The sequence below is a fragment of the Microbacterium sp. NPDC059771 genome (assembly GCF_042732495.1).
Classification (GTDB): domain Bacteria; phylum Actinomycetota; class Actinomycetes; order Actinomycetales; family Microbacteriaceae; genus Microbacterium; species Microbacterium sufflavum.
In genome coordinates, this window is record NZ_JBHWHK010000001.1 from 731242 (window position 1) to 787099 (window position 55858).

The window sequence follows — 55858 nt, forward strand, 5'->3', positions numbered from 1 at the left end:
AGGGTCCCGGTCGTGGCGGGGATGCGCTCCTGCGCCGCGAACGACCCGGCGAGCGCGAGCACCAGCACGATCGGCAGGAAGCGGCCGAGCAGCATCGCCACGCCCAGGGCCGTGTTGAACCACGGGGTGTTCGCGGTGAGCCCGGCGAAGGCGGAGCCGTTGTTGTTCGCGGCCGAGGTGAAGGCGTACAGCACCTCGCTCATGCCGTGCACGCCCGGGTTGAGGATGCTCGTGGACTCCACGTCGTCCCGGATGCCGGGGATCGCGAAGCTCAGGGCCGTGCCGCCGAGGACGAGCGCCGGGACCACGAGGATGTACAGGCTCGCGAGCGTCATCTCCCGCGGGCCGATGCGCTTGCCGAGCCACTCCGGCGTGCGGCCGACCAGCAGCCCGCCCACGAAGACCGCGACGATCGCGAGCACCAGCATGCCGTACAGCCCCGAGCCCACCCCGCCGGGGGCGACCTCGCCGAGCATCATGTTCAGCATCGGCATCATGCCCCCGAGCGCCGTGTACGAGTCGTGCATCGAGTTGACGGCGCCCGTCGAGGTGAGCGTGCTGGCACTGCCGAACAGCGTCGAACCGAGGATCCCGAAGCGCAGCTCCTTGCCCTCCGTCGCGGCTCCCGCGAGCTCGGGTGCGGCGCCCCGGCCGGCGAGCTCCAGTGCCGAGAGGGCGACCGTCGAGGCGAGGAAGATCGTGCCCATCACGGCGACGATCGCGTAGCCCTGGCGGTGGTCGCCCACCAGGCGGCCGTAGGTGCGCGGCAGCGCGAACGGGATCACCAGGATCAGCAGCACCTCGATCAGGTTCGTCCACCCGGTGGGGTTCTCGAACGGGTGGGCGGAGTTCGCGTTGAAGAAGCCGCCGCCGTTCGTGCCGAGCAGCTTGATGGCCTCCTGCGACGCGACGGGTCCGCCGGGGATCGTCTGCGCGCCCCCGGACACCGTGGTCACGTCGGTGAAGCCCGCGAAGTTCTGGATCACGCCGCCGACCAGCAGGGCGACCGCGCCGATCAGCGCGAGCGGCAGCAGCAGCCGCCCGAGCCCGCGGGTCAGGTCGACCCAGAAGTTGCCGATCGTCGCGGAGCCGCGGCGGGACAGACCCCGCACCAGCGCGAGCGCGACCGTGAGGCCGACCGCCGCCGACACGAAGTTCTGTACCGTGAGGCCGGCCAGCTGCACGGTGTAGCCCATGGTCTGCTCGGGCGAGTACGACTGCCAGTTCGTGTTCGCGACGAACGACGCGGCCGTGTTGAACGCGAGGCCCTCGGGCACGGCGGGGAGCCCGAGCGACTCCGGCAGGAACGCCTGCAGCCGCTGCAGCGCGTAGACGAGCACGAGGCCCACGAGCGAGAACAGCAGCACGCTCCGGGCGTACGCGCGCCAGGTCTGCTCCGAGCGCGGGTCGACCCCGATCACGCGGTACAGCCCGCGCTCCACCCGCAGGTCCTTCGCGGAGGTGTAGACGTGGGCGATGTAGTCGCCGAGGGGGCGGTAGAGCAGCACGAGCACGACCACGACGGCCGCGACCTGGAGCACCCCGAACAGGATCGTCGCGTCCATCAGAACCGCTCCGGGGCGACCAGGGCGACGACGAGGTACACGATCGCGGCGACGGCCAGCACCGCGGCGATGATCTCGAACACGATCATGCGCGGTCCACCGCCTTCGCGACGAGGGACACGAGGGCGAACAGCGCGAGGGTCAGCGCGAGGTAGATGATGTCGAGCACGACCCCGATCCAACTCCCGGGCGTCGCCGCCTCCGTCGATCCTCACGGTTCCCCTACGCCACGTCCGCCGATGCATGCGGCTTTCTCACGGTGGGCCCTATGCTCGCGAGGTGGGGACGCGCGGACACCGGATCAGGCCAGGGGCCGTGCTGGTGCTCGCCCTCGTCGCGGTCGCGGCGGTCTGCGTCGTCACCGGGTTCCTGCCGAGCGACGACGCCGAGGCGCTCGGGCTGCGGACCGCTCCGGTGCTGGGCTTCGTCGTCGCGATCACGATCGTCGCGGAGCTCGCGCGGGACGCGGCGGTGTTCGACGTGGTCTCGCAGCGGCTCGCCCGGTGGGGTCGGGGCAGGGTGGCGCTGCTGTGGCTGCTCGTGATCGCGCTCGCGGTGGTGAGCACGGTCTTCCTGTCGCTCGACACGACGGCGGTGATCGTCACGCCCGTGGTGGTGGTGCTCGCGCAGAGCATCGGTGTCCCGCCGATCCCGTTCGCGCTGGCGACCGTCTGGCTCGCGAACACGGCCTCGCTGGCCCTCCCGGTGTCGAACCTCACGAACCTGCTCGCGGCGCGTCAGATCGGCGACGGGCCCGCCGCGTTCGTCGCGCTGAGCTGGGCGCCGACCCTCGTCGGCATCCTCGTCCCCGTGCTGCTGCTCACCCTCGTGCACCGGCGCACCGTGTTCTCGCGCTACCGCACGCCCCCGCCCCGGCGCCCCGCCGATCCGGTGCTGTTCTGGACCGCGACGGGCGTGCTCGTGGTGCTCATGCCCGCGCTCGCCCTGAGCCACGACGTGTGGATCCCGGCGACGGTCGCGGCGGTCGCGCTCGTGGCGGTGTTCGCGGTGCGGCGGCGCAGGGCGCTGCGGTGGGGACTGGTGCCCTGGCAGGCGGTCGCGCTGGCCGCCGCGCTGTTCGTGCTGGTGGAGACGCTGCACGCGCGGGGAGCGCTCGACGTGCTCACCGCGCCGATCGCGGGCGACGGGTTCGGTGACCTCCTGCGGCTCGCGGCGCTCGGTGCCGTGAGCGCCAACGCCATCAACAACCTCCCCGCCTACCTCGTGCTCGAGCCCGCGGCGGGCGACCCCGTCGCGCTCATGGCGCTGCTGATCGGCGTGAACCTCGGCCCGCTGATCACGCCGTGGGCCTCGCTCGCGACGCTGCTGTGGCACCACCGCATCACCGCGCTCGGCGTGGAGATCCGCTGGAGCCGCTTCATGGCGTGGGGGACGGTGGCGGCGGTGCCCACGGTGATCGCCGCGGTCGCCGTGCTGGCCCTCGTCGCCGGCTAGTGCCGGGGGTCAGCTCCCTACCGGCCACTCCTCGGCGAGCAGACCGTAGTTCATGCCGTCGAGCCACTCGCCCGAGCGGTGCAGGGCGGTCTTGCGGCTGTGCTCCTCGCGGCGCATGCCGAGCCGCTCCATGAGCCGCCAGGAGGGCTCGTTGTCGGCGAAGCAGCCGGCGTGCACGCGGCGCAGGCCGAGCGGGCCGAAGCACACCTCGATCGCCGCCCGCACCGCCTCGGTCGCATAGCCGCGGCCCGTGGAGGCGGGGTCGAGCACCCAGCCGAGCTCGGCCTCCACGCCCTTCGCGCGCTCGGCGACCTCAAGCTGCGCCCAGGCGTCCTCGATGCGGATCATGAGGTCGCCGATGGGGGTGGGGGCGTCACCCTCGTGCTCGGGCAGGCGCTCGATCAGGTACAGCGACGCCAGTCGGGCGGGCTCGAGGTGGCGCTCGCGGAACGCCTCGATCGTGTCGGGCGCGAGGCCCAACCAGCGGTTCACCTCGGGCAGGCGTCGCCACCCCCACATCGCGTCGAGATCGTCGGGGGTGCACGGACGCAGCTGCAGCCGGGGGGTGCGGACGGGCCAGGGAACGCCTTCGGTCATGCCCTCAGCCTAGGGCGGGCTCCGCGCCGCGCGGCCCCGGACTGCCGGGTGCGTACGGCGAGGGCCGCGCAGGCGATCACGGCGAGTCCTCCCGCGACCGTGGGCCAGCCGATCTGCTCGTGCAGCAGCAACCCCGCCCACGCGATACCCATCACCGGCTGCACGAGCTGGATCTGGCTCACCTGCGCCATCGGCCCGATCGCGAGTCCGCGGTACCAGGCGAAGAAGCCGAGGAACATGCTGACCGCGGCGAGGTACGCGAACGCGAGCCACTGCACGGGCGTCGCGGCGGGTGGCTGCGCGACCGCGGCGACGACAGCGAGCGCGGCCATCAGGGGAGCGGCGAGCACGAGCGCCCAGGAGATCGTCTGCCACGACCCGAGCTCGCGCGCGAGCAGGCCGCCCTCCGCGTAGCCGACGGCCGCGGCGAGCACGGCCCCGAAGAGCAGCAGGTCGGCGACGTGGAGGGTGCCGAGTCCCCCGCCCTGTGCCACGGCGAACACGACGGCACACGCGGCGCCGGCGGCCGCGAAGACCCAGAACGACCGCGCCGGCCTCTCTCCCGTGCGCACCACGACGGCGACGGCGGTGGCGGCGGGGAGCAGGCCGATCACGACCGCGGCGTGACTTCCGGGCGTCGTGGTGAGGGCGAAGGAGGTGAGGATCGGGAAGCCGACGACCACGCCGCCCGCGACGACCGCGAGGCGTGCCCACTGTCGGGCCGTGGGTGTGCGGGACCGCGCGAGAGTGAGCACGCCCGCGGCGAGGACGGCCGCGACCACGGCGCGCGCCGACCCGATGAACAGGGGCGACAACCCGCCGATCGCGACGCGGGTGAGGGGCAGCGTGAACGAGAAGGCGATGACCCCGAGAAGCCCCCAGCCGGGGCCGGCGTATCCGGATAGCACTGTCGGACGAAGGGCAGTAGCGCTACTCTGTTCTGTCATGGGTCAGGATAGCACCGAGCGCATCGTCCGCGGACTGCGAGCCTGGGTGGCGTCGGCCGCCCCCGGTGCCCGGCTCCCGTCCAGTCGTGCGCTCGTCGCCGAGTACGGGGCGAGCCCGGTCACGGTGCAGCGCGCCGTGCAGCAGCTCGCGCGCAGCGGTCTGATCGACACGCGGCCGGGGGTCGGCACGTTCGTCCGGGCCGCGCGGGCCCCCAGAGCGCTGGACCACAGCTGGCAGACCGCCGCGCTCGGCCCCGCCCCCATGCGCTCCTCTGGCCTCTCCGCGACGCAGCGCACCGCCGCCCCGGACGTCATCGGCCTGCACTCGGGCTATCCCTCGCCCGAGCTGCTGCCGGAGCGCCTGGTTCGGCAAGCGCTCGTCCGGGCGTCGCGCACCCCCGCCGCGGTGACGCGCTCCCCGGCCGCCGGTCTCCCCGAGCTCCAGGCATGGTTCGCCGCGGAGCTGGCGGCGACCGTCCCCTCCGGCATCGCGGCACCCTCACCCAGGGACGCGCTGGTCGTGGCCGGCAGCCAGAGCGGTCTCAGCTCGATCTTCCGGGCCGTCGTGGGCACCGGGCGGCCGCTGCTGATCGAGTCGCCCACGTATTGGGGTGCGCTGCTCGCGGCGGAGCAGGCGGGGGTCGCACTGGTGCCGATCTCTTCCGGACCCGCCGGCCCCGATCCGGACGAGGTGGAGCGGGCGTTCGCGCGGACGGGAGCGCGGGCGTTCTACGCCCAGCCGACGTTCGCGAATCCGAGCGGCGCACGCTGGTCCGTGGCGACGGGGGAGGCGGTGCTCGAGATCGTGCGGCGGCACGGGGCGTTCCTCATCGAGGACGACTGGGCGCACGACCTCGGCATCGACGCCGACGCGCATCCCCTCGCCGCGGCCGACGACGACGGACACGTGGTGTACGTGCGCTCGCTCACCAAGAGCGTCTCGCCCGCGCTGCGCGTGGCGGCGGTGATCGCCCGAGGCCCGGCGCGCGAGCGGATCCTCGTGGACCGGGCTGCCGAGGGCATGTACGTGAGCGGGCTGCTGCAGGCCGCGGCGCTCGACGTGGTGACGCAGCCGGCCTGGCGCACGCACCTGCGCGGATTCCGCGAACAGCTGCGCACGCGCCGTGACCTGCTGGTGTCGAGCCTCGCAGCGCACGCGCCCGCGGTGACGGTGGAGAACGTGCCGGCGGGCGGCCTGAACCTGTGGGCGCGGCTGCCGGAGGGGACGGACGTCGGCCGGGTCGTGCGGGAGTGCGAGCTCCGCGGCCTGCTCATCGCCCCGGGCGGAGAGTGGTTCCCGGCGGAGCCCGCTGGCGCGTACGTGCGACTCACCTACGCGAACGCCGATCCCTCCCGGTACGCCGAGGCCGCGGGCATCCTCGGCGCCGTCGTCGACGGGTCCTGACTCCTCACTTCCGCGGCCAGAGCTTCCGGCGCAGCGCGGGGAACAGCAGGGCGACCGCGACGAGCAGGGAGATCGCGACGTTGAGCAGGAAGATCGGATTCTCCCCGGAGAGGAACTCGTAGACCACCGCGTTCCCGGCGGCGCTGATCACGGCGAGAGCCAGCACGAGATACATCGTTCTTCTCCCGTGGGCAGTGCGCGCGCTCATTTCACCCCTCCAGACTACCTCATATGACGACAGTGTGATCCGAAATGACTGCCATGGAGCATGGTAGGTGCGGCCTCGACCCGGCGCTCTCGGTTGAGCCGGCGCGCGCGGAACCCGCCGGACTCAGTCCGTCGAGGGGGGACCGGCGGGGCGGTGGGCGCGGCGGCCCGACACCACGACCGGGCGGCCGGCGCGCTCCTGGCCGGGAAGCGGGCGGGAGCGGCGACCGTAGATGAGCTCGGACGAGTCGAGCAGCCACGGCACCAGGGTGATCGAGACGCCGTGCACCAGCATGAGCTGGTTGGCCAGGCGTCGGGCCCGCCGATTGTGCAGGAACGACTCCCACCAGTGGCCCACGATGTACTGCGGAAGATAGACGGTCACGACCGAAGAGCCGTGCTTCTCGCGGTACTGGCGGATGAACTGCGTCACCGGCTGCGCGAACGAACGGTACGGCGACTCGACGATCACGAGGGGCACCGGCACGAGGTGCTCCGCCCACTCGCGCTGCAGCGCCGCCGCGTCGTCGGCCGACACCGCCACGTGCACCGCGAGGGTCTTGTCGTGCTTCGCGGCGATCGCGTAGTCGATGGCCTTCATGACAGGCTTCTGCAGGTGGTTCACGAGCACGATCGCGACGTCGCCCGACGCCCCGAAGCGGGTGGTGTCGTCGATCGCGATCTCGTGCTCCACGTCGCGGTAGTACCGCTTCACGCCGATCATGAGGAACGCGAGCACCGGGATCGCGAAGAACACCAGGTAGGCGCCGTGCGTGAACTTGGTGATGGTCACGATGACCAGCACCAGCACCGTGAGGGTCGCCCCGGCCGAGTTGATCAGCAGGCCCACCTTCGCCGAGCGGCGGTCGGTCGCCGCTGCGCCGTCTCGCGGTCCCGCGGCCGGTTCTCGCAGCACGCGTCGCCAGTGGCGCACCATGCCGATCTGCCCGAGCGAGAACGACACGAACACGCCGATGATGTACAGCTGGATCAGTGTCGTCAGCCGGGCCTGGAACACCACCAGCACCGCGATCGCCGCGATGCCGAGCAGGATCATGCCGTTCGAGAACACCAGGCGGTCGCCGCGGGTGTTGAGCGACTTGGGGGCGTAGCCGTCGCGCGCGAGCACCGCGCCCAGCAGCGGGAAGCCGTTGAAGGCCGTGTTCGCCGCGAGCAGCAGCACGCACGCGGTCGCCGCCTGCACGATGAAGAAGGGGATGCTGCCGCCGCCGAACGTCGCGGCCGCGATCTGCGCCATCAGGCTCGGCTGCGGCGTGGTGCAGTCGAAGCCGATCAGGTCGCACGGGTTCTCGGCGTAGTGCACGCCCGTGATGAGCGCGAGGGCGGTGAGGCCGGAGAACAGGCAGATCGCGATGGTGCCCATGAGCACGAGCGTGGACTGGGCGTTGCGCACCTTGGGCGCCCGGAACGCGGGCACGCCGTTCGACACGGCCTCGACGCCGGTGAGCGCGGAGCATCCGCTCGAGAACGCGCGCAGGATGAGGAGGATGACGGCCGCCTGGCTCAGGCTCTCCGCCTGCACGCTGAAGTCCGCGCTGGACGCGACGGGGGCGTCGCCGAAGACCGTGCGGATCAGGCCCGTGACGATCATGATGCCGACCGAGCCGATGAACACGTACGTCGGGATCGCGAACACCAGCGACGCCTCGCGCACGCCGCGCAGGTTCACGATGATGATGAGGATCACGAAGCCCACCGCGAGCTCGACGCGGAAGGGGTCGAGCCCCGGCACGGCCGAGATGATGTTGTCCACGCCCGAGGCGACCGACACCGCGACGGTCAGCACGTAGTCGACCAGGAGTGCCGCCGCGACGATCACGCCGGGGATCTCGCCGAGGTTCTTCGACGCGACCTCGTAGTCGCCGCCGCCCGAGGGGTAGGCCTTGATGAGCTGACGGTAGCTGAGCACCACCACGAGCAGCAGCACCACGACGGCGATCGCGACGAGCGGCGTGAACGACAGGAACGTGAGCCCGCCGATCAGCAGGATCATCACGAGCTCCTGCGGCGCGTAGGCCACCGAGCTCAGTGCGTCGGAGGCGAAGATCGGCAGCGCCATGCGCTTGGGGAGCAGCTGCTCGTCGACCTGCTCGCTCGTCAGCGGGTCGCCGATGAGGATGCGCTTCGCTCGCGGCGGCGCGTCCGCGCCGAGTCGGGTTTCTTCTGACACGTCCGGCGACACTACGCCCGCGCGCGGCGCCCTCACAAGATCCTTACGGAATCCCTACGGTCGCATTCCGCACCCTGACGGAATCCTTACGGGCACCGCGTAGCCTTGTTCTCCATGGGGGAGCAGGTCGTTCTGGGTGTCTTCGCGATCGCGATCGGAATGGCCGTCGGCATCGTGCTGTTCGTGCCGTTCGTCGCGATCAGCTACCGCCGCCGCGGGAGGCTCAGCTTCGGACGGACGATGCTGTGGCTCGCCGCCCTGATCTACTTCTGGGCGATCTGGACGTACACGCTGCTGCCTCTGCCCGACCCCGACGCGATCCGCTGCGTCGGCGCGATCATCGACCCGATGTCGGTCGTGCACGATCTGCAGCGCGCGTTCGCGTCTCCCCAGCCGTTGCGTCACCCGGCGTTCCTGCAGCTCGCCTTCAACGTGCTGCTGTTCCTCCCGCTCGGGACGTTCGTGCGGGTGCTGGCCGGCCGCGGGGTCGTGGTCGCCCTGCTCGCCGGTCTCGGGCTCTCGCTGCTGGTCGAGACCACGCAGCTGACCGGCGTGTGGGGACTGTACCCGTGCGCGTACCGGTTCTTCGACGTCGGCGACCTGATGACCAACACGATCGGCGCGGTCGTGGGCTGCACGCTCGCACTCGTCGTGCCGCGCGCCCTGCGCGGCTCGCGCGCCGCCGCGGATGCGGATCAGCCGCGCGCGGTCACGCGCGGACGCCGGGCCCTGGCGATGCTGTGCGACGGTCTGGCGTACTTCTTCGTGAGCGCTGTCGTCGCCGTGACCGTGCAGCTCTGGCTCGCGTACGTCGTGGACGACCGGGCGGCGGTGCTCGACGGCGCTGCGTCGGAGCTGGTGAGCACGGTGGCCGCCTCGGGCCTGTGGCTCGTTCTGATCCTCGTCACCGGTCGCTCGGTCGGCGATGTCGCGGTGCAGCTGCGCTACACCGGCTCGCGCCTGCCGATGATGCTCGCGCGCCTGCTGCGGTGGGCGGGCGGCATCGGCGGCATCGGCGCGCTCGCCCTGCTCGGCTTCCCGTTCGACCTGATCTCTTCGGTGCTCTACCCGGTCGCGGTCGTGCTGCTGTTCACCACGCGTCGCGGCCGCGGGCTCCCCGGGCTCCTCTCCGGGCAGGACGTGGAGGACGCGCGGGAGCGGCAGGCGTCGGCGCCCGCCGCGTCGGCCTGACCGGTCGCCCTCCCCGCCGCCCGGTCGATCGCCCGCGGATCCGTGATCGACGACCCTCGTTCCCGGGACGCGGGACGGCGCAGAGTGACGGTGCGTCCGTCCGGGCGCCTTGAGCGAACAGGAGCCACCCATGACCGACACCGCCACCCGCCCCCGCGGACACCGACCACCCACCCGCCGCGGCGGCCGACTGTGGCTGCTCTGGGGTGTGGCCGCCGGCCTGCTCGGGGTCACCGCCACCGTGGTGTTCGACGTGCGACCGTGGTCGGAGGCCGACTACGCCCGCGGCGGCATCCTCTCCGCGGCGGCCGAAGACATGCCGGCGCTCGACCCCGTGGGCAACAAGATCGGCTTTCTGCTCGGCTTCGCAGCCGTGGCGTGCCTCCTGGTGCTGCACGGAGCCTGGCGCGTGCGAGTGGAACGGGGATCCACCTCGGTCGCGGCGCGCGTGTTCTCCGCGGGACTCGTGACCTCGGCCGCCGGGCTCACGTTCGGCTACGCGTGGAAGGGGACGCTCGGGCTGTATGGCCACGGCGGCCCGGAGTTCGGCAGCTTCGGCGACGAGGGTCTGCTGGTGTTCTACGCGCTCACCGACTTCGGCGCGTTCATCCCGTGGTTCGGTGTGCTCGTGTCACTGGCCGCGCTCGCCGCCATGGCCTGGTTCGAGCGATCGGCCTCGCGGGTCCTCGGGACGCTGTTGGGTGCCCTGGTGCTGCTGATCGCGGCGGGGTACATCCTCACCGGCGTCCCGGGGCTCGCCGGGCCGGTCGGTGGCCTCGGGCTCGCGTTCGCCTCGCTGTGGATGCTGCTGGGGCGCCGCGGGGTCTCGTCCGGGGACACCGCGACGGACCGGGCGGCTGCCACCGGCACCCCGCTGCCCGGCAGGTCGTGACGGCGGGCCTCAGCCGGGGCTGACCGCGGCGGCGTGCACGCTCACCCGGGTGCCGCCGCCCGGCGGTCGGTCCCAGCCCACGCGGAACCCCGCCTCGTCCGCCCACTCCCGCATCGACGCGAGCCCCACGCCGGCCCCTCGACGATCGGGGAGCCCGCGGCCGTCGTCCTGCACGCACAGCAGCCGCTCGCCGGGGCCGCCGAGCGTGACCACCACCTCGCGCGCGCCGGCGTGCCGCACGGCGTTGAGCAGTGCCTCCGCGGCGATGCGCAGCAGGATGCCCGCACGGGCGGGGTCGAGATCGGGGTCGGCACCCGGAACGAGACGCACGGCCGCCCCCGCCGCGCCCAGTGCGGACACCAGGCGCCGCAGCTCGCCGTCGAGGTCGTGCACCGGGGTCGTGCCGCCGCGGGCGAGCCGGGCGAGGGTCGCCGTCTGCGCCTCCAGCAGCTCGGCGACGCGGGCGGCCGTCTCCTCCGCCGCCGCCCGGTCACCCCGTGCGAGCAGGTTGGTGGCCGCGGCGAGCGAGAACCCCGCTCCGGACAGCGCGGGCCCGAGCCCGTCGTGCAGCTCCCGGCGCAGCGCCCGTCGTTCCGCGTGCTGCGCCTCCGCCGCCGTCCGCCGTGCCTCGGCGAGGGCGGTCGATGCCTCCGCGAGCCGCACGACCACGCCGATCACCGGGCCCAGATCCGCGATCGCCTCGGTGGTCCTGCGCCCGACGGGCACCCCGTCGACCTCCCCGGTCACCTCCAGCACGACACCGGGGTCGCCGTCCACCGCGAAGGCCGTGGTCGTGCCGCGGGGATCCCCCACCACGACGTCCGTGGTGCCGAGGTGCTCGCCGTCACCGCCCGCGTCGTCCGCCGCGACCCGGAGGCGCACCGAACCGAGGCGCAGCGTGGCCCGCAGCGCCGTCGCCAGGGCGCGCAGGCCGTCCGCGCCGGTGGCGATCTCGCCCACCTCCGCCCCCAGCGTGTCCACGAGCCGCTCGGGCGCCCCGGCGTCGCCGTACACGAGGCGGTCGACCCGCCGGCGGATGAGGCGCCGCATCGGCAGCAGCCCGATCGCGACCAGCGCCGCGGTGGCGAACACGGCCAGTGGCGTCGGAGGGCCGACCGTCTCCATCGCTGTCACGATCAGCAGGTAGCCCGTCGCGGCGAGCACCGCCAGGATGCTGGTCGTGAGCACCGTGCTCACTGTCACGTCGACGCCGCGCAGCCGATGCTGCAGACCCATCACGAGCACCGCCGATGGATAGAAGATCTGCCCGACGATGGGCGCGATGGTGCCGAACACCCACAGCGGGGCTGCGAGCTGGAGCGAGGCGGGCAGCACCGTGACCACGTAGGAGGCAGTCAGGAACACATGCCCGACCAGCAGCCAGATCAGGGCGTACCGCTGCGACCGCGGTGACCGGAGTGCCCGCTTCAGCACGATCACGGCGACCGCGGTCGAGGCGCACAGCGTCACGGCGGCCGCGGCCCCGTAGGCGCCGGGCAGCATCGCCTGGTACCACGGCCAGTCCGGGGCGAGCGGGTTGTCGAGCGGTCCGGCGCCCTGCTGGGTGAGGGACGCGACGGTGGCCACGCCGGCCGCCGTCACCACGAGACACAGCAGCCCACGGTCGAGGGCGGCGCGCCGGCCGGGGAGCAGCAGCAGCGGCACGACCGCGGTCAGGAAGGTGCCGGGGACGAACGCCCAGCCGCCCGCGTAGGCGAGCAGTGCGCCCCCGGGCAGCCCGCCGCTCTCCACCGCCAAGAGGCCGTACTGCACGCCGAACGCGGCGAGCCCCGAGCCCACGGCGTGCACCGCGAGCAGCACGGCGACCGGCTGCGGACGACGCACCAGGAGCACCGCGGCCAGGGGCGCGTACACCGCCGCGACCGTGAGGCCGATGTCGTCGAACCGGGCCTGCGCGGCCGGCGGGGCCGGAGAGAGGAAGGTGCCGGCGACGGGGGCCGCCGGGAGCTCGAACCGCCACGCCAGCAGGATCGACGCGGCCGCCAGACCCCAGGCGCTCGCGAGCACCGCGACCCCCGCGAGGCGCCGAGCACCGCCGCCTGTCATGCGGGCACCGCCGTCACCGTGACCGCGCGGCGCCCGGTCGGCTCCTCCCCGGGCACGCGCTCGGCGACCCTGGCGTGCAGCGCCCGCACGATCGGGTCGACCCGCACCGCGGCCCCTACCACCCGCAGCACCGCGCGGTCGGCGGGGCCCACCGTGACCTCGATCCGCTCGACCCCGCCCTCCCGGCGGGCACGCAGCATCGCCTCAGCGACCAGGTGGTACAGGTGCTCGGGGTGTTCGGGCGCCCGCCGCACCTCGGCGTGCAGCGCCGGCTCCGGAAAGCGCGCGGCGAGTTCGCTCAGCGCGCCGGTCAGGTCGCCGGCGTCGAGCGCCCCGGGCAGCAGGGTGCGGGCGAGGTCGCGCACCTCGGTGGTCGCCGCCTGCAGTGCGGCCGAGGCATCACGCAGCACGAGGTCGGGTCGCGGAGAGTCCGGGAGCGCGCGCAGGGCCCGGCGCACCCGGGCGAGCACGGGCTCGAGTCCTGCCTCGATCTCGGCCCGCGCGAACCGCCGCTCGCTGGCCGCGATCCGCCGCGCGCCGTCTCTGGCCACGCGCAGACCCTCGTCGGCGTCGGCCAGCAGCACCGCCACGCTCAGCACCCCGCCGATGCGGCGCAGCGCGGCGAGGCTGCGCGGCTCCACGCGCCGACCGGAGGTGCCGCTCACCTCCACCGTCCCGCACGCGCCGCCGGCCGCGAGCAGGGCGACCACCTCCCGCGTTGCGGGATCGAGCGTGCCGGCCTGTCCGTGGGAGTGCTCGGGGCCGGAGGAGGCGATCGCGACCCCGCCGAGGCGGAGCGACCGGCGCAGCGCTTCGGCCAGCACCTCCAGCGACGCGCGGCCGCTGCCGCCGCCCGCCTCCGTGCTCACGGTGCGCAGCAGTGCACGCGGCTCGGCGGAGCGGCCGTACAGCAGCTGGTCAACGGCGCGCTGCACGCCGCGGCGCACGGGCTCCGCGCCGACCGCGATCAGCACGACGGCGACCATGCCCGCGCTCGTGGGCGGCAGTGGCGCGAGCTGCGCGATCGTCGCGGCGACCGCACCGTAGGCGGCCAGCAGGGCGGACACCAGGAGCACTCCGACCGCGAACCGGGCCCGCGCCGGCTCCACGGCGTCGGGGGCGCGGGCGATCGCGGTGAGCACGAACGAGGCCGCAGCGAACAGCACGCACGCGGGCAGCACGGCCGCGGCGAACGCGGTGCCGAGCAGGGAGCCGCCGCCGTCCGTCGCGACCGTGAAGCCGCCCACGCCGCACAGCAGCAGGGCGAAGTGGGCGATCGCGAGCCATACGGCCGCCTCCCGGTCGGGGGAGGAGCGTCGCCGGGCGACCCACAGGATCGTCGCACCCGACCACAGCGCCAGCGCCAGCCAGACGATCCACAGGGCGGCCGTGAACGGAAGCGGCGTCCCGCGGTCCAGCTCCACGGCGCTCGACACCGCGAGGGCCGTGGACAGTGCGGCGCCCGCCGCGAGCAGCGTACGGGCGTGGAGCAGCACCGCCGCCCCCAGCGCCCCGGCGACCGTGAGACCACCGGGCATCCACGCCACGCCCAGCAGGTCGAGCCACAGCCCGCCGTCGACCCCGGCCGCGCGCAGTCCCGCCGCAAGCGTGGCCGCCCCACCGCCCACCCCCGTCGTGGCGAGGGTGAGCGGGAGCAGGGGGCCGCCGCGACCGCCGTGACCGCCGCGGACGGGCAGGAGTGCGGCCGCACCGCCGAACGCCAGGGCGGCGCTGAGCGTGCCGACGGCCTCGATGCCGCCGGACGAGTGCAGGCACAGCAGCGCACCGATCAGCGCGGGACCCCACGACGCCAGCAGGAGCGCAGCCGTCGTCGCCACTCCGAGCACGCGCGAGGGTCCGTGCGCTCGCGCCGTGGGGGCGGCGGCTCCGCTCATCGGCGCTCCTCTCCGAGCCTCAGTGTGCCGGAGGGGGCGCGGCCTGACCAGGGTCGCGGGGCGTCCCGGGGCGGATCTCCCGGGCGGTCGGGACACGGTGCCCTCGGAGCCGGGACGCAGGGACCCCTAGCGTCGGTGGCGGTGGAGGACACCGTGCCGACGCGGGTCGGCAGGAGGAGGGGACCATGCGCGGTCGATCGGGTCGACGAGCGCACGAGGGGACCGGGTCGCGGTCGCCGCAGCGGGATCATGGGGACCGGTGCGGGCGAGGCGACCGCCGGCGGGCTGCGGGCTCGCACGGCGGACTCGGCGGGAGCGGGGGCTGCTCCCGCCGGGTGTCCCTCCCCGCACGTCGCCCCCCGGAGCAGCGTGGGCCCGCGGTGGTGCGCCGCGGGGCGGGAGCGCTAGCGTGAGCGGCATGCCAGAGGAGTCCAGCGCGGTGGACGCGGCGGACAGTGCCGTGCGCATCTTCGTGGTGGACGACCACCCGGTCTTCGCCTTCGGCATGTCGAGCTTCCTGGAGTCGATCGAGGGGTTCCGGGTCGTGGGCAGGGCCGGCACCGAGGACGAGGCGGTCGACGGTGTGCTGGCCGCGCAGCCCGACGTGGTGCTCATGGACGTGGATCTCGGGGCGGGATCCGGCATCGAGGCGACGCGGCGCATCGTGCGGGTGGCCCCGGGCATCGGCGTGCTCATCGTGACGATGCTCGGCGATGACGACTCGGTGTTCGCCGCCCTCCGCGCCGGAGCCAGGGGCTACCTGCTCAAGAGCGCGCTGCCGGACGAGATCGAGCGGGGGCTGCGCGCCGTGGCGTCGGGTGACGTGCTGCTCACGGCCGAGGTGGGGCGCCGCGCGATCGACCTGCTGTCGGGCGCGCGCACGACCGGGCCCGTGGTGTTCCCCGAGCTGACGCACCGCGAGCGCGAGGTGCTCGACCTCATCGCCCGCGGCCTCGACAACCAGGCGGTGGCCCGGCGGCTCGTGCTGTCGTCGAAGACCGTGCGCAACTACCTGTCCGGCATCCTCGCGAAGCTCGCGGTGCCCGATCGCAGCGCGCTGATCGTGCGTGCGAGGGAGGCCGGGCTCGGTCGGGACGCGCCGGACGCTCCCGCGTGACCGTGATAATCCACAGCGCTTTCCGATCACGGATCGATAACGTCGATCCCATGAGCGTGATCCCGGTCGACGAAGCCATGATCAGCGAGGCCAAGGAGCTGCGCGATCAGCTGCAGCGCTTCCTGCGCGAGTACGAGTTCGGCATGCGGGAGGTGGAGACGAAGATCTCGATCCTGCGCGACGAGTTCACGCACGACCACGCCTACAACCCGATCGAGCACGTGAAGAGCCGCCTGAAGTCGCCGGACAGCATCGTGGAGAAGCTCGCGCGCAAGGGGATCGACGAGCCCGACTTCGAGCGCATCCGCGCCGAGATCACCGACATCGCCGGGGTGCGGGTCACGTGCAGTTTCGTCGCCGACGTGTACCGGCTGTTCGACCTGCTCACCGCGCAGGACGACGTGACCGTGCGCACCGTGAAGGACTACATCGCGCAGCCGAAGGCGAACGGCTACAAGAGCCTGCACGCGATCATCGAGGTGCCCGTGTTCCTGTCGACCGGCGCGCTCTCGGTGCCGGTGGAGGTGCAGTTCCGCACGATCGCGATGGACTTCTGGGCGAGCCTGGAGCACAAGATCTACTACAAGTTCTCCAACCAGGTGCCCTCGCACCTCGTGCAGAGCCTGACCGATGCGGCGGATGCGGCCGCCGAGCTCGACAGCCGCATGGAGCGCCTGCACCGCGAGGCGCACGGCGTCCCGCGCCGGCAGCTCGCCCCGCCGCCCCCGCCGGCTCCGCGCATCGTGGGCGTGTGACCCGGGCACCCGTCGCGCCGTGCCGCGGATCGTGGGAGCATGACGGCGATGACCTCCGCCGCCTCGCCCGCCCGCACGTCGCCCGCGACGGACGACCGTCCGCACACCGACCCGGCGCTCCTGCCCGACCTCGACGAGGGTCCGCGCTGCGAGTGTCCGCACACCGGGTCCGACACCCCTCACACCGCCGTCGACACCGGTCGCGACGCCCCGGTGCCGTGCGGCAGGGCGGCCGCGTGGCGGGTGACGACCGAGTGCGTCTGCGGTGGCGGCCACCCGCGCCGCGTGGAGCTGCTGTGCACGCGGTGCCTCAACAACCGCAGCAGCCAGCTCGGCCGCGAGCGCGTCACGGTGCGCGGGATCTGATCCGCGGCCACTGATCCGCGTCGCCGTGCGTCGCAGCCCCCGCGCGTCGGTGAACGAGCTGCCCCGCTCCGGAGCCACCCAGCTCGGGTGTCGCCCCGCTACGCGCCCAGGAACTCGCGCGCGGCGGCCGACATGGCCGTGACGCCGACCTCGATCGTGGGGTGGATCTCGGGGGCGAAGAACGGCGAGTGGTTGGTGGGGATGTCCTGCTCCAGGCGGCCGGCGGCGAGGGCCTCGGCGAACCGTGCGGGATCCACGCCACCCCAGAACCAGAACACGAGCGGCACGCCCGCGTCCCGCGCGAACCAGGAGACGTCCTCGCTGCCGGTGAACATGCCGGGGTCGATCACGGCGGTCTCGCCGAGCGCACGCTGGAGTGCCGTCGTGACGCGCTCGGTCGCCTCCTCGTCGTTGATCGTGGCGGGCAGGGTGTGGTCGGTGCGGATCTCGGGCTCCCGCTCGGCGCCGGATGCGGTGGCTTCGGCGCGCACGATGCGCTCCACGCTCGCGAGCACCTTCTCGCGCACCTGGTCGTTCGGGTAGCGGAGGCTGAGCTCGAGCTTCGCCTCGGCCGGGATGATGTTGTTCTTGAGGCCGGCGTGGATCGATCCGACCGTGACCACGGCCACCCCCTGCGGGTCGATCTCGCGCGACACGATGGTCTGCAAGCGCATCACCGTGGCGGCCGCCATCACGACGGGGTCGATCGTGGCGTGCGGCCGGGAGCCGTGGCCGCCGCGGCCGTGGAGGGTGACGGTGAGGCCGTCCGACGCGGCCATCTGCGTGCCGCTGCGCACCCCGATCACGCCCGCGGGGAGCGGGGTCACGTGCTGGCCGAGCACCACGTCGGGCTTCGGGTACCGGGCGAGCAGGCCGTCGTCGAGCATGGCCCTGGCGCCGGCACCGTATTCCTCCGCGGGCTGGATGAGCACCACGAGCGTGCCCGACCAGTCCTCGCGCTCCGCCACCAGCTTCTCGACCGCGCCGATCATCGCGGTCACGTGCATGTCGTGGCCGCACGCGTGCATGACGGGCACGGTGGTGCCGGACGGGTCGACGCCCTTGGCGGTGCTCGCGTACGCGCGGCCGGTCTGCTCCTCCACGGGCAGGGCGTCCATGTCGGCGCGCACCCACACCACGGGGCCGTCGCCGTTGCGCAGCACGCCGACGACGCCGGTCACGCCGACGCCCTCCTCCACGTCGAGCCCGAGGTCACGCAGGTGCTGGGCGGCGATGCCCGCGGTGCGCGTCTCCTGGAACGAGAGCTCGGGGTGCTGGTGGAGGTCGATGTAGAGCGCTTCGAGATCGATGGCCATGGGCCGAGCCTAGCCCGCGGTCAGGGCCGGGCGTAGGACTCGAGTTCCGGCCCGGGGTGGAGCACGCCGTTCACGATCGCGCGGATCGCGAAGGCGCTGGCGTCGGCCAGGTCGACCGCGTCCGGGTGCAGCAGCCACTGCAGCTGCAGGCCGTCCATCACGGCGAGGATCGCGGCCGACGCCGCCGCGATCGTGTCGGGCTCGGTCACGCCCTCCTGCGCGCAGAGCTCGCCGAAGGCGGCGGCGACCTCGCGGCGGAGGGTCGTGTAGCGGTCCTCGAAGTAGGGGCGGGAGGGGTGGTCGTCGGTCACCGATTCCGCCGAGAGCACGGTGTACGCCTGCACGATGCCTGGGCGCTTCTCGTTCGTGAGGGCCGTGCGCACGAGGTGCAGGAACAGCTCGGGACCGTCGGGGATGTGCTTCTGGGCGAGCCCGGCGACGTCGTCCTGGTCGCGGTAGGCCAGCACCTCGAGCAGCAGCTTCTGCTTCGAGCCGAAGTGGTGCAGCACCCCGGCGTGCGTGATGCCGACCTGCTCGGCGACGTCGGCGAGGGTGCCGTTGGTCGAGCCCTTGTTGCCGAAGATCTCGATGGCCGCCTTGAGGATCTGCTCGCGCTTCTCCCGCGTCGCCGGGCGCACCCGCACGGCGTGATCGCTCTCCGACATGCGTCGTCCTCTCCTCAACCGGCCCCGCTTGCCAACCAACTTACTCCTCGGTAACCTCACCTCAGCTTACTTTCTCGACAGTAAGCAAACCGCCGCCGCACAACGACCGTGCCCAAGGAGAAGCAATGAAGCTCAGAACGTCTCTGATCGCCGCCACCGCGATCACCGCACTCGGGGTCTCGGCCCTCGCCGGATGCTCGTCCGGAGGGTCGGACGACACCGCAGCCGGCGGCGCCGCCCTCACCATCGCCAAGCCGGACGGCGCCATCACCACCGAGTCGAACAACCCGTTCGTCGGCGACTCCGCCGCGTCGAAGTACGGCTACGCCAAGGTCGTGTTCGAGACCCTGGCCCTGGTGAACCAGACGGGAGACCGCGGTACCACGCCGTGGCTCGCCGAGAGCCTCGAGTGGAACGACGACTACACGCAGCTCACGGTCGTCCCCCGCGAGGGCGTCACCTGGAGCGACGGCGAGCCGTTCACCGCCGACGACATCGTCTTCTCCTTCGAGACCGCCTCGATCCCCGCGCTCGACACCGCCGGCCTCAAGTACGAGGGAGCCGAGGTCGACGGCGACACGGTCGTGCTGAGCTTCGGCGACTCCAAGTACGTCAACCAGGCGCGCGTGCTGCACGTGCCCATCGTCCCCAAGCACATCTGGGAGAAGTTCGACGACCCGGCCACCGACCCCGTCAAGGGCGACGACCTCGTCGGCACCGGCCCCTACGCGATGGCGAACTGGTCGACCGAGTCGGTCACGCTCGACGCCCGCGACGACTACTGGGCCGGCGACCTCGCCGTGCCCGAGCTGCACTACGTCTCCTACGGCGACAACACCGCCCTCACCACGGCTCTCGCCAATGGCGACGCCGACTGGGCCCAGGCGTTCATCCCGCAGATCGAGGAGCAGTTCCTCTCGGCCGACCCCGAGCACAACCAGTTCCTCGCCTCCCCGACCACCGGCTCCGCCACGCTGTTCATGAACCTGCAGCAGAAGCCGTTCGACGACCCGGCCTTCCGGCAGGCGCTCGCCTGGGTGATCGACCGCGACGCCTACGTCGACATCGCCCGCGAAGGCGCCAGTGAGCCCGTCTGGTCGGTCACCGGCCTGTCGTCGATCCTCGAGGACGAGATCCAGCCCGAGTTCCAGGGCGTGGACTACAAGGTCGACGCCGACAAGGCGCGCGACCTGCTCGAGACCGCCGGGTACACCTGGAAGGACGACGCCCTGATCGACCCGGACGGCACGCCCGTGTCGTTCACGCTCTCCGTCCCGTCCGGCTGGAGCGACTGGAACACCGCGCAGGAGCTCATCGCCGAAGACGTGAAGGACGGCATCGGCGCCGAGGTCAAGATCGACATGCCCGACTGGGGCGGCTGGGCCGACCCCCGCGACAACGGCACCTTCTCCGCGATCATCCACTGGCTGGAGGACAGCGGCACCGCCTACGGCCTGTACACCTCGACCATGGACCCGCGGTGGATCTCCCCCGAGGGCAAGGCCGGCTTCAACTTCGGCCGCTTCGACGACCCCGCCGCGACGACGGCGCTGAACACGTACGCGAACGCTTCGTCCGACGAGGAGCGCACCGCCGCGATCGACACGCTGCAGACGATCTTCTCGGAGCAGGTGCCGGCCATCCCGCTGGGCGCCCACCCGCTGCTGGGCGAGTTCAACACGCGCAACTACGTCGGCTGGCCGTCGGAGACCGACACGTACGCGTCGGCCGACCCCACGCAGCCGAACATCGTGCAGATCCTCACGAAGCTGAAGCCCGCCGAGTAGACCCGTCGTCTCGCTCCGACCGCTCAGGGACCGGTTCGCCCTCGGCGACCGGTTCCTGAGCGAGAAGCGGAGCGACGAGACGACGGACGCCTCCCACGAAGGACACCCCATGCCAGACCCCCTGCTCACCGTGCGCGACTTCTCGGTCGTGTACGACGTCGATCCGCCCGTCGCGGCGGTGAAGGACGTGACCCTCGAACTCCAGCGCGGCGAGATCCTCGGGCTCGCCGGGGAGAGCGGCTGCGGCAAGACCACGCTCGCCTACGGCGTGCAGCGGCTGCTGCGTGCTCCCGCCGTCATCACCGGGGGCAGTGTGACCTTCCACGATGCCTCCGGAGCGGACATCGACATCAACGCGCTCGACGTCGACGCGATGCAGCGATTCCGCTGGGACAAGGTGTCGATGGTGTTCCAGGGCGCGATGAACGCCCTCAACCCGGTTGCCACGGTCGGCTCGCAACTGGAAGACGTGTTCGAGATCCACCGTCCCGACATGAATCGGCGTCAGCGCAGGGCCGAGGCGGAGGAGCTGCTCGAGATCGTGAAGGTCGGCCGCCAGCGCCACCGGTCCTTCCCGCACGAGCTGTCGGGCGGCATGCGCCAGCGCGTGATGATCGCGATGGCGCTCGCCCTGCGTCCGCAGCTGATGGTGATGGACGAGCCCACCACGGCGCTCGACGTGCTGGTGCAGCGCGAGATCCTGAAGCAGATCTCGCAGCTGCGGCGCGAGTTCGGGTTCTCGGTCGTCTTCATCACCCACGACCTGCCGCTGCTGCTCGAGATCAGCGACCGCATCGCGATCATGCGCGAGGGCGAGATCGTCGAGCTCGACACGGCCGAGCGCATCTGGAACGCGCCGCAGCACGAGTACACGCGGCGGCTGCTGTCGTCGTTCCCCCGGCTGACCGGCGAGAGAGGGGTGCTGGTGCGATGACCACGCTCGAGTTCCGACACGTCACCAAGAGCTACACCGTGCGCGGCGCCGGCCAGATCAAGGCCCTCGACGACGTGAGCTTCACCCTCGAGTCCGGCCGCACGATCGGACTCGTCGGGCAGTCCGGCAGCGGCAAGTCCACGATCGCGAAGATCCTCACCCAGCTCGAGACCCCCACCAGCGGGGAGGTGCTGCTCGACGGCACCCCGATCCCACGGCGCGGCAGGGGGCTGCGGAGCTACCGCCAGCAGCTGCGCATGGTGTTCCAGGATCCGTTCGCCTCGCTCAACCCCTCCCACTCCATCCGCTACCACCTGGAGCGGCCCATCCGCCTCGACGACGTCGTGCCGAAGAAGGACACCGATGCCGAGGTGCGGCGCCTGCTCGCCCGCGTGCGGCTCGACGCCGACGCCGTGATCGACCGCCGCCCGCACGAACTGTCGGGCGGCCAGCGGCAGCGTGTGGCCATCGCCCGCGCCCTCGCCTCCCGCCCGTCGCTGCTCGTGGCGGACGAGCCCGTGTCGATGCTCGACGTGTCGATCCGTCTCGGCGTGCTGAGCCTGCTCGCCGAGCTGCAGCGTGACGAGGGACTCGGCGTGCTCTACATCACGCACGACCTGGCCACCGCCCGCCACTTCAGCGACGAGATCATGGTGCTCAACCAGGGCCGCGTGGTCGAGTACGGCACCGCCGACGACGTCATCCTGAACCCGCAGAACCCCTACACCCGCGAGCTGCGCGCCGCCTCTCCCGACCCGGAGAAGCACTTCGCCGCCACCACGAACGGAGGTGCGCGGTGAGTACCGCCTTCCCCCAGCTGGACGACAACGACCTCGTCGCGCGCGACGCCCTCGAGGTCGGCACCACCGCGACGGCGGTCGACCGTGGCCGGCGTCGCGTGCCGTGGCGCTTCTTCGCCGGGCGCGCGGGCTTCTACCTCTTCACCCTGTGGGCGGCGATCACGATCAACTTCTTCCTGCCCCGGCTCATGAAGGGCGACGCGGTGAGCTCGTACCTCGCGCGCAACCCCAACGTGAGCCCGGAGGCCGCCGATGCCCTGCGCATCCTGCTCGGCATCGACTCCGACAAATCGGTGTGGCAGCAGTACGTCGAGTACTGGGGCATGCTGCTGCGCGGCGACCTGGGCATCTCCACGCTGCACGGTCTGCGTCCGGTCGCCGAGGTGCTCGCCTCCGCCCTCCCGTGGACGCTCGGGCTGGTCGGCATCGCGACGATCATCTCGTTCGCGATCGGCACGGTCGCCGGGGCCATCGTGGGGTGGAAGCGCGGCAGCAGGCTCGACGCGATCATCCCGGTGACCACCTTCTTCAACACGATCCCGTATTTCTGGCTCGGGCTCATCGCGATCGCCGTCTTCTCATCGACGCTCAAGTGGTTCCCGTCGTCGCACGCCTACGACAAGGGGCAGTCGCCGGAGTGGAGCCTGGACTTCATCGGGCAGGTGATCATGCACGGCACCCTGCCCGCGCTCACCATCGTGGTGGCCTCGCTGGGCGGCTGGGTGCTCGGCATGCGCAACATGATGCTGACCGTGCTCGACGACGACTACATCACGGTCGCGCAGGCGAAGGGCATGCCGAACCGGCGCGTGCTGTGGGCCTACGCCGCCCGCAACGCCGTGCTCCCGCAGATCCAGAGCTTCGCGCTGTCGATCGGCTTCATCGTGGGCGGCACCATCGTCATGGAGATGGTGTTCAGCTATCCCGGTGTCGGCAAGCTGCTGCTCGACGCCACCAACGCCAAGGACTTCGCGCTCATGCAGGGCGTGTTCCTGGTGATCACGCTGTCGGTGCTCGTGGCCAACATCCTCGCCGACGTGGTCTACGCCTACCTCGACCCGCGCACCCGCCAGACGGAGGCCTGACATGACCGTTCCCACCACCGCCGCAGGCACCGCCCCCGACGGCTCCCCGGTCGCCTCGGGCATGCCGGAGACCGCGACGCTGCGCACCGCGCCGTCGGGCGACCCGCACCGCGCGACGTTCCGGTCGCAGCTCGGCCAGGCGTTCGCGATGTTCCGCAACCCGAAGTCCCTGGCCGGGCTCATCATCCTCGGGATCTTCGTGCTCGTCGCGATCCTGGCACCGTGGATCGCCCCATACGGACCCACCCAGAAGGACCGCACCGCGCTCCGCCAGCCGCCGTCGTGGGAGCACTGGCTCGGGACGACGCACATGGGGGAGGACGTGCTGAGCCAGATCATCTACGGCACGCGCGGGGTGATCGTCGTCGGCTTCCTCGCCGCGTTCATCGCCACCATCATCGCCATCACGGTCGGCGTGATCGCCGGGTACGTGCGCGGCTGGAAGAGCGAGTCGCTGTCGGCGCTGACGAACGTCTTCCTCGTGATCCCCGGCATCCCGCTGATCATCATCATCGCGTCGCAGTTCGACAACCCGCCGCTGATCGTGATCGCCGCCGTGCTCGGGCTCACCGGGTGGGCGTGGGGTGCGCGCGTGCTCCGGGCGCAGACCATGTCGCTGCGCAACCGCGACTTCATCCAGGCCGCCCGCGCCAACGGCGAGCCGCTGCGGCGCATCATCACGGTCGAGATGCTGCCGAACCTGATGGCGCTCATCGCGTCGAGCTTCGTCGGCACCGTGACCGCCGCGATCCTCGGCCTCACGACGCTCGCGTTCATCGGGGTGATCCCGGTGAGCAACCTCAACTGGGGCACGATCCTGTTCTGGGCGCAGCAGAACGGCGCCTTCCCCCGGTTGTGGTGGTGGTACGTGCCCGCGGGGCTCTGCATCGCGATCATCGGCGTGGCCCTGTCGCTGATCAACTTCGGGATCGACGAGTATGTGAACCCGCGGCTGCGTTCCGCCGGAGAGCGCGCACGGGCCATGAAGAAGAAGGGGCTCGACGTGAACGCGCCGGTCACGGCCGTGCGCTCCGTCCCCCTGCCGGCGACCGACACCACCGATACGACGACACAGAACACGAAGTGATGACCTCTCTGCTCCCGACGACCACCCTTCCGTACCAGAACCCCTCCCTGCCGATCCCCGAGCGGGTCGCCGACCTCCTCTCCCGCATGAGCGTGGAGGAGAAGGTCGGGCAGATGCTGCAGCTCGACGCCCGCGACGATCTCGACGACCACGTGCTGCGGCGTCACGTCGGCTCGATCCTGCACACGTCTCCCGAGCGCATCGTGCGGGCGAACGAGCTCACGGCGCAGACCCGCCTGCGCATCCCCCTGCTCGTGGGCGAGGACTGCATCCACGGCCACTCGTTCTGGCCGGGTGCGACGATCTACCCCACCCAGCTGGGCATGGCCGCGACGTGGGACGCCGGGCTGCTGGAGCGTGTCGCGCGGGCCACCGCGGAGGAGGTCGCGGTCACCGGCATCCACTGGACCTTCTCGCCGGTGCTGTGCATCGCGCGCGACCTGCGGTGGGGCCGGATCAACGAGACGTTCGGCGAGGACCCGTTCCTGATCGGCGAGCTCGCGAGCGCCATGGTGCGCGGCTACCAGGGCGACGGGCTCGACGACCCGACCGCGATCCTCGCGACCGCCAAGCACTTCGCGGGGTACTCCGAGACGCAGGGCGGACGGGACGCGAGCGAGGCCGACATCTCGCGCCGCAAGCTGCGCTCCTGGTTCCTGCCGCCGTTCGAGCGCGTGGCCCGCGAGGGCTGCCGCACGTTCATGCTCGGCTACCAGACCACCGACGGCGTGCCGATCACCCTGAACGACTGGCTGCTCAGCGACGTGCTGCGCGACGAGTGGGGCTACACCGGCACCCTCATCACCGACTGGGACAACGTCGGGCGCATGGTGTGGGAGCAGCGCATCCAGCCCGACCTGACCCAGGCGGCCGCGGCCGCGGTGCGCGCGGGCAACGACATGGTCATGACCACGCCCGGGTTCTTCGAGGGCGCGCTCGACGCGGTGGCGCAGGGGCTGCTGCCCGACGACGCGTTCGACGACGCGGTCGCCCGCATCCTCACGCTCAAGTTCGAGCTCGGGCTGTTCGAGGACCCGCGACTGCCGCGCGCAGACCTGTCGTCCGTGGTGGGCAGCGCCGCGCACGCCGAGCTGAACCTGGAGACGGCGCGACGCTCCCTCGTGCTGCTGGAGAACGACGGCGTGCTGCCGCTCGACCCCGCCGCCGCGCTGCGCATCGCCGTGACGGGACCCCTGGCCGACGACGCACAGACGCAGCTGGGCGACTGGGCGGGAGGTTCGGGTCAGGCGGGGTGGCTCGACGGGCAGCCGCGCGACATGATCACGACCGTGCTCGACGGGCTGCGCGCGGTGGACGGCTGGCGGGTGACGCACACGCGCGGCGCCGACATCCTCACCCTCGAGGACGACCCGCGGGGCACGCATTTCCCCGACAAGCAGCCGCGGCCGCCGGTGGTGCGGCCGTGTGCGCCCGACGCGGCGCTGATCGCGGAGGCCGTGGCCGACGCCGAGGCCGCCGACGTCGTGGTCGCGGTGGTCGGCGACCGGATCGAGCTCGTGGGTGAGGGCCGCTCGACGGCCACGCTCGAGCTCATCGGCGGCCAGAACGCGCTGCTGGACGCGCTGATCGACACCGGCACGCCGGTCGTGATCGTGCTGCTCGCGTCGAAGCCGCTCGTGCTCCCGGCGTCGGCGCAGCGCGCGGCGGCCGTGATCTGGGCGGCCAACCCCGGGATGCAGGGTGGTCGCGCGCTCGCCGAGGTCATGGCGGGCCTGGTCGAGCCGTCCGGCCGACTGCCGATCTCGTTCGCGCGCCACGTGGGACAGCAGCCGACCTACTACAACCAGATCCGCGGACAGCACGGCGACCGGTACGCCGACCTCACGCAGTCGCCCGCCTGGGCGTTCGGCGAGGGGCGCTCGTACACCACGGTCGAGTACTCCGACCTGGAGCTGGAGGCGGAGGCTCTCACGGCGGACGACACGGTCGTGGGCCACGTGACGGTGACGAACACGGGAGCCCGGCCCGCGCGCGAGACCGTGCAGGTGTACGTGCGCGACGAGGTCACGAGCGTGAGCTGGACCGATCGGGAGCTCAAGGCGTATCGCCAGGTCGACGTGGCGCCGGGGGAGTCGGTGCGGGTGCGGGTGGAGGTGCCGGCGGCCGAGTGCACGATCGTCGATGCGGCGGGGGTGCGCCGGGTGGAGCCCGGCGCGTTCACGCTGATGGTTGGCCCGAGCTCGCGCGAGGAGGTGCTGCTGGCGGCGGGGTTCCGCATCGGCTGAGGCGGTGGGGCGGAGGGTGGACGGACGAGTTCGCTCGATTTGAGCTCAAGCGCGCTTGAGGTCTTACGGTGGAAGGGTGACCCGGAAGTTCCCCGCATGACCATCGACCCCCGCCCCCACCCCGCCGCCCCCGTCCCGTCCGCCGTCGGCGAGGGACTCAAGGCCGCGTTCCGCGCGCACCCCGCCGGTGTCGCGATCATCACGGCTCAGGGCCCCGACGGACCGGTGGGCCTCACCGCCTCCAGCGTGTCGTCCGTGGCGGTCGATCCCGCCGCGATCATGTTCTCCGTCACGCGGGCGACCGGGAGCGCCGGGGCGATCCTGTCCGCGCCGAGCTTCGTGGTGCACCTGATCGACGACGAGCACTCCGACCTCGCGCAGAGCTTCGCCGTGAGCGGTGCCGAGCGGTTCACGTCGCAGCAGGGCTGGACGACGCTGCCGACCGGCGAGCCGCACCTCCCGGAGGCGAGGGTCGCGCTGCGCTGCCGCCCGCTGCACACCGTGCCCGTCGGCTCCTCGACGGTCGTGATCGCGGAGGTCCTGGAGGTGCTGCCGGGGCGACCCGCCCGCCCGCTGGTGTACGTGGACCGCCGGTTCCACGCCCTGCCGCACGTCCCCGCCGTCTGACCCCGACCGCCCGGCGGCGGTCCGGCCTGCCGTCAGGCGAGCGAGAGGAACAGCTTCTCGAGCTCGGGCAGGGAGACGCCGTCCTCCTCTTCCGGGCCGTCGAGGCAGTCCCTCATCGCGGTGGCGATGATCTGGAAGCCCGCCTTGTCGAGCGCGGAGGTGACGGCGGAGAGCTGCGTGACGACCGCTCGGCAGTCGCTGCCGGCCTCGACGGCCGCGATCACGGCGCCGAGCTGACCCTGTGCGCGCTTGAGGCGGTTGGCGATCTTGCGTTGCGTCTCGGCATCGGTGGTGGACATGGCGGCTCCCTGATCGTCGGCTGAGAACTCCATCATACCCCCGGGGGTATAGTGATGGATACCCACCGGGGTATCGAGAGGAGTCACCCATGTGCCGAGCCGTCCGTTGCCGAACCTGCGGAAAGACCACCTGGGCGGGATGTGGTCAGCACGTCGACGCCGTCCGCCAGACCGTACCGAGGTCGGACTGGTGCGGCGGGCACGCCGACGAGCAGCCCACCGGCGGCTTCCTGTCGCGGTTGTTCGGCCGATGAGCGCCGCGCCCCTCACGGTCGTGATCGTCGGCGGGGTCGCGGGCGGGATGTCCGCCGCCACCCGACTGCGCCGACTGGACGAGTCCGCGCACATCGTCGTCTTCGAGCGCGGGCCGGAGGTGTCATACGCCAACTGCGGCCTCCCGTACTACGTGGGCGGGGTGATCCAGGACCGCGAGGCGCTGCTGCTGCAGACCCCCGAGTCGCTGCACCGCCGCTTCCGGCTCGACGTGCGCGTGCGCCACGAGGTCGTGCACATCGACATCGACCGCCGCGTCGTCGAGGTCGAAGGGCCCGACGGGCAGCGGATGCGCCAGCCGTACGATCGCCTCGTGCTCGCCACCGGAGCCCGCCCGCGCCGCGACGAGCCCGACGCGGGACCGCCCGTGCGCAGCCTGCGCACGGTCGACGATGCCGACGCGATCCACGCCGCGGCACGATCCGGGCTGCCCGTGGTCGTGGTCGGCGGCGGTTACACGGGGCTGGAGGCCGTCGAGAACCTCGTCGCCCGTGGCGCCGCGGTCACGCTCGTGCAGCGCGGGCCCCAGCTGCTCTCCCCGCTCGACCCCGAGATGGTCGCACCGCTCGCCGAGGAGCTGCGGGTGCGCGGGGTGGACGTACGGCTCGGCGTCGAGATCACCGCGTCCGCGCCGGGTGCCGTGACCCTGAGCGACGGGACCGTCGTGGCCGCCGAGTTCGTGGTGGACGCGTCGGGAGTGGTGCCCGAGGTCGGGCTCGCGCGGGACGCGGGCATCCGGATCGGCGAGACGGGCGGGATCGCGGTGGACGACGCCTGCCGCACCAGCGCCCCCGACGTGTTCGCGGTGGGCGACGGTGTCGAGAAGAGCGACCTGGTGGGCGGCGGCCCCGCACTCATCACGATGGCGGGACTCGCGAATCGGCATGGCCGGATGGTGGCCGACGTCATCGCGGGCCGGGTCGAGGCTGCGTCACCGGCCGTCGGCACCGGCATCGTGGGCGTGTTCGGGCTCGCGCTCGCCAAGACCGGCTGGAGCGAACGGCAGCTCCGCGCCGCCGGTCGTGAGTTCTACGTCGTGCACGTGCACCCGGGCTCGCACGCGGGCTACTACCCCGGTGCGGAGACGCTGTCGATGAAGCTGCTGGCCGACCCGGCGAGCGACCGCATCCTCGGCGCGCAGGTGGTGGGTCGCGACGGGGTCGACAAGCGCATCGACGTGATCGCCACCGCGATGCAGGCGGGCGTCACGGCCGCGGGTCTCGCCCGGCTCGAGCTCGCCTATGCGCCGCAGTTCGGCTCGGCGAAGGACCCGGTCAACATGCTCGGCTACGTGGCCGAGAACACGCGCACCGGCACCACCCCCACCGTGCAGTGGCACGGGCTCGACGACGCCGTGCGCGCGGGGGCCGTGCTCATCGATGTGCGCTCCCCCGCGGAGCACGCGGCCGGCGCGATCCCCGGCGCGCTCAACGTCCCGCTGGACGAGTTGCGCGACCGCCTCGACGAGCTGCCGGCGGGGCCGCTGGTCGTCCACTGCCAGGTGGGGCTCCGCGGTCACATCGCGACGCGGCTGCTGCGGCAGCACGGACGCGACGTGCGCAACCTCGACGGCGGCTACCGCACCTGGCGTGACGGCACGGTGCGGTAGCGCGCCGGAGTCGCGGGGCCTCAGTCGCTGGCGAGCTTCGCGGCGAACTCCCGTTCCACGTCGACGTAGTGGTCGTCGGCCACGTCGTAGACCACCTGGTGGATCTCACCGCCCGTGAAGGCGAAGCGGTTGGGGTAGGCGGTGGTCACGGTGTCGCCCGAGTCGTAGCCGACGCTCAGTCCCTCGCCCGTGAGGGCGTAGCGGCCGAGCTGGGTGCGGATCGGGATCGACTCGACGGCCTCGTCGTCGACGTAGAGCGTGAGCGTGCCGAGCGCTTCGCCGTGGTCGCCGCTGCCCTCCTTCTCGAAGCCGACGCCGACTATGTGGCGGCCCTCGGTCGGCGCGGCGGTGCCGACCCGCTGCTCGGGCGGGATGCCGAGGAAGTTGTACACGAACGACAGCGTGCCGTCCTGCACGTACAGGCTGTAGCCGCCGAAGCGCGAGCCCTGGGCGACGATCACGCCCTCGGTCGCCGCGGTGAAGTCCACGTCGGCGAGGATCTTGAACGACACCTGCTGCGTGCGCGCGGCGAGCTGCTCCTGCACCTCGGTCGTCTCCGGGTAGTAGGTGAAGCGGCCGTCGGCGGGCACCGGCAGGTGGTACTCGTATTTGATGAAGTCGGCGACGCCCAGGTCGTTCAGGGGCAGCACGTCGTACTTCTTGGCCTCTTCGAGCCAGAGCGCCGTGAGCTCCTCCAGCTTCTCGGGGTACTGCTCGGCGAGGTCCACGGCCTCCGCCCTGTCCTCGTCGACGTGGAACAGCTGCCAGCGGTCCTCGTCGAAGTGCCCCAGGCCGATCGGGACGGGGCCGTGCTCGGCGACGGCCTTCCACCCCTTGCTCCAGATACCGCGCGTGCCGAGCATCTCGTAGTACTGCGTCTGCTTGGTGGTGGGGGCGTCCGCGGCGTCGAAGGAGTAGTTCATCGGCACCCCGGGCATCGGCGTCTGCTCCACGCCGTCCACGACGGTCGGCGCCTCGACGCCGCACGCCTCCAGGATCGTCGGCACGATGTCGGTGCAGTGGTGGTACTGGCTGCGCACCTCGCCGCGCGCCGTGATCCCCGCGGGCCAGTGGATGATCAGCGGGTCCGCCGAGCCGCCCGCGTAGGAGTAGCGCTTGAACATGCGGAACGGCGTGGAGAACGCCATCGCCCAGCCGGTCGGGTAGTGGTTGTAGGCGTCGGGCCCGCCGAGCTTGTCGATCATCGTCAGGTTGCGTGCGACGTCTTCGGGGTAGCCGTTGAAGAACAGGTTCTCGTTGATCGAGCCGTTCGGGCTGCCCTCGCCGGAGGCGCCGTTGTCTGCCGCGTAGATGATGAGCGTGTTGTCGAGCTGTCCCGACTTCTCCAGGTGCTCGATGATGCGGCCGACCTGCGCATCGGTGTATTCGCTGAACCCCGCGTACACCTCCGCGGTCCGCGAGAACAGCGCCTTCTCCTCGTCGGTCAGCTCCGCCCACGGACGCACGCTGTCGACCTCGGCGAACGTGCCGGGCGTCATCGGGTTCATGTCGGTCAGCTGCGTGCCCTCCGGCAGGATGCCGCGCTCGATCATGCGCGGCAGCACCCACTCGCGGTACGCCTCGTAGCCGTCGTCGAACATGCCCCGGTACTTGTCGATGTACTCCTGCGGGGCGTGGTGCGGGGCGTGGTTCGCGCCGGGGCAGAACCACAGGTACCACGGCTTGTCCGGGTTCGACTGCTTCGTGTCGCGCAGCATCCGGATCGCCTGATCCGCGAGGTCCTTGGACAGGTGATACCCGTCCTCGGGCTGGGAGGGCTGGTCGATGTAGTGGTTGTCGACGGCCAGATCGGGGTACCACTGGTTGGTCTCGCCGCCGATGAAGCCGTAGAACCGGTCGAAGCCGTGCCCGAGCGGCCATTCGCTGCGGTCCGAGCCGCTGGAGATCGCGTTGATCGGCACGTTGTGGTTCTTGCCGACCCAGTACGTGGACCAGCCGTTGTCGCGGAGGATGCGCGCGAGCGGCGCGTTCGACTTCGGGATGTGCCCGTTGTAGCCAGGGAACCCCGTCGAGGTCTCGGAGATCGTGGCGTAGCCGTTCTGGTGGTGCGTGCGTCCGGTGAGGAACGTCGACCGGGTGGGCGAGCACAGGGCGGTCGTGTGCCACTGCGAATAGGTGAGGCCGTTGTCGGCGAGGCGCTGGAGCGTGGGCATGTGGATGCGCCCGCCGTACGGCTCCCACGCCGCGAGACCCGTGTCGTCGAACAGGATCACCAGCACGTTCGGCGCACCCTCCGGCGCCTTGGTGAGCTCGTACGCCCCCCAGTCAGGCGTCGAGTCGCGGATGTCGAGTTCGATCTTCCCCTGGAACTCCCGAGCCATGATGTCTCCCTCCGGTCGGAACACGTGTCTGCTCGGCACGGTATCGAGGGCGCAAAGGGGGGGGACAGGTGGCTCTCGCAGGATCACCAGGGTGATTCCCGCGGGGGCCGTCGTGGCCGCAGCGGGTCAGACCAGGCGGGCGGTCGTGCCGCGCACGTTGAGCTCGTACGGCAGCGCGGCCGGGGGCCGTACGGCCTCGGGATCGGCGAGCTTCGCCAGGACGGCGTCCGCCGCGCGTTCGCCCTGCCCGAGGGGGAACTGGTCGACCGTGGTGAGGCGGAAGAACTCGCCGAGCTCGTGGCCGTCGATGCCCACGATCGACAGGTCCTCCGGCACGCGGAACCCGAGGTCGCGGGCGGCGAGGAGCGCCCCGATCGCCATCTCGTCCGAGGCGGCGAACACCGCGGTCGGGCGCGGGCCGGGGCGGCCCAGCAGCTGCTTCGCGGCCCGGTAGCCGCCCTCGACCGTGAAGTCGGCCGGCTCCAGGAACGCCGGCTGCAGCGGGATCCCGGCCGTCGCGAGGGCCCGCTCGAACCCGAGTCGGCGGTTGGTGGGGATGTGGAAGTCGAGGTCGAACTCGGGGTTCGCGCCGATGTGCGCGATCTGGGTGTGGCCGAGTCCGATGAGGTGCTCCGTGGCGAGCTGCGCGACCGCGACGTCGTCGACCGTGAGCGTGTCGAGCTTCGGGTTCGGGCCGCCGATCGCGATCACGGGCAGCCCGAGGTCGAGCAGCTGCTGCGTCTCGTCCTCGTCGAGCTCGATCGACACGGCGATCACCGCGTCCACGCGCTGCCGTCGCAGGAATGTGCCGAACACGTCACGGCGCACGTCCTCGTCGGCGGTGATGTTGTAGAGCGTGATGTCGTAGCCGGCGCGCATCAGTGCGGCGGACACCCCCGACAGCACCGTGCTGAAGAACCACCGGTCGAGGAACGGCACCACCACGCCGATGTTGCGCGTGCGACCCGAGGCGAGGCTCGAGGCCCGCGACGACACCACGTAGCCGAGCGACTGCGCGGCCGCGCGTACGCGCTCGCGCGCCGACTCCGAGACCTGCCCTCGTCCGCTCAGCGCGCGGGAGACGGTTGCGGTGGAGACGCCGGCGAGCCGGGCGACCTCGTCGATGCTCGCCATGGGTCCTCCTGGGGTTCCTGTTCCGTCGCGGTCGCGCGCTGCGGGCAGCGTCTGCGACCGCGACGGGAACGGCGGGTCAGGCCGCGGTGGTGTACCAGACGGCGGTGTCGACCGGCAGGTCGGGGCCGTCGAAGGGCTGGCTGCGCAGCACGATCAGGGCGCCGTCCGGCAGGGGGAGCGGGGCGGTGCCGAGGTTGGCGAGCACGTGCACCTCGCCGCGGCGGAACGCGACCGCGTCGGGCCCCGCCTCCTCCCACACGAGGGAGCCGGTGCCGAAGCCGTGTTCGCGGCGCCCGGCGAGCAGGCGCTTGTACAGGGCGAGGGTCGACGCGGGGTCGACCTCCTCCACGTCGCGCGCATGGGCCGCCCAGTCCGCGGGCTGCGGGAGCCACGACAGCCCGGTGTCGTTGAAGCCGAACGCGGGGGCCTCGGCCTCCCAGGGCAGTGGCACGCGGCAGCCGTCGCGGCCGTAGCGCTCGCCGTTGGTGCGGAACCACGTGGGGTCCTGCCGGAACTCGTCCGGGATCTCCATGGCCTCGGGCAGTCCGAGCTCCTCGCCCTGGTACAGGTACGCCGAGCCGGGGAGGGCCAGCATCAGGGTCGTGGCGGCGCGGGCGCGCGCCAGGCCGATCGCGGTGTCGGGCTTGTCGGGCGTGTTCGGCCCGATGCCCTCGCCCTGCGGGTTCTCGGACGTGAGGGCCAGGCGCGAGGCGTGGCGCACGACGTCGTGGTTCGACAGCACCCAGGTGCTGGGCGCGCCGACCGCGCCGAACTCGTCGAGCGACTCGCGGATCACATCGCCCAGGGCCTTCGCGTCCCACTCGGTCATGAGGTACGGGAAGTTGAAGGTCTGGTGCATCTCGTCGGGCCGCACCCACAGCGCGGTCTCCTTGAGCGTCGGCATCCAGGCCTCGCCGCACAGCGCGCGGTCGCCGTCGTACTCGGCCAGCACGCGGTGCCAGTCGCGGTAGATCTCGTGCACGCCGTCCTGGCCCCAGTACGGCACGTTCGACTCGCCGCCGCCCATGGAGTCGGCGTCGGTGGGGGGCGTGTAGTCGGGCAGCCCCTCGGTCTTGATCATGCCGTGGGCCACGTCGACCCGGAAGCCGTCGACCCCACGGTCGAGCCAGAAGCGCAGGATGGAGCGGAACTCCTCCTGCACCTCCTCGTTGTTCCAGTCGAAGTCGGGCTGCGTGGCGTCGAAGATGTGCAGGTACCACTGGCCGGGCGTGCCGTCGGCCTCGGTCACGCGCTGCCACATGCCGCCGCCGAACACCGACTCCCAGTTGTTGGGCGGCAGCTCGCCGTTCTCGCCCCTGCCGTCGCGGAAGATGTAGCGCGCGCGCTCCGGGCTGCCCGGTCCCGCGGCGAGGGCCGCCTGGAACCACGGGTGCTGGTCGGACGAGTGGTTGGGCACCAGGTCGACGATCACGCGGATGCCGCGGTCGTGTGCGGCGGCGAGCATGTCGTCGAAGTCGGAGAGGGTGCCGAACAGCGGGTCGACGTCGCGGTAGTCGGCGACGTCGTAGCCGGCGTCGCGCTGCGGGCTCGTCATGAACGGGCTGAGCCAGATCGCATCGACGCCGAGCTCCTGCAGGGAGTCGAGCCGGCGCGTGATCCCCGGCAGATCGCCGATGCCGTCGCCCGACGCGTCCGCGAAGGAGCGGGGGTAGATCTGGTAGATGACGGCGCTGCGCCACCACTCGGTACCGGGGGCTGCGAACTGTTCGAGCTGTGCCATGCGAACAGGCTACTGCAAACGCTTACACTCTCACCACCACGCGGATCGAATCGGTTCGGAGCAGTCCGCGTACCCGGTCGGTGGCGTGCTGTTTCCATCGCCCGGCGGCTCCCGTCGCCGACAGCGGCCGGGCGATGGGGCACGGTCACGGCGTGGGCATGCCGCCGTTCACGTTCAGCGTCTCGCCGATCACGTAGCTCGACTCCGGCGACGCGAGGAACACATATGCCGGCGCGAGCTCGGCCGGCTGCCCCATGCGGCCGAGGGGCGTGTCCTCGCCGAACTTCTCGATCTTCTCCTGGGGCTGTCCGTCGCTGGGCTGCAGCGGCGTCCAGATCGGGCCCGGCGCCACCGCGTTCACGCGGATGCCCTTCGGCGCGAGCTGCTGGGCGAGACCCTTCGTGAACGCGTTGATCGTGGACTTCGTGGAGGCGTAGTCGACCAGGATGTCCGACGGCGAGTACGCCTGGATGGACGTGGTGTTGATGATGGTCGACCCGGCGGGCAGGTGCGGGAGCGCGGCCTTCGTGATCCAGAACATGGCGTACACGTTGGTCTTGAACGTGTCGTCGAACTGCTCGTCGGTCAGGTCGGTCAGCGACTCGCGGTACACCTGCTTGCCGCCGTTGTTGACGAGGATGTCGAGCCCGCCCAGGGCCGCCACGGCCTCGGCCACGAGCGTGCGGCAGTACTCCGGGTCGCGCAGGTCGCCGGGGATCGTGGCGACCGTCGCTCCGGCGTCGCGGAGGAGTCCGGCGATGCGGCTCGCGTCCGCCTCCTCCTCGGGCAGGTAGGAGATCGCCACGTCGGCGCCCTCCCTGGCGAACGCGATCGCGGTGGCGGCGCCGATGCCGGAGTCGCCCCCGGTGATCAGGGCCTTGCGTCCGGTGAGACGCCCCGTGCCGCGGTAGGTGTCCTCGCCGAGGTCGGCCTTCGGGGTCAGGTCGGCGTCGAGGCCCGGCTCCGGCATGTGCTGCTTCTGCGGCTGGATGTCGGCGTAGAGCTCGGCGGGGTTCGTGAAGGTGTACTGGTCGCGGGACATGGTCGTCCTTTCCGGGGGATCGTGGACTGGCTCCCATCGTCGGATCGGTACCGAGAGGCCGCAAACGCCTTGCACGCCCGGGCCGGCTTTGCTACACGCGCGGGCCCTCGCCATATCGCACGGGAGATGTGGACGAAAGGCTCTTCAGCGGCGTGTCGCGATCTGGCACATTCGGTACCGTGCCCCCCGCTCCGTCCCGTCCCCCGCGCCGACCGGGCACCGCTCGTGTCGTGTCGCCCCTGGTCGCCGTGCGCCGCTCCGCCCCGATCAGCGCCGTCGCCGCGCTCGTCGCCGCCGTGGTCCTGCTCGGCGCCGCACCCGCGATGTCGGACAGTCGGGCCCCGCGCGCCGAGACCGGAACCGACGTGACGGCCGACCCCGCGGCATCCGTCGCACTCGCCTACGAGTTCCTCGATGCCAGGGTGGACGAGTTCTGCGACGGCGCGGGCCACTGCCTCCCGCGCAGCTATCAGGGCGGCTTCTTCACCACCCCGACGTGGGACTTCACCCCCTCCTTCGTGTACGACGACGCGCTGGTCGTGATCGCCTACACGGCCCGCGGCCTGCCGGACGACCTGCGCCGCGCCCGCGCGATCGGCGACACCCTGCTGTTCGTGCAGGAGGAGGACCCGATCGCCGACGGGCGCACGCGCGCCTCCTACGAGCCCCACGGCATCCGTCAGGGGCGCGTCGAGATCACCGGGCCCGGCAGCTTCACCGGCAACCAGGCCTGGGTGGGCATGGCCCTCGCGCGCCTCTTCCACGCGACGGGCGAGCAGCGGTACCTCGACGGCGCGCTGCGCACCGCGAACTGGATCCAGGACAACACCGCTGACATGACCAGGGCGCCGTACGGCTACACGGGAGGCCAGACCGACACCGGGGCCTCCCTGGAGTGGAAGTCGACGGAGCACAACACCGACGTCGCCGGGTTCTTCGCCCAGCTCGCCCAGCTCACGGGCGACGCCGTGTGGGCGCAGCGCTCGGCCGTCGCCGCCGGATTCGTCGCCGCGATGCAGAGCGCGGACGGCCACGTCGACACCGGCACCCTGCTCGACGGCAGCACGGTCAACACCCGTCCCGTCCCGCTCGATGCGCAGACCTGGAGCGCGCTCGGCACGGGGGACGCCCGCTACGGTGCCGCCCTGGACTGGACGCTCGGGCACCTGATGGCCACGGACGGCCCGTACCGCGGCCCCTCGATCAGCGATGTGGACGTGTCCAAGGCGTGGTTCGAGGGCAGCGGGCACCTGGCCCTGGCACTCCGGATGCGCGATGCCGCGGGTGACGCCGCCCAGGCCGACGAGCTGCTCGCGGACATCCGCCTGGCGCAGCGCGATGCGGTGAACGGCGACGGCAAGGGCATCGTGGCGACCTCGACCGACGGACTCGACTCCGGCTTCGGCGACCTCTACTACGCGAGCCTGCACACGGGCACGACCGCGTGGTACCTGCTGGCGGCAGCCGCCGACAACCCGTTCGCGCTTCCCGCGGCCGCCGCGTCCTCGGGCGAGTGACACCGCGGCCGACCTGCGGGGCGCCCGTGCGTCAGAGGTCGCGCGGCTGAGGCTTCGGCGTGCGCCCGTGCGTCAGGCGGCGACGCGGGCGACCGCGGCGATCGCGCTCGCGAAGAAGCCTAGGCCGTCGACGCCGCTGCGCATGGCCGCGGTCGTGTCGGGGCCGAAGCCCGGCTCGGTGGCGTGCTCGGGGTGCGGCATGAGCCCCACGACGTTGCCCGCCTCGTTGGTGAGCCCGGCGATGTCGCGCAGCGAGCCGTTCGGGTTCACGCCTGCATAGCGGAACGCCACCAGGCCCTCGCCCTCGATGCGGTCGAGCGTCTGCTCGTCGGCGATGTAGCCGCCGTCGGCGTTCTTCAGCGGGATGACGATCTCCTGGCCGGTGCGGAAGGCGTTCGTCCACGCGGTGTCGGCGTTCTCGACCGTGAGGCGCTGGTCGCGGCGCACGAAGTGCTGGTGGTTGTTGCGGATCAGTCCGCCGGGCAGCAGGTGCGCCTCGACCAGCATCTGGAAGCCGTTGCAGATGCCGAGCACGGGCAGGCCCTTCGCGGCGGCCTCCTTGACCTCGGTCATGATCGGGGAGAGGGCGGCGATGGCCCCGGCGCGCAGGTAGTCGCCGTAGCTGAAACCGCCCGGCAGCACGAGGGCGTCGACGCCCTCGAGGTCGTGTGCGCCGTGCCACAGGGCGACGGGTTCGGCGCCCGCGAGGCGGACGGCGCGCTGTGCGTCGACGTCGTCGAGCGAGCCGGGGAAGGTGACGACCCCGATGCGCGTGGTCACTCGGCCACCTCGATGCCGACGACGTCTTCGATCACGGCGTTGGAGAGCACCTCGTCGGCGAGGCGCTTCGCCTCGGCGAGCACCTCCTCGGTGACCTCGCCATCGACGGTGAGCTCGAAGCGCTTGCCGATGCGCACGTCGGTGAAGCCGTCCACGCCCAGGCGGGCGAAGGCGCCGGAGACGGCCTTCCCCTGGGGGTCGAGCAGTTCGGGCTTGGGCATGACGTCGACGACGATGGTGGGCATGACGGCTCCAGGAGTCGCGGGTGGACGGGCGCCCCCAGTCTACTGCCCTCGCACCGGCGCTCCCCGCGGGGTCAGGCGGAGTGGAAGACGGTGTGCAGGTCGCCGATCGCGTCGCGGCCGCCGAGGCCGTCGATCTCGAACAGCACGGAGATCCCGGCGACGTGGCTGCCCAGACGCTCGACGAGCTGTCGGCCCGCGGCGAGGGTGCCTCCGGTGGCGAGCACGTCGTCGATGAGCAGCACGCGGGAGCCCGCCGGGAGGTCGTCGTGCATCTCGATCGTGGCGGTGCCGTACTCCAGGGCGTAGTCGACCGAGGCGGCGGGACGCGGGAGCTTGCCGGCCTTGCGGATGGGGATGAGCCCGACCCCGGCGGCGATGGCGGCGGCGCCGGCGAGGATGAAGCCGCGCGCCTCGATGCCCGCGACCACGTCGAACTGCCCGGCGAAGGGCTCGATGATCGCCTCGGTCGTGACCCGCAGCGCCTCGGCGTCGGCCAGGAGGGGGGTGATGTCGCGGAAGACGATCCCGGGCTCGGGGTAGTCGGGGATGCTGCGGATGAGCGACTCGGCGCGGATGAGGGCGGGGGAGAGCGTGGCTTCGGGCACCGGTCAAGGGTACGCCGCCTTCCCGGGTGCTTCCGCGCTTGACACTGTGGGAGCGCTCCCATATGGTTGCAGACCATGGCCGTGGGAGCGCTCCCATGCCATCCCGATGCACCACACCGCACGACCACCCACAAAGGAGTGAACTGTGAACACACGTGCCCGCACCCGGATCCTGGCGCCCGTCGCCCTGGCATCCGTCGCCGCCCTCGCCCTCGCCGGCTGTTCCGGCGGCAACGGCGGCGGTGACGCCGGCAGCGCCGACGAGGAGATCACGCTGACCGTCACCACGTTCGGCACCTTCGGCTACGACGACCTCTACGACGAGTACGAGAAGGCGCACCCGAACGTGAAGATCGAGGCCACCAACATCGACACCGGCGGCAACGCCCGCACCGACGCGTTCACCAAGATCGCCGCCGGCTCCGGCCTCAGCGACATCGTGGCGATCGAGGAGGGCTGGCTCGGCGCGATCATGGACGTGTCCGACACGTTCGTCGACCTGCGCGACTACGGCATCGAGGACCGCAAGGACGACTGGGTGGACTGGAAGTACGGCCAGGCCACCGACGCCGAGGGCCGCGTCATCGGCTACGGCACCGACATCGGCCCGAGCGGCATCTGCTACAACGGTGCCGCGTTCGAGGCCGCTGGTCTGCCCAGCGACCGCGAGTCCGTCGCCGAGCTGCTGAACGGCGACTGGGACAACTACTTCCAGGTGGGCGCCGACTACACGGCCAAGACCGGCAAGGCCTGGTACGACCACTCCGGCTTCGTGTGGAACGCCATGGTCAACCAGCTCGACGAGGGCTACTACACCGCCGACGGCGAGCTGAACGTGGAGGGCAACGACGAGCTGAAGAAGCGCTTCGAGCTGCTGGGCGCCGCGACCGAGGGCGGCCAGTCCGCCGCGCAGACCGCGTGGGATTGGAACGGCGGCAAGTCGTTCGTCGACGGCACCTTCGCGACGTTCGTGTGCCCGGGCTGGATGCTCGGCGTGGTGCAGGGGCAGATCGAGGCCGGCGGCGGCGACGCCTCGACCGGCTGGGACTTCGCCGACGTGTTCCCCGGTGGCGCGGCCAACTGGGGTGGTGCGTTCCTCTCCATCCCGGAGACCTCGCAGCACAAGGAGGCGGCGGCCGAGCTCGCCGACTGGCTCACGCAGCCCGAGCAGCAGGTGAAGCAGTCCGCCGCCGCGGGCAACTTCCCCTCGACCGTGAAGGCGCAGGAGACCCTCGCCGCGGATGCCACCCCCAACGAGTTCTTCAACGACGCGCCGACCGGGGCGATCCTCGCCGAGCGTGCCAAGGGCGTCGTCGCGCAGTTCAAGGGCGCCGACGACTCCGTGATCCAGGAGAACGTGTTCGGTCCGGCGCTCAGCAGCCTCGACCGCGGCGAGACCGACACCCAGGGCGCGTGGGACCAGGCCATCGGCCTGCTGAACGAGCTGGTCGGCTGATCACCCGGGGCGTCCTTCGTCTCGTCGCCGGCGCTCCTCGCTCAGGAACCGGTGCCTCCGGTTCCTGAGCGAGCCGAGCGAGACGAAGGGCGCCCCCACCGAACGAGGACACCCCATGACACTCACGCACGACCGCCCCGACACGGTGCCCGCGTCGTCGCAGCGTCCGCCCGCCGACACCGGTGCGAAGCGGCCCTGGCGGCACCGCCTCTCCCGCTTCGACCAGAACGCGTCGCCGTACTTCTACATCTCGCCGTTCTTCCTGCTGTTCGGACTGGTCGGCCTCTTCCCCCTGCTGTACACGGTGTGGGTGGCCGTGCACGAGTGGGACCTGCTGAAGGGCGAGGGCGACTTCGTCGGGCTCGGCAACTTCGTCGAGATCCTCGGCGACGGCATGTTCTGGAACTCGATCCGCAACACGCTCAGCATCTTCCTGCTCTCCGCGATCCCGCAGCTCGCGGTCGCCCTGCTGATCGCCTACCTGCTGGACCGCGGTCTGCGCGCCCCGACGTTCTGGCGCATGAGCGTGCTCATCCCGTTCGTGGTGACCCCGGTCGCCGTGGCCATCATCTTCTCGAGCATCTTCAACGAGGCGGACGGCCTGGCCAACAACCTGCTGAACCTGATCGGCATCGCGGATCAGCAGTGGAAGCACGACACGGTCCTGTCGCACATCGCGATCGCGGTGATGGTGAACTTCCGGTGGACCGGCTACAACGCCCTCATCCTCCTCGCCGCGATGCAGGCCGTGCCGCGGGACCTGTACGAGTCGGCCGCGCTCGACGGCGCCGGATCTGCGCGGCGCTTCTTCTCCATCACGATCCCGACCATCCGCCCCACCCTCATCTTCGTGATCATCACGGCCACGATCGGCGGCCTGCAGATCTTCGCGGAACCGCGGCTGTTCGACGTCTCCACCGCGGGCGGCATCGGCGGCAGCGACCGGCAGTTCCAGACCACGGTGCTGTTCCTGTGGGAGCTGGCCTTCTTCCGGCGCAACCTGGGCGAGGCCTCCGCGGTCGCGATCCTGCTGTTCCTGCTCATCGTGGGCATCGGCCTGATCAACTTCCTCGTCTCGCGGCGCATCTCCACCGGCGACGCCCCGAAGAACCGCGCGGCCCGCCGTCGCGCCCGCACCAGCAAGGAGGAGGCGCGATGACCGCCACGCAGGCCCTCAGCGTCCCGGAGCGCATCCGACGCCGTCGGGGCGCCGCATCCGGCACCGCCGGCATCGGCAGCCGCCCGGGATTCCTCACCTACGGGCTGCTCGCGGCCTTCGTGCTCGGCAGCGCCTACCCCCTGTGGTGGTCGTTCGTGGTCGCCAGCGGCACCAACGCGACCAGGGGGGAGACGCTGCCGCTGATCCCGGGCGGGAACTTCCTCGCCAACGCGGCCAAGGTGTTCGACGCGATCCCGTTCTGGCTCGCGCTGGGCAACTCGGTCCTGATCTCCTCGATCATCACGCTCTCGGTCGTCACCTTCTCCACCCTCGCCGGCTACGCCTTCGCGAAGCTGCGGTTCCGGGGACGCGACGGGCTGATGGTGTTCGTGATCGCGACCATGGCGATCCCGACGCAGCTCGGCATCATCCCCCTGTTCATGCTGATGCGCGAGCTCGGGTGGACCGGGTCCATCGGCGCGGTGATCGTGCCGACCCTGGTGACCGCGTTCGGGGTGTTCTTCATGCGGCAGTACCTGGTGGACGTGATCCCGGACGAGCTCATCGAGGCGGCCCGCATGGACGGCGCCGGACAGTTCCGCACGTTCCTGACGGTCGGGGTGCCCGCCGCCCGTCCGGCCATGGCGATCCTCGGCCTGTTCACGTTCATGACCGCGTGGACCGACTACCTGTGGCCCCTGATCGTGCTCTCCCCCCAGAACCCCACGCTGCAGACGGCCCTCAGCCAGCTGCAGTCGGGCTACTACATCGACTACTCGATCGTGCTCGCCGGTGCGGTGCTCGCGACCCTCCCGCTCCTCGTGCTCTTCGTGGCGGCGGGGCGGCAGCTGGTCAGTGGCATCATGGCGGGCGCGGTGAAAGGATGACCCCTATGACGCGTGCCTTCCCCTCGGACTTCCTCTTCGGCGCGGCGACGGCGGCCTACCAGATCGAGGGCGCCGCCTTCGAGGACGGGCGCACCGCCTCCATCTGGGATGCGTTCGCGCGCGAGCCCGGCGCGGTGGTCGGCGGCGACAACGGGGATGTGGCGTGCGACCACTACCACCGGTACCGGCAGGACGTCGCGCTCATGAAGGACCTCGGGTTGCAGACGTACCGGTTCTCCACGTCGTGGTCGCGCGTGCGGCCCGACGGCGGGGCCGTGAACCGGGCGGGCGTCGACTTCTACAGCCGCCTGGTCGACGAGCTGCTCGCGGCCGACATCCTGCCCTGGCTCACGCTGTACCACTGGGACCTGCCGCAGGCGCTGCAGGAGAGCGGGGGCTGGACGAACCGCGACGTCGTCGACCGCTTCCTGGAGTACGCGGGCACCGTGCACGACGCGCTGGGCGACCGCGTGAACGTGTGGACGACGCTGAACGAGCCGTGGTGCTCGTCGTTCCTCTCCTATACGGGCGGCGAGCACGCGCCGGGGCACACCAGCATCGCGGAGGGGCTGCTCGCGTCCCACCACCTGCTGCTCGCCCACGGCGCCACGGTGAAGGAGCTGCGCGGGCGCGACTCGTCGCTCAACCTCGGGATCACGCTGAACCACACCGTCGCCGACCCCGCCGACCCGCAGAACCCCGCCGACGTGGATGCCGCCCGGCGCCTGGACGGGCAGTTCAACCGCTGGTTCCTCGACCCGATCTACCGCGGCTCCTACCCGGCGGACGTCGTCGAGGACATCCGCGCGGTCGACCCCGAGGCGGTCGCGCGGTTCGAGGCCGCGGTGCACGACGGCGACCTCGAGACCATCGCGCAGCCCATCGACACGCAGGGCGTGAACTACTACCACGGCGACCTCGTCTCCGGCACGGTGCCCGCGACGACCGCGACCGCCGAGGAGGGCGGCCCGGCGACCTCCCGACCCACGCGCAGCCCGTACCCGTCGAGCGACGGCATCCACGCGGTCGAGCGCGGGCTGCCCCGCACGGCGCAGCACTGGGAGGTGCAGCCGGAGGGGCTCACGCGACTGCTGCAGCGCGTGTGGGCCGAGTACGCCGAGCCCGCCGGGGTCGTGCTGTACGTCACGGAGAACGGCGCCGCCTACGACGACGAGCCCGTGGTGGAGGACGGTGAGACGCGCGTGCACGATGCCGACCGCACCGAGTTCCTGCGCCTGCACCTGGACGCGGTGCTCGATGCGGTCGAGGCGGGCGTGGATGTGCGCGGCTACTTCTACTGGTCGCTGTTCGACAACTTCGAGTGGGCGTGGGGCTACGACAAGAGGTTCGGCATCGTGCGCGTCGACTACGACACCCAGGAGCGCACGCTGAAGGACTCGGCCCACGAGTACCGTCGCATCATCGCGGCCAGGGAGCTGGCGCCCGTCCCCGGTGAGCCGGCCAGGGCCTGATCGGGGCGGGCGGCGCGGCGTCGCCCGGCGATCCGTGGTCTCCGGCGGGGCATCGCGTGGTCGACAATAGGGCCATGGAAGAGAGCGTGCGGTGATGTCGCCCAGGGCGACCATCGAAGAGGTCGCGGCCGCGGCGGGTGTCTCCCGCTCGACCGTGTCGCGGGTCGTGAACGGCTCGACGGCGGTGAGCCCCGAGGCCCTCGCGGCCGTGCGCGCCGCGATCGACGACCTCAACTACGTGCCCAACCGGGCGGCCCGCTCTCTCGCCTCGCGACAGACGCACGCGATCGCGCTGATCGTGCCGGAAGACACGACGCGGTTCTTCGGCGACCCGTTCTTCGCGGCCATCGTCGCCGGGATCACCGGGGCGCTCGGCAGTTCCGACTACCTGCTCAACCTGTTGATCGCGAGCGACGACCCCGGCGACAAGATGACGAGCTTCGTGCGCAACGGGGGTGTCGACGGCGCCCTCATCGTGTCGCACCATGCGAGCGACGGCTTCGTTGACCGGATCGCCGATGCGGTCCCGGTCGTGTTCGGCGGGCGGCCGGTGCGCCGCAGCGCGGGCGACTACGTGGTCGACGTCGACAACGTGGCCGGGGCGCGCGTGGCCACGCAGCGGCTCATCGACATCGGGCGTTCCAGGATCGCCACGATCTCCGGTCCGCTGTCGATGATCTCCTCGACCGACCGCGTGCAGGGCTTCCGGGATGCGCTCGCGGATGCGGGTCTCGCGCCGTGCGCCGAGGAGGAGGGCGACTACAGCGAGGCGAGTGGTGCGGAGGCGGCTCGTCGGCTGCTCGCGTCCGGTCGTCCCGACGCGATCTTCGTGGCGAGCGACCTGATGGCACGCGGAGCGCTCACGGCGCTGCGCGCGGCGGGGGTGCGGGTGCCGGAGGACATCGCCCTGGTCGGCTTCGACGACTCCTCGGTGGCGGTCAGCACCGATCCGGCCCTCACCACGGTGCGCCAGCCGATGTATGCGCAGGGTGAGACCATGGCCCGCGTGCTGCTGTCGCGGCTGGCGGGGGAGGACCCGCCGCAGACGACGATCCTGCCCACGGAGCTGGTGGTGCGCGGCTCGGCCTGACGCGCGCACGGGTGCGGCCCTGACGCCCCCTCATGGCCAGGGATGCACCCGTGCGTCGGGTGGGGGCGAACCCCGCGAACGCATGAACTGAACAGACGTTCAACGTACACGCTACACGGAGCGGCGATATTCTTGTGACCCCGGGAGGTGGTCGCCGCATGGCCCGAACCGACGAGCAGAACCGCCAGGCGCGCGAGCGCGCCCGCGAGAACATCCTGCAGGCGGCGATCGCGGTCTTCAGCGAGCGCGGAGTCGCCGGTGCCAGCATCGCCCAGATCACCTCGCGAGCCGGCGTCGCCCAGGGCCTGGTCAACTACCACTTCGGCGGCAAGGAGCAGCTGGTCGCCGCGGTGATCGACCGCTGGTTCGAGACCGTGCTCGGGCTCGCGCGGGTGGACGGCACCCCCGACGAGATGCTGGCCGCGATCATCGACGGCGCCCTCATGGCCACGGCCTTCGCGATGCCGCTCCAGCGCGCCGTGCTCGCGATGCAGCAGCAGCCCTCCACGCACCGGCTCTTCGCGGAATCGGAGCAGCGTCACGCCGAGGCGGCGACCGCGGCGGAGGACGCTGTGCGCGAGGTGTTCCGCGCGCGCGGAGCCGACGACCCCGCGCTGGAGGAGGTCATGCTCCGCAGCACCCTCGAGGGCGTGTTCGTGAAGTACTGCGTCTTCGGAGACACGTATCCGCTGGAGGAGGCGCGGCGCTGGCTGCACCGGCGCTACGGACTGCCGGAACCGGCGGCCCCGATGCCCCTCGACGTGCCGCCGCGGACCGGCGAGCCCCGGCCCCGGGCCACCTGGGCGCTCCGGCCCGACCCGAACGCCTGACCTCGGCGCCCGGTGCGTCAGTCCAGGTGCATGCGCGCGAACGCGCCGAGCACCACCCGTTCGGACTGCACCAGGTAGCGCTCGAGCTCGGCGGCGCCCGCCTCGGCGCCCCTGCTGAGGAAGGTGTCGAGCACGGCGCGGTTCTTGCGCACGAACGGCTCGTGCAGCGCCCGCGGGTCGTCGATCTTCAGGAAGGCCAGACGCAGCTCGGCCGCGACGTTGCGGTAGGTGCGAGCCAGGCGCGGACTGTCGGCGAGGTCGACCAGCGCCACGTGGAACGCCATGTTCGCGCTGCCGACCGTGCGCCACGCGGCGGCGTCGTCGTGGGAGACGCCGGCCACGGCGGCCTCGGCGGCCGCGACCGCCTCCCTCATGCGCTGCACGGCGGGGTGCTCCGGCTCGGACTGGCGCAGGGCCGTGCACTCGATGATGCGGCGGGCGCGGTAGATGTCGATCACGTCGGCGATCGACGGGGAAGCCACGGAGACCCCACGGTGCGGGACGTGCTCGACCAGGCCCTGCTCCGCGAGCACCCGGAACGCCTCGCGGAGCGTGTTGCGCGACACGTCGAAGCGCTCGGCGAGGGCGGACTCCGACAGGCGGGAGCCGGGGGCGACGTCGCCGTCGATGATGAGCTGACGGAGCACGTCGGCGAGCGGGCCCTGCTGGTTCATGCCTTCATCGTAGGTGCGGGGCGGGCGGCGGGCCGGGATCGGGTCTCGGCGGGAATCACACGACGGCAATCGCGCTGTAGCACGACGGAAACATGATTGTTGAACAATCGGTGTCTGTCCGTTCTACACTGGGTATCGATCCGACACCCACCAACGACGATGGGACCCCCCTATGTCCGAGCAGTCCACCGCCGCCCTCTCCCCGGAGGACGAGGCCCGCGCCGCCCACGCGAAGAAGCGCGCGGGACGCAGTGCCGTCATCGGCGCCATCTTCCTCATGGCCACGAGCGCCATCGGGCCCGGCTTCATCACGCAGACCGCCACCTTCACGGCGCAGATGGGGGCCGCGTTCGCGTTCGCGATCCTGGTGTCGATCCTGGTCGACATCGCGGTGCAGCTGAACATCTGGCGCATGATCACCTCCTCGGGCAAGCGCGCCGGCGAGCTCGCCAACAGCGCCATCCCGTTCTCCGGGCACGTCATCGCCGTGCTCGTGGTGATCGGCGGCCTCGCGTTCAACATCGGCAACATCGCCGGGGGTGGCCTCGGTCTCAACGCCCTGCTCGGCATCGACCCGAAGATCGGCGGCGCACTCACCGCGGCGCTCGCGATCATCATCTTCCTGGTGAAGAAGGCCGGCAAGGTGATGGACGTCGTGCTCATCGTCCTCGGCATCGGCATGATCGTGATGACCGTGGTCGTCGCCCTGATCGCCCAGCCGCCCATCGGCGACGCGCTGCGGCAGACGTTCGTGCCCGACCAGCTCAACTTCGCCACCATCACCACCATCGTCGGCGGCACCGTCGGCGGCTACATCACCTACTCCGGTGCGCACCGCTACCTCGACTCCGGCCACGTCGGCCCGCAGTACGCGAAGCCCGTCATGCGCGCCGCGGCCAACGGCATCCTCGTCACCGGCATCATGCGGTACGTGCTGTTCCTCGCCATCCTCGGGGTCGTCGCCTCCGGTGTGGCACTCGACCTCTCGTCGCAGGCCGCGAACCCGGCCGGGCAGGCGTTCGGCGCCGTGCTGGGCGACGCGGGTCTGCGCATCTTCGGCGCGATCTTCTGGGCCGCCGCGATCAGCTCCGTGATCGGCGCGGCTTACACCTCGGCCACGTTCCTGTCGACGTTCACCGCGAAGCTGCACGGCGGCTGGCCCCTGCAGCTCGCGACCGTCGCCTTCATCGTCGTCTCGCTCGGGGTCTACCTCGCGATCGGCACGGCCCCCGCGGCGATCCTCGTGTTCGTCGGCGGCTTCAACGGCCTGATCCTGCCGATCGGCCTCACGGTGTTCATGTACATCGGCTGGTTCCGGCGCGACCTGCTCGGCGACCGGAAGTACCCGATGTGGCTGCTGATCGCGGGTACCGTCGTGACCGCCCTCACCTGGTACATGGGTGCCGTCTCGATCGGCCCCATCTTCGCCTTCCTCGGAATCGGAGCGTGACGACATGGCGACCATCGACCTGAACTCGGACCTCGGCGAGAACGTCCCCGACCGGATCGTCAGCGACGACGCCAGCATGCTGCGCATCGTCACGAGCGCGAACGTGTCGTGCGGTTTCCACGCCGGCAGCCCCGAGGGCATCCGCGAGACGCTCGCCGCGGCCGTCGCCGGAGGCGTCGTGATCGGCGCGCACCCCGGCTACCGCGACTACGAGAACTTCGGGCGCACGAAGGTCGACATCGACTCCGCGACGCTCCAGGCGCACGTCGAGTACCAGCTCGGCGCACTCCTGGGGCTCGCGGCCGCGGTGGGCGGTCGGGTCTCGTACGTCAAACCCCACGGCGCGCTCTACAACACGATCGCCCGCGACGAGCGGCAGTCGAAAGACGTGGTGGCGGCGATCCGTGGGGTCGACCCCTCGCTCGTGCTGCTCGGGCTCGCGGGAGGCGTGGTGCTCGACGTCGCACAGCGGGCGGGGCTCTCGGTGGCCGCTGAGGCCTTCGCCGACCGCGCCTACCAGCCGGACGGACAGCTCGTGTCGCGCACCGAGGAGGGCGCTGTGCTGCACGACCCGACCGCGGTCGCCGAGCGCATGGTGCGCCTCGCCGCCGACGGCGTGATCCGGGCGATCGACGGCACCGAAGTCGCGGTGTCCGCCCAGTCCATCTGCGTGCACGGCGACAGCCCCGGCTCGGTCGCGATGGCCGCCGAGACGAAGCGCCTGCTGCAGGCCGAGGGCATCACGATCGCCCCGTTCGCCGGAGTCTGACATGTCCGTGCTCGCCACCACCGACCAGCTCACCGCTGCGCGCGCCGCCCGCGCCGCGCACCGGGCGGGACACTCCGCGCCCACCAGCGGCGTCGCGCCGGGACTGACGCAGGCGAACCTCATCGCCGTGCCTGCCGACTGGGCGTTCGAGACGCTGCTGTACGCGCAGCGCAACCCGAAGCCCTGCCCCGTGCTCGAGGTGATCGAGCAGGGCCAGGTGGAGTCACGGCTGGCGCCGGGCAGCGACATCCGCACCGACATCGGCCGTTACCGCATCTGGCGCGACGGCGAGCTCGCGGAGGAGGTGACCGACGCGACGGCCGCGTGGGCCGAGCAGCCCGACCTCGTCGCGTTCCTCATCGGCTGCAGCTTCACGTTCGAGACCGGTCTCGTCGAGGCGGGCATCCCCATCCGTCACCAGGAGCTCGGGCGCAACGTGCCGATGTACCGCACGGCCGTGGACTGCGCGCCGGCCGGACGGCTGCGCGGCGAGATGGTCGTGTCGATGCGCCCGATCCCCGCGGACCGCGTGGCCGACGCCGTGCAGATCTCCGCCCGCACGCCGGCCGTGCACGGCGCACCCGTGCACATCGGCGACCCGGCCTCGCTGGGCATCACCGACCTGTCGACCCCGGACTTCGGCGACGCCCCCGAGCTGCGCGACGGCGAGATCCCCGTGTTCTGGGCCTGCGGCGTGACCCCGCAGGCGGCGATCATGGCGTCGAAGCCGCCGTTCGCCGTGACGCACGCCCCCGGGTACATGTTCGTGACCGACGTGCCGGATGCGGAGTACCGGGTCTGATGCGCATCCTCACGGCCTCCGACGGCGCGCTCCTGGTCGAGGCGGACGACCTCGAACAGGCCATGCGGCTCAACCTCGCGTGGGACGGCGTGCCCGGCGTGGTCGAGCGCATCCCCGGCGCGCGCACGGTGCTGGTGCGCTACGACCCGCTGCGCACCACGGCCGCCGCGCTCGCCGGGGTGCTCGCCGCGACCGAGGTCGACGCCGCCGAGCTCCCCGATGCGGGCGAGGCCGAGGTGCCGGTGCGCTACGACGGGGAAGACCTCGACGAGACGGCGACGCTGCTCGGGGTGTCGGCGGAAGAGCTCGTCGCGCGTCACCTCGCGGCCGACTGGCGGGTCGCGTTCTCGGGCTTCGCGCCCGGCTTCGGCTATGCGGTGAGCGACGACGCGCTGTTCGACGTGCCGCGCCGCTCGTCGCCGCGCACGCGCGTGCCCGCGGGCTCGGTCGCGCTCGCCGGAGCCTTCAGCGGCGTGTACCCCCGCGAGAGCCCCGGCGGTTGGCAGCTGATCGGCCGCACCGACCTGGCCATGTGGGACATCGACCGCGACCCTCCCGCACTGTTCGCACCCGGGCGGCGGGTGCGGTTCGTGCGGGCCGAGCGGGCCGCGGTCGTCGCGTCGGCCGAGAGCGCCGGCGGCGCGGATCCGCGCGGCGGAGAAGCCTCCGCGACCCAGGGGGCGCGCGCTCCCGGAGCCCCCGCGGTGGAGGTCGTGCGCTCGTCGCTGCAGCTGCTCGTGCAGGACGAGGGTCGCGCGGGCTATGCCGCCCTGGGCGTCTCGGCCTCCGGCATCGCGGACCGGGTGGCCCTGCGCGACGCCAACCGCGCGGTCGGCAACCCCTCCGCCGCTGCCGTCCTGGAGTGCGTGGGCGGTGCGGTGCTGCGGTTCCACGGAGCCGGGGTGGCCGCGGTGGCCGGAGCGACCGGGGTCCTCACCCTCACGGACGCCGCCGGCGTGCTGCGCGACATCGCCCCCGGGGCACCGTTCGCCACGGTCGACGGCGACGAGCTCACCCTCGGTCACCCCGAGCGCGGGCTGCGCTTCGTGATCGCCGTGCGCGGGGGGATCGACGTCGCCCCGGCGCTCGACAGCCGCGCCAGCGACACCCTCGCCGGGCTCGGCCCGCAGCCCCTCGCGGCGGGCGATGTCGTGCCGATCGGCACGGCCCCGGTGACCTCGGTGGATCCGGTCGTCCTGCCGCGCGACCTTCCCGCCCCGGGCGACACCGTGGCGCTCGAGATCACGCTCGGCCCGCGCGACGACTGGTTCACCGCGGCCGGGGTCGCCGCGCTCACCGGTCAGGAGTGGACGGTGACGCCGCGCTCCGACCGCGTCGGCATCCGGCTGCACGGCGAGGTGCCGCTGGAGCGCGCCGTGGGCGGGGAGCTGCCCAGCGAGGGCGCGGTGACCGGCGCGATCCAGGTGCCGCCGGACGGTCAGCCCGTGCTGTTCCTCCCCGATCATCCGCTCACGGGCGGCTACCCCATCATCGGCGCACTCACCGACCGCAGCCTCGACCTCGCCGCGCAGCTCCCGCCGGGGGTGCACGTGCGCTTCATCGTGAAGGAGACCCCATGACCCGTGTGCTCATCGCCAACCGCGGCGAGATCGCGGTGCGCGTGATCCGCGCCTGCGCCGAGGCCGGATACACGTCGGTCGCCGTGTACGCCGATCAGGATGCGGATGCGCTGCACGTGCGGCTCGCCGACGAGGCCGTCGGCCTGGGCGGTGACACGGCGGCGAGCACCTACCTGTCGGTCGAGGCGCTGATCGACGCCGCGCGCCGCAGCGGGGCCGACGCGGTGCACCCCGGCTACGGCTTCCTCTCCGAGAGCGCGGCGTTCGCGCGGGCGGTCGAGGGCGCGGGGCTGGTGTGGATCGGCCCGTCGCCGGAGAGCATCGACGCCCTCGGCGACAAGATGACCGCGCGGCGCATCGCCCAGCGGGTCGGCGCACCCCTCGCGGCCGGCACCGACGAGCCGCTCTCCGGCCCGGAGGAGGCCGTGGCCTTCGCCGAGGAGCACGGGCTGCCGATCGCCATCAAGGCCGCGTTCGGCGGGGGAGGCCGCGGCCTCAAGGTCGTGCGGGAGCTGTCCGAGGTGGCGGCGGCGTTCGAGGCGGCGACGCGGGAGGCCGTGGCCGCGTTCGGACGCGGCGAGTGCTTCGTGGAGCGGTTCCTGGAGCGCCCCCGGCACATCGAGGTGCAGGTGCTGGGCGACGGCCGCGGCGGCGTGGTCGTGGTGGGCGACCGCGACTGCTCGATGCAGCGGCGCAACCAGAAGCTGATCGAGGAGGCACCGGCGCCCGCACTCGCTCCGGAGCAGCGGTCGGCGATCCACGAGGCGGCGCGGGCGATCTGCGCCGAGGTGCAGTACCGCGGGGCGGGCACCGTGGAGTTCCTGCTCGCGGCCGACGGCACGATCTCGTTCCTCGAGGTCAACACGCGCCTCCAGGTCGAGCATCCGGTGACGGAGGAGGTCACGGGCACCGACCTCGTGCGCGAGCAGTTCCGCATCGCGTTCGGCGAGGGGCCGTCGTTCACCGAGACCCCGCGGCCGTCGGGTCACGCGTTCGAGTTCCGCATCAACGCGGAAGACCCCGGTCGCGGGTTCCTTCCCAGCCCGGGGCGGGTCGAGGCGCTGCGCATCCCCGGCGGCCCCGGCGTGCGATGGGACAGCGGCATCGAGGCGGGCGACGTGGTGCAGCCCGCGTTCGACTCCCTGATCGCCAAGCTCATCGTGCACGCGGACACCCGGGAGGCCGCCCTCGTGCGAGCACGCCGGGCGCTGCGCGAGCTCGCCGTCGACGGCCCGGCGACCGTGATCCCGTTCGACCTCCGCGCGATCGACGACCCCGCGTTCGCGACCGACACCTTCGGGGTGCACACGCAGTGGATAGAGACGGTGCTGCTGCCCGCGCTCGACGCGCAGCCGCGACCGGCGGTCGCACCGGTGTCCGGGCTGCAGCGGTTCCCCGTGGAGGTCGATGGCCGCCGGGTCGTGCTCGGGCTGCCCGCGGAGCTGCTGGCGGGGATCGGCCGTCCGGCGACGGAGGCGGCACCGGAGCCTGCGGCGGACGCGGCCGAGCTCCGGACTCCCGCGCCGGGCACGCTCGTGCGGTGGCTGCTCGACGACGGTGCGGAGGTCGCGGCGGGCGACCCGGTGGCCGTGCTCGACGCGATGAAGATGGAGACGACGGTCACCGCGCACCGCCCCGGCACTCTCACCCGCCGCGCGGAGACCGGCGCGACCGTCGCGCCCGACGCCGTCCTCGCCACGATCGCCTGACCCCCGTCCTCCCGTCCCCCGCCCTCCCGTCCCCCGTCCTCCCGCCCCCGCCCGCCCCGCCCCCGCCCGACCGGCGCGTGGGAGTGCGAAAACGCACCTCCGACGTGCGTGGGAGGTGCGTTTTCGATCCCGACAGCTGACGGGACGGGACCCCGGGCGTTACGCGGGGTCGCCGCCCAGGGGGCCGACGGGCTCGAGGGGCTTCGGGTCGTCGGCGCCGGTCTTGCGGGCGCGGGCGATCAGGTTGCCCAGGTGGTAGATGAGCAGCGCCGCGACGGTGCCGAGGACGATGCCGCCGAACGCGAAGTCGCCGAGCTGCATCGAGAACCCGGCGATGCCGATCACGAGCGACACCGCTGCCGTGTACTGGTTGACCGGGCGCGAGAAGTCCACGCGGCTGTCGACCCAGATCTTGATGCCGATGATGCCGATCAGGCCGTACAGGGCCGTGGTCGCACCGCCCAGCACGCCGGCGGGGATCGAGTTGAACACCTCGCCGACCTTGGGGGAGAACGCGAGCAGGATCGCGAACAGGCCCGCCACCCAGTAGACGGCGGTCGAGTACACGCGGGTCGCGGCCATCACGCCGATGTTCTCGCCGTAGGTCGTGGTGCCCGAGCCGCCGAAGCCGCCCGCGATCGTGGTCGCGACGCCGTCGGCGATCAGTGCGCGGCCGGTGTGCTTGTTGATCGACGGGTCCTCGGTCATGGTCGCGACGCCGCGCACGTGGCCGACGTTCTCGGCGATGAGCACGAGCACGACCGGCAGGAACATCGCGATGGTCGACCACGTGCCCGGCTCGACGAAGTCGGGGAGCTGGAAGTGCGGCAGGCCGACCCAGGGTGCCTCGGCGATGAGCTCGGCCGGTGTCTTGCCGCCGCGGAGGGCGTTGGGCACGTCGAACGAGCCGGTGAACGCGGCCCAGATGAAGCCGACCGCGACGCCGAGGAAGATCGAGATGCGGCCGAGGAAGCCGCGGAACAGCACCGCGAACAGGATGATCGCGACGAGGGTGATGGTCGCGGTCACCGGGTCGAGCTGGAAGTTGCTCCACGCGGTGGGGGCGAGGTTGAAGCCGATCAGGGCGACGATGGCCCCTGCGACCACCGGGGGCATGAGCGCGTCGACCCATCGCAGCCCGGCGAACTGCACGACGAGCCCGACGACGGCGAGGAGCACGCCGACCGCGACGACGCCCGCGAGCGCCGAGCCGGTGCCACCCGCGGCGACGGCGGCCGTGATCGGGGCGATGAACGCGAACGAGGAGCCGAGGTAGCTGGGCAGCTGGTTCTTCGTGATGAGCAGGAAGATGAGGGTGCCGAGGCCGCTGAACAGCAGGGTCGTCGAGACCGGGAAGCCCGTCAGCGTCGGCACGAGGAAGGTGGCGCCGAACATCGCGACGACGTGCTGGAGTCCGATCGCGACGGTGGCGGACCAGCTCAGGCGCTCGTCGGGACGGACGACCGCGCCGGCCTCGACCGTGCGTCCGTTTCCGTGCAGCTTCCACAGGGCCATGCGGGCTCCTCAGGGTTCGGGGGTGGCGGGAGTGCTGAAGAAACACTACCGATTCCTGAGTGTTGCCTGAGCGCCGATCGGCCAGCCGCTCCTCTACGCGGGTGACGACGTCAGCCCCACCGACGTGCGACGTGTGGAGTAGTCCGGCTCAGGCGCCCAGGCGGTCGATGAGTTCGCGGTAGCGCGCGGTCGTCCGGGCGACGACCTCGTCGGGCAGCGCGGGCGGCTCGCCCTGCTTGTCCCAGTTCGCGGCGAGCCAGTCGCGCACGATCTGCTTGTCGAAGCTCGCCATCCGCTCGGCCGGGGTGGTGCCGGTGCGCCAGGCCTCGGCGTCCCAGTACCGCGAGGAGTCGCTGGTGAGCACCTCGTCGGCGAGGCGCAGGGTGCCGTCGGCATCGGTGCCGAACTCGAACTTGGTGTCGGCCAGGATCAGGCCCCGCTCCTCGGCGATCGCCGCCGCCTTCGCGTACACGGCCAGGGAGGTGTCGCGCAGCTCGGCCGCTCGCTCGGCACCGACCAGCTCGACGACGCGGTCGAACGTGATGTTCTCGTCGTGCTCGCCCATCGGCGCCTTGTACGCGGGGGTGAACAGCGGTTCGGGCAGCCGGTCGCCGTTGTGCAGGCCGTCCGGGAGGGTGATGCCGCACACCGTGCCGTGCTCCTGATACTCGGCCCAGCCGGAGCCGGTGATGTAGCCGCGCACGACGCACTCGATCGGGAGCATCTCCAGCGACTGGGCGAGCATCGCGCGGTCGGCGACCTCCTCGGGCAGCTCGCCCGGGGCCAGGTGGTTCGGCACGTCGAGCTGGGCGAACCACCAGCGGCTGAGGCGGGTGAGCAGGGCCCCCTTGTCGGTGATGCCGGGCGACAGCACCACGTCGAAGGCGCTCACCCGGTCGGAGGCGACGACGAGGATGCGGGTGTCGGCCGGGTCCTCCGAGGCGTAGAGGTCGCGGACCTTGCCGGAGTAGAGGTGTCGCCAACCGGGGATGCTCTGCGCGGTGCCTGCCGTGGGTGTGCTCACCCGCCCATTATCCCGGTCTCCCGTGGCGGCGCCCGCACAGAAGTCAAGGGGAGCGCGGGCCGCGTGCTCCCGGGGCGAGGATCGCCGCATCGAAGGGAGCGGGTATGACGAAGGATCTCGCGAAAGGCGATCGGGTGAGCTGGAACACGTCGCAGGGGCGCACGCGCGGCACGGTGGTCGAGAAGCGGACGAAGGACTTCACGTTCGCGGGGCAGCACTTCACCGCCTCGGACGAGGAGCCGGCGTATCTCGTGGAGTCGGAGAAGAGCGGCGATCGTGCGGCGCACAAGGGCTCCGCTCTGCGTCGGCTGGGGTGAGACACCCGGAACCGGTATCGCCGCGCACGACGTGGCACGGGAGCCTGATCGGGCGTATAGTCCACATGGACTAATCGAGGTGGGGACATGGCGAAGGACCCGGTGGACGCGCTCACGCCGCTCGGCGTGATGGTGCTCGCGCTGCTGCGCGAGAGCGACATGCACCCCTACGAGATGGTCCGGCTGCTGCGCGCTCGGCACGACGATCGGCTCATCACCGTCACCAACGGCACGCTGTACCACACGGTCGCCCGGCTGCAGCGGGCGGGGCTGCTCGCCGAGGTCGGGACCGACCGCGACGGAAAGCGGCCGGAGCGCACGACCTACACGCTCACCGACG

At 72.0% G+C, this 55858-nt stretch carries 50 protein-coding genes (2 of these 50 running past the window's edge); 29 read left to right on the top strand and 21 right to left on the bottom strand.

What is annotated here, in order from left to right; translation table 11 throughout:
- Together kdpA and ACFV3I_RS03540 are read right to left on the bottom strand one after the other, a co-directional pair.
- Positions 1–1565: the 5' portion of a potassium-transporting ATPase subunit KdpA gene (gene kdpA / locus ACFV3I_RS03535; protein WP_378822379.1), read on the bottom strand. It extends 112 nt beyond the left edge of the window; only the first 1565 of its 1677 coding nucleotides appear in the window; it begins with the start codon at positions 1563–1565; its stop codon lies beyond the left edge, outside the window.
- Positions 1565–1654 carry a potassium-transporting ATPase subunit F gene (locus ACFV3I_RS03540; protein WP_136032743.1) on the bottom strand — a complete coding sequence of 30 codons (90 nt, stop codon included), beginning with the start codon at positions 1652–1654 and terminating at the stop codon, positions 1565–1567. Before ACFV3I_RS03540 ends, kdpA begins: the two co-directional genes overlap by 1 nt.
- A 190-nt stretch (positions 1655–1844) precedes the next feature.
- On the opposite strand from ACFV3I_RS03540, the gene ACFV3I_RS03545 reads away from it, so the two are divergent.
- Positions 1845–3020 carry an SLC13 family permease gene (locus ACFV3I_RS03545; protein WP_378822380.1) on the top strand — a complete coding sequence of 392 codons (1176 nt, stop codon included), beginning with the start codon at positions 1845–1847 and terminating at the stop codon, positions 3018–3020.
- 9 nt (positions 3021–3029) lie between these two features.
- On the opposite strand, the gene ACFV3I_RS03550 is transcribed toward ACFV3I_RS03545, so the two are convergent.
- Positions 3030–3617: a GNAT family N-acetyltransferase gene (locus ACFV3I_RS03550; RefSeq protein ID WP_136032747.1), complete on the bottom strand. Its 588-nt coding sequence runs from the start codon at positions 3615–3617 to the stop codon at positions 3030–3032.
- Complete coding sequence (locus ACFV3I_RS03555) at positions 3614–4564, bottom strand: DMT family transporter (protein ID WP_378822381.1); 951 nt, start codon at positions 4562–4564, stop codon at positions 3614–3616. The genes ACFV3I_RS03550 and ACFV3I_RS03555 overlap by 4 nt, the downstream gene beginning before the upstream one ends.
- Between ACFV3I_RS03555 and ACFV3I_RS03560 the strand changes: the two genes are divergently transcribed.
- A complete protein-coding gene (locus tag ACFV3I_RS03560; RefSeq protein WP_378803260.1) occupies positions 4563–5969 on the top strand; it encodes a PLP-dependent aminotransferase family protein in 1407 nt (468 codons plus the stop codon). The genes ACFV3I_RS03555 and ACFV3I_RS03560 overlap by 2 nt on opposite strands.
- A gap of 4 nt (positions 5970–5973) precedes the next feature.
- On the opposite strand, the gene ACFV3I_RS03565 is transcribed toward ACFV3I_RS03560, so the two are convergent.
- Together ACFV3I_RS03565 and ACFV3I_RS03570 are read right to left on the bottom strand one after the other, a co-directional pair.
- Entirely contained in the window at positions 5974–6144 is a 171-nt protein-coding gene (locus ACFV3I_RS03565; protein ID WP_168443057.1) for a hypothetical protein, read from the bottom strand.
- A 156-nt stretch (positions 6145–6300) separates the two neighbouring features.
- Positions 6301–8256 carry an APC family permease gene (locus ACFV3I_RS03570; RefSeq protein WP_378803850.1) on the bottom strand — a complete coding sequence of 652 codons (1956 nt, stop codon included), beginning with the start codon at positions 8254–8256 and terminating at the stop codon, positions 6301–6303.
- Between the two features lie 225 nt (positions 8257–8481).
- On the opposite strand from ACFV3I_RS03570, the gene ACFV3I_RS03575 reads away from it, so the two are divergent.
- Together ACFV3I_RS03575 and ACFV3I_RS03580 are read left to right on the top strand one after the other, a co-directional pair.
- Positions 8482–9558, top strand: coding sequence for a VanZ family protein (locus ACFV3I_RS03575; RefSeq protein ID WP_378822382.1), 1077 nt, complete (start codon positions 8482–8484; stop codon positions 9556–9558).
- Between the two features lie 130 nt (positions 9559–9688).
- Positions 9689–10450, top strand: coding sequence for a hypothetical protein (locus tag ACFV3I_RS03580; protein WP_247638214.1), 762 nt, complete (start codon positions 9689–9691; stop codon positions 10448–10450).
- 9 nt (positions 10451–10459) lie between these two features.
- On the opposite strand, the gene ACFV3I_RS03585 is transcribed toward ACFV3I_RS03580, so the two are convergent.
- Together ACFV3I_RS03585 and ACFV3I_RS03590 are read right to left on the bottom strand one after the other, a co-directional pair.
- A complete protein-coding gene (locus ACFV3I_RS03585) occupies positions 10460–12517 on the bottom strand; it encodes an ATP-binding protein (RefSeq protein ID WP_247638215.1) in 2058 nt (685 codons plus the stop codon).
- Positions 12514–14412: a hypothetical protein gene (locus tag ACFV3I_RS03590; RefSeq protein ID WP_247638216.1), complete on the bottom strand. Its 1899-nt coding sequence runs from the start codon at positions 14410–14412 to the stop codon at positions 12514–12516. The genes ACFV3I_RS03585 and ACFV3I_RS03590 overlap by 4 nt, the downstream gene beginning before the upstream one ends.
- Positions 14413–14830: 418 nt before the next feature.
- Here ACFV3I_RS03590 and ACFV3I_RS03595 point away from each other — a divergent pair, with 418 nt between their 5' ends.
- From ACFV3I_RS03595 to ACFV3I_RS03605, 3 genes are read left to right on the top strand one after another with little or no spacing between them, the layout of a single operon-like run.
- Complete coding sequence (locus ACFV3I_RS03595; RefSeq protein WP_247638217.1) at positions 14831–15529, top strand: response regulator transcription factor; 699 nt, start codon at positions 14831–14833, stop codon at positions 15527–15529.
- Between the two features lie 50 nt (positions 15530–15579).
- Positions 15580–16284 carry a GTP pyrophosphokinase family protein gene (locus tag ACFV3I_RS03600; protein ID WP_247638218.1) on the top strand — a complete coding sequence of 235 codons (705 nt, stop codon included), beginning with the start codon at positions 15580–15582 and terminating at the stop codon, positions 16282–16284.
- Between the two features lie 39 nt (positions 16285–16323).
- Positions 16324–16650, top strand: coding sequence for a hypothetical protein (locus tag ACFV3I_RS03605; protein WP_247638219.1), 327 nt, complete (start codon positions 16324–16326; stop codon positions 16648–16650).
- Between the two features lie 98 nt (positions 16651–16748).
- On the opposite strand, the gene ACFV3I_RS03610 is transcribed toward ACFV3I_RS03605, so the two are convergent.
- Both ACFV3I_RS03610 and ACFV3I_RS03615 read right to left on the bottom strand, forming a co-directional pair.
- Positions 16749–17966 (bottom strand): amidohydrolase, encoded by a 1218-nt coding sequence (locus ACFV3I_RS03610; RefSeq protein ID WP_136032758.1) that lies wholly within the window; start codon positions 17964–17966, stop codon positions 16749–16751.
- A 20-nt stretch (positions 17967–17986) separates the two neighbouring features.
- Positions 17987–18631 carry a TetR/AcrR family transcriptional regulator gene (locus ACFV3I_RS03615; protein WP_136045515.1) on the bottom strand — a complete coding sequence of 215 codons (645 nt, stop codon included), beginning with the start codon at positions 18629–18631 and terminating at the stop codon, positions 17987–17989.
- A gap of 125 nt (positions 18632–18756) precedes the next feature.
- On the opposite strand from ACFV3I_RS03615, the gene ACFV3I_RS03620 reads away from it, so the two are divergent.
- The 7 genes from ACFV3I_RS03620 to ACFV3I_RS03650 all read left to right on the top strand — a co-directional run bounded on the left by ACFV3I_RS03620 (position 18757) and on the right by ACFV3I_RS03650 (position 27197).
- A complete protein-coding gene (locus ACFV3I_RS03620) occupies positions 18757–20418 on the top strand; it encodes an ABC transporter substrate-binding protein (RefSeq protein WP_247638220.1) in 1662 nt (553 codons plus the stop codon).
- Between the two features lie 109 nt (positions 20419–20527).
- The gene (locus ACFV3I_RS03625; protein ID WP_136032764.1) at positions 20528–21352 is read left to right on the top strand and encodes an ABC transporter ATP-binding protein; all 825 of its coding nucleotides are present in this window, start codon (positions 20528–20530) and stop codon (positions 21350–21352) included.
- Positions 21349–22152, top strand: coding sequence for an ABC transporter ATP-binding protein (locus tag ACFV3I_RS03630; RefSeq protein ID WP_136032766.1), 804 nt, complete (start codon positions 21349–21351; stop codon positions 22150–22152). The genes ACFV3I_RS03625 and ACFV3I_RS03630 overlap by 4 nt, the downstream gene beginning before the upstream one ends.
- Positions 22149–23237 (top strand): ABC transporter permease, encoded by a 1089-nt coding sequence (locus ACFV3I_RS03635; protein ID WP_136036132.1) that lies wholly within the window; start codon positions 22149–22151, stop codon positions 23235–23237. Before ACFV3I_RS03630 ends, ACFV3I_RS03635 begins: the two co-directional genes overlap by 4 nt.
- Position 23238: 1 nt before the next feature.
- Positions 23239–24324 (top strand): ABC transporter permease, encoded by a 1086-nt coding sequence (locus tag ACFV3I_RS03640; RefSeq protein ID WP_205812758.1) that lies wholly within the window; start codon positions 23239–23241, stop codon positions 24322–24324.
- Entirely contained in the window at positions 24324–26570 is a 2247-nt protein-coding gene (locus ACFV3I_RS03645; RefSeq protein WP_378822383.1) for a glycoside hydrolase family 3 N-terminal domain-containing protein, read from the top strand. The genes ACFV3I_RS03640 and ACFV3I_RS03645 overlap by 1 nt, the downstream gene beginning before the upstream one ends.
- Positions 26571–26666: 96 nt before the next feature.
- A complete protein-coding gene (locus ACFV3I_RS03650) occupies positions 26667–27197 on the top strand; it encodes a flavin reductase family protein (RefSeq protein WP_136032772.1) in 531 nt (176 codons plus the stop codon).
- 32 nt (positions 27198–27229) lie between these two features.
- Here ACFV3I_RS03650 and ACFV3I_RS03655 read toward each other — a convergent pair whose 3' ends face one another.
- Complete coding sequence (locus tag ACFV3I_RS03655; protein ID WP_136036129.1) at positions 27230–27496, bottom strand: metal-sensitive transcriptional regulator; 267 nt, start codon at positions 27494–27496, stop codon at positions 27230–27232.
- Between the two features lie 250 nt (positions 27497–27746).
- Between ACFV3I_RS03655 and ACFV3I_RS03660 the strand changes: the two genes are divergently transcribed.
- Positions 27747–29378, top strand: a complete 1632-nt coding sequence (locus ACFV3I_RS03660) for an FAD-dependent oxidoreductase (protein WP_378822384.1) — start codon at positions 27747–27749, stop codon at positions 29376–29378.
- 20 nt (positions 29379–29398) lie between these two features.
- Here ACFV3I_RS03660 and ACFV3I_RS03665 read toward each other — a convergent pair whose 3' ends face one another.
- The 4 genes from ACFV3I_RS03665 to ACFV3I_RS03680 all read right to left on the bottom strand — a co-directional run bounded on the left by ACFV3I_RS03665 (position 29399) and on the right by ACFV3I_RS03680 (position 35637).
- Entirely contained in the window at positions 29399–31720 is a 2322-nt protein-coding gene (locus ACFV3I_RS03665) for an arylsulfatase (protein WP_247638225.1), read from the bottom strand.
- Between the two features lie 126 nt (positions 31721–31846).
- Positions 31847–32854: a LacI family DNA-binding transcriptional regulator gene (locus ACFV3I_RS03670; RefSeq protein ID WP_247638226.1), complete on the bottom strand. Its 1008-nt coding sequence runs from the start codon at positions 32852–32854 to the stop codon at positions 31847–31849.
- 76 nt (positions 32855–32930) lie between these two features.
- Positions 32931–34595, bottom strand: a complete 1665-nt coding sequence (locus ACFV3I_RS03675) for a glycoside hydrolase family 13 protein (RefSeq protein ID WP_136045603.1) — start codon at positions 34593–34595, stop codon at positions 32931–32933.
- 145 nt (positions 34596–34740) lie between these two features.
- Positions 34741–35637, bottom strand: coding sequence for an SDR family oxidoreductase (locus tag ACFV3I_RS03680; RefSeq protein WP_136032784.1), 897 nt, complete (start codon positions 35635–35637; stop codon positions 34741–34743).
- A gap of 230 nt (positions 35638–35867) precedes the next feature.
- On the opposite strand from ACFV3I_RS03680, the gene ACFV3I_RS03685 reads away from it, so the two are divergent.
- Positions 35868–37154 carry a hypothetical protein gene (locus ACFV3I_RS03685; RefSeq protein WP_378822386.1) on the top strand — a complete coding sequence of 429 codons (1287 nt, stop codon included), beginning with the start codon at positions 35868–35870 and terminating at the stop codon, positions 37152–37154.
- 72 nt (positions 37155–37226) lie between these two features.
- Here ACFV3I_RS03685 and purQ read toward each other — a convergent pair whose 3' ends face one another.
- From purQ to ACFV3I_RS03700, 3 genes are all read right to left on the bottom strand, one after another.
- On the bottom strand, positions 37227–37934 hold the full coding sequence (purQ, locus tag ACFV3I_RS03690; RefSeq protein ID WP_136032786.1) for a phosphoribosylformylglycinamidine synthase subunit PurQ: 708 nt from the start codon (positions 37932–37934) through the stop codon (positions 37227–37229).
- The gene (purS, locus tag ACFV3I_RS03695; RefSeq protein WP_136045686.1) at positions 37931–38179 is read right to left on the bottom strand and encodes a phosphoribosylformylglycinamidine synthase subunit PurS; all 249 of its coding nucleotides are present in this window, start codon (positions 38177–38179) and stop codon (positions 37931–37933) included. Before purS ends, purQ begins: the two co-directional genes overlap by 4 nt.
- 71 nt (positions 38180–38250) lie before the next feature.
- A complete protein-coding gene (locus ACFV3I_RS03700) occupies positions 38251–38784 on the bottom strand; it encodes an adenine phosphoribosyltransferase (protein ID WP_136032790.1) in 534 nt (177 codons plus the stop codon).
- Positions 38785–38929: 145 nt separating this feature from the next.
- Between ACFV3I_RS03700 and ACFV3I_RS03705 the strand changes: the two genes are divergently transcribed.
- The 6 genes from ACFV3I_RS03705 (at position 38930) to ACFV3I_RS03730 (ending at position 45678) form a co-directional block, all read left to right on the top strand.
- Positions 38930–40240 (top strand): ABC transporter substrate-binding protein, encoded by a 1311-nt coding sequence (locus tag ACFV3I_RS03705; protein ID WP_378822387.1) that lies wholly within the window; start codon positions 38930–38932, stop codon positions 40238–40240.
- Positions 40241–40355: 115 nt separating this feature from the next.
- Positions 40356–41399 carry a carbohydrate ABC transporter permease gene (locus tag ACFV3I_RS03710; RefSeq protein ID WP_136036124.1) on the top strand — a complete coding sequence of 348 codons (1044 nt, stop codon included), beginning with the start codon at positions 40356–40358 and terminating at the stop codon, positions 41397–41399.
- Positions 41396–42286 (top strand): carbohydrate ABC transporter permease, encoded by an 891-nt coding sequence (locus ACFV3I_RS03715; protein ID WP_136032796.1) that lies wholly within the window; start codon positions 41396–41398, stop codon positions 42284–42286. Before ACFV3I_RS03710 ends, ACFV3I_RS03715 begins: the two co-directional genes overlap by 4 nt.
- A 5-nt stretch (positions 42287–42291) precedes the next feature.
- A complete protein-coding gene (locus ACFV3I_RS03720) occupies positions 42292–43758 on the top strand; it encodes a GH1 family beta-glucosidase (RefSeq protein ID WP_378822388.1) in 1467 nt (488 codons plus the stop codon).
- A gap of 91 nt (positions 43759–43849) precedes the next feature.
- Positions 43850–44848: a LacI family DNA-binding transcriptional regulator gene (locus ACFV3I_RS03725; RefSeq protein ID WP_275090546.1), complete on the top strand. Its 999-nt coding sequence runs from the start codon at positions 43850–43852 to the stop codon at positions 44846–44848.
- A 158-nt stretch (positions 44849–45006) separates the two neighbouring features.
- Positions 45007–45678, top strand: a complete 672-nt coding sequence (locus ACFV3I_RS03730) for a TetR/AcrR family transcriptional regulator (protein ID WP_136032801.1) — start codon at positions 45007–45009, stop codon at positions 45676–45678.
- Between the two features lie 17 nt (positions 45679–45695).
- Here ACFV3I_RS03730 and ACFV3I_RS03735 read toward each other — a convergent pair whose 3' ends face one another.
- Entirely contained in the window at positions 45696–46352 is a 657-nt protein-coding gene (locus tag ACFV3I_RS03735) for a GntR family transcriptional regulator (RefSeq protein ID WP_136036122.1), read from the bottom strand.
- 172 nt (positions 46353–46524) lie between these two features.
- On the opposite strand from ACFV3I_RS03735, the gene ACFV3I_RS03740 reads away from it, so the two are divergent.
- Genes ACFV3I_RS03740 through ACFV3I_RS03760 form a run of 5 tightly spaced genes read left to right on the top strand, consistent with a single transcriptional unit; the run spans position 46525 to position 52662 of the window.
- Entirely contained in the window at positions 46525–47802 is a 1278-nt protein-coding gene (locus tag ACFV3I_RS03740) for an NRAMP family divalent metal transporter (protein WP_136036121.1), read from the top strand.
- A gap of 4 nt (positions 47803–47806) precedes the next feature.
- Complete coding sequence (locus ACFV3I_RS03745; RefSeq protein WP_378822389.1) at positions 47807–48571, top strand: LamB/YcsF family protein; 765 nt, start codon at positions 47807–47809, stop codon at positions 48569–48571.
- Position 48572: 1 nt separating this feature from the next.
- Positions 48573–49373 carry a putative hydro-lyase gene (locus tag ACFV3I_RS03750; protein ID WP_136036120.1) on the top strand — a complete coding sequence of 267 codons (801 nt, stop codon included), beginning with the start codon at positions 48573–48575 and terminating at the stop codon, positions 49371–49373.
- Positions 49373–50953 (top strand): carboxyltransferase domain-containing protein, encoded by a 1581-nt coding sequence (locus ACFV3I_RS03755; protein ID WP_378822390.1) that lies wholly within the window; start codon positions 49373–49375, stop codon positions 50951–50953. The genes ACFV3I_RS03750 and ACFV3I_RS03755 overlap by 1 nt, the downstream gene beginning before the upstream one ends.
- Positions 50950–52662 carry an acetyl/propionyl/methylcrotonyl-CoA carboxylase subunit alpha gene (locus ACFV3I_RS03760; RefSeq protein WP_378822391.1) on the top strand — a complete coding sequence of 571 codons (1713 nt, stop codon included), beginning with the start codon at positions 50950–50952 and terminating at the stop codon, positions 52660–52662. Before ACFV3I_RS03755 ends, ACFV3I_RS03760 begins: the two co-directional genes overlap by 4 nt.
- A 159-nt stretch (positions 52663–52821) precedes the next feature.
- Here the strand turns inward: ACFV3I_RS03760 and ACFV3I_RS03765 are convergent, their stop codons facing one another.
- Together ACFV3I_RS03765 and ACFV3I_RS03770 are read right to left on the bottom strand one after the other, a co-directional pair.
- Positions 52822–54177: a uracil-xanthine permease family protein gene (locus ACFV3I_RS03765; protein ID WP_136032815.1), complete on the bottom strand. Its 1356-nt coding sequence runs from the start codon at positions 54175–54177 to the stop codon at positions 52822–52824.
- A gap of 148 nt (positions 54178–54325) precedes the next feature.
- Positions 54326–55201 (bottom strand): phosphoribosylaminoimidazolesuccinocarboxamide synthase, encoded by an 876-nt coding sequence (locus ACFV3I_RS03770; protein WP_247638235.1) that lies wholly within the window; start codon positions 55199–55201, stop codon positions 54326–54328.
- A 104-nt stretch (positions 55202–55305) separates the two neighbouring features.
- Between ACFV3I_RS03770 and ACFV3I_RS03775 the strand changes: the two genes are divergently transcribed.
- The gene (locus tag ACFV3I_RS03775; RefSeq protein ID WP_136032818.1) at positions 55306–55518 is read left to right on the top strand and encodes a DUF2945 domain-containing protein; all 213 of its coding nucleotides are present in this window, start codon (positions 55306–55308) and stop codon (positions 55516–55518) included.
- An 87-nt stretch (positions 55519–55605) separates the two neighbouring features.
- Positions 55606–55858 carry the 5' end (the start) of a PadR family transcriptional regulator gene (locus ACFV3I_RS03780; RefSeq protein WP_136036709.1) on the top strand. It continues 374 nt past the right edge of the window, so only the first 253 of its 627 coding nucleotides appear in the window; its start codon is at positions 55606–55608; its stop codon lies beyond the right edge, outside the window.

Excerpts from the sequence above, each read along its gene's own strand:
- ACFV3I_RS03560 (WP_378803260.1), top strand. The coding sequence starts at position 4,563 with ATGGGTCAGGATAGCACCGAGCGCATCGTCCGCGGACTGCGAGCCTGG.
- ACFV3I_RS03720 (WP_378822388.1), top strand. The coding sequence starts at position 42,292 with ATGACGCGTGCCTTCCCCTCGGACTTCCTCTTCGGCGCGGCGACGGCG.
- ACFV3I_RS03565 (WP_168443057.1), bottom strand. The coding sequence starts at position 6,144 with ATGTATCTCGTGCTGGCTCTCGCCGTGATCAGCGCCGCCGGGAACGCG.
- ACFV3I_RS03745 (WP_378822389.1), top strand. The coding sequence starts at position 47,807 with ATGGCGACCATCGACCTGAACTCGGACCTCGGCGAGAACGTCCCCGAC.
- ACFV3I_RS03555 (WP_378822381.1), bottom strand. The coding sequence starts at position 4,564 with ATGACAGAACAGAGTAGCGCTACTGCCCTTCGTCCGACAGTGCTATCC.
- ACFV3I_RS03760 (WP_378822391.1), top strand. The coding sequence starts at position 50,950 with ATGACCCGTGTGCTCATCGCCAACCGCGGCGAGATCGCGGTGCGCGTG.
- ACFV3I_RS03640 (WP_205812758.1), top strand. The coding sequence starts at position 23,239 with ATGACCGTTCCCACCACCGCCGCAGGCACCGCCCCCGACGGCTCCCCG.
- ACFV3I_RS03650 (WP_136032772.1), top strand. The coding sequence starts at position 26,667 with ATGACCATCGACCCCCGCCCCCACCCCGCCGCCCCCGTCCCGTCCGCC.
- ACFV3I_RS03775 (WP_136032818.1), top strand. The coding sequence starts at position 55,306 with ATGACGAAGGATCTCGCGAAAGGCGATCGGGTGAGCTGGAACACGTCG.
- ACFV3I_RS03620 (WP_247638220.1), top strand. The coding sequence starts at position 18,757 with ATGAAGCTCAGAACGTCTCTGATCGCCGCCACCGCGATCACCGCACTC.
- ACFV3I_RS03570 (WP_378803850.1), bottom strand. The coding sequence starts at position 8,256 with ATGGCGCTGCCGATCTTCGCCTCCGACGCACTGAGCTCGGTGGCCTAC.
- ACFV3I_RS03615 (WP_136045515.1), bottom strand. The coding sequence starts at position 18,631 with ATGTCGGAGAGCGATCACGCCGTGCGGGTGCGCCCGGCGACGCGGGAG.
- ACFV3I_RS03665 (WP_247638225.1), bottom strand. The coding sequence starts at position 31,720 with ATGGCTCGGGAGTTCCAGGGGAAGATCGAACTCGACATCCGCGACTCG.
- ACFV3I_RS03670 (WP_247638226.1), bottom strand. The coding sequence starts at position 32,854 with ATGGCGAGCATCGACGAGGTCGCCCGGCTCGCCGGCGTCTCCACCGCA.
- ACFV3I_RS03715 (WP_136032796.1), top strand. The coding sequence starts at position 41,396 with ATGACCGCCACGCAGGCCCTCAGCGTCCCGGAGCGCATCCGACGCCGT.
- ACFV3I_RS03605 (WP_247638219.1), top strand. The coding sequence starts at position 16,324 with ATGACGGCGATGACCTCCGCCGCCTCGCCCGCCCGCACGTCGCCCGCG.
- ACFV3I_RS03765 (WP_136032815.1), bottom strand. The coding sequence starts at position 54,177 with ATGGCCCTGTGGAAGCTGCACGGAAACGGACGCACGGTCGAGGCCGGC.
- ACFV3I_RS03590 (WP_247638216.1), bottom strand. The coding sequence starts at position 14,412 with ATGAGCGGAGCCGCCGCCCCCACGGCGCGAGCGCACGGACCCTCGCGC.
- ACFV3I_RS03660 (WP_378822384.1), top strand. The coding sequence starts at position 27,747 with ATGAGCGCCGCGCCCCTCACGGTCGTGATCGTCGGCGGGGTCGCGGGC.
- ACFV3I_RS03630 (WP_136032766.1), top strand. The coding sequence starts at position 21,349 with ATGACCACGCTCGAGTTCCGACACGTCACCAAGAGCTACACCGTGCGC.
- ACFV3I_RS03550 (WP_136032747.1), bottom strand. The coding sequence starts at position 3,617 with ATGACCGAAGGCGTTCCCTGGCCCGTCCGCACCCCCCGGCTGCAGCTG.
- ACFV3I_RS03655 (WP_136036129.1), bottom strand. The coding sequence starts at position 27,496 with ATGTCCACCACCGATGCCGAGACGCAACGCAAGATCGCCAACCGCCTC.
- ACFV3I_RS03645 (WP_378822383.1), top strand. The coding sequence starts at position 24,324 with ATGACCTCTCTGCTCCCGACGACCACCCTTCCGTACCAGAACCCCTCC.
- ACFV3I_RS03750 (WP_136036120.1), top strand. The coding sequence starts at position 48,573 with ATGTCCGTGCTCGCCACCACCGACCAGCTCACCGCTGCGCGCGCCGCC.
- ACFV3I_RS03680 (WP_136032784.1), bottom strand. The coding sequence starts at position 35,637 with ATGTCCCGCGACCAGTACACCTTCACGAACCCCGCCGAGCTCTACGCC.
- ACFV3I_RS03595 (WP_247638217.1), top strand. The coding sequence starts at position 14,831 with ATGCCAGAGGAGTCCAGCGCGGTGGACGCGGCGGACAGTGCCGTGCGC.
- ACFV3I_RS03625 (WP_136032764.1), top strand. The coding sequence starts at position 20,528 with ATGCCAGACCCCCTGCTCACCGTGCGCGACTTCTCGGTCGTGTACGAC.
- ACFV3I_RS03740 (WP_136036121.1), top strand. The coding sequence starts at position 46,525 with ATGTCCGAGCAGTCCACCGCCGCCCTCTCCCCGGAGGACGAGGCCCGC.
- ACFV3I_RS03600 (WP_247638218.1), top strand. The coding sequence starts at position 15,580 with ATGAGCGTGATCCCGGTCGACGAAGCCATGATCAGCGAGGCCAAGGAG.
- ACFV3I_RS03610 (WP_136032758.1), bottom strand. The coding sequence starts at position 17,966 with ATGGCCATCGATCTCGAAGCGCTCTACATCGACCTCCACCAGCACCCC.
- ACFV3I_RS03730 (WP_136032801.1), top strand. The coding sequence starts at position 45,007 with ATGGCCCGAACCGACGAGCAGAACCGCCAGGCGCGCGAGCGCGCCCGC.
- ACFV3I_RS03580 (WP_247638214.1), top strand. The coding sequence starts at position 9,689 with ATGACCGACACCGCCACCCGCCCCCGCGGACACCGACCACCCACCCGC.
- ACFV3I_RS03710 (WP_136036124.1), top strand. The coding sequence starts at position 40,356 with ATGACACTCACGCACGACCGCCCCGACACGGTGCCCGCGTCGTCGCAG.
- ACFV3I_RS03585 (WP_247638215.1), bottom strand. The coding sequence starts at position 12,517 with ATGACAGGCGGCGGTGCTCGGCGCCTCGCGGGGGTCGCGGTGCTCGCG.
- ACFV3I_RS03675 (WP_136045603.1), bottom strand. The coding sequence starts at position 34,595 with ATGGCACAGCTCGAACAGTTCGCAGCCCCCGGTACCGAGTGGTGGCGC.
- ACFV3I_RS03755 (WP_378822390.1), top strand. The coding sequence starts at position 49,373 with ATGCGCATCCTCACGGCCTCCGACGGCGCGCTCCTGGTCGAGGCGGAC.
- ACFV3I_RS03575 (WP_378822382.1), top strand. The coding sequence starts at position 8,482 with ATGGGGGAGCAGGTCGTTCTGGGTGTCTTCGCGATCGCGATCGGAATG.
- purS (WP_136045686.1), bottom strand. The coding sequence starts at position 38,179 with ATGCCCACCATCGTCGTCGACGTCATGCCCAAGCCCGAACTGCTCGAC.
- ACFV3I_RS03540 (WP_136032743.1), bottom strand. The coding sequence starts at position 1,654 with ATGATCGTGTTCGAGATCATCGCCGCGGTGCTGGCCGTCGCCGCGATC.
- ACFV3I_RS03735 (WP_136036122.1), bottom strand. The coding sequence starts at position 46,352 with ATGAACCAGCAGGGCCCGCTCGCCGACGTGCTCCGTCAGCTCATCATC.